The organism is Pseudomonas sp. GL-RE-26 (assembly GCF_019956275.1).
GTDB classification, from domain to species: domain Bacteria; phylum Pseudomonadota; class Gammaproteobacteria; order Pseudomonadales; family Pseudomonadaceae; genus Aquipseudomonas; species Aquipseudomonas grandcourensis.
Genome location: NZ_JAHBDI010000029.1, coordinates 1 through 57,671, shown reverse-complemented (window position 1 = coordinate 57,671; position 57,671 = coordinate 1). Strand labels below are relative to the sequence as shown.

Sequence of the window (57,671 nt, the reverse complement as noted above, 5' to 3'; positions counted from 1 at the left end):
GGAGCAGGGTGGCAATTGTGAATTCGTGGTCATGGCAGGCCTCCATGGGGACGGCGAAAAAACGGAGCGCTGTGATATAACACCGGGCTGTTTCTCCTACAACTGGACGAGCCTATGAAAGCCAAGGCTGATGTACCTTTCGCACCGCTGAATATTGCAGTGCTGACTGTCAGCGATACCCGCACACTGGAAACCGACACCTCAGGCCAGGCCTTTGTCGACGGCTTGACCGCTGCCGGTCATTACCTGGCCGCCCGGGTGTTGCTCAAAGATGACCTCTACAAAATTCGCGCGCAAGTCGCCAACTGGATTGCCGACGATGTCGTGCAGGTGGTGCTGATCACCGGCGGTACCGGTTTTACCGGACGTGACAGCACGCCGGAAGCCGTCGGTTGCCTGCTGGACAAACAGGTCGATGGATTTGGTGAGCTGTTCCGCCAGATCTCGGTTGCCGATATCGGCACCTCAACCGTTCAGTCCCGGGCGTTGGCTGGACTGGCCAACGGCACGCTGGTTTGCTGCTTGCCGGGCTCGACCAATGCCGTGCGCACCGCTTGGGACGGCATACTGGCCGAGCAACTGGATTCGCGGCATCGGCCGTGCAATTTCGTGCCTCATTTGAAACAGGCAGCGCCTTGTGAATCCCGTGGGTAAGCCTGGCAAGTCTGGCAGCCTGATGCCTGTCGAGCAGGCGTTGGCGCGCTTGCTGGAAATGGCCGAGGCCTCGAGGATTGTCGAGCGTGAACGCTTGCCGTTGGCGCAGGTACAGGGGCGCGTACTGGCTGAAGACCTGGTGTCGACGCTTGATTTGCCGCCCTGGCCCAACAGCGCCATGGACGGTTATGCCTTGCGTATGGCTGACTGGACGGGAGAGCCGTTGCTGGTCAGTCAGAAGGTGTTTGCCGGCCAGGCCCCCGGTCCGTTGCAGCCAGGCACCTGTGCGCGCATTTTCACCGGGGCGCCTGTTCCCGCCGGTGCCGATTGCGTCGAGATGCAGGAAAACGCCGAGGTTCAGGCCGATGAGCGAGTACGTTTCACTCAAGCCTTGACCCAAGGCCAGAACATCCGCCCACAAGGCCAGGAAACCACCGTCGGCGAGTTGATTTTGCCGGCAGGTACGCAACTGGGGCCGATCGAGCAAGGATTGGCTGCCTCCTTGGGATGCGCTGAGCTGGAGGTAGTTCGCAAGGTGCGCGTGGCGGTGCTGTCTACCGGCGACGAGTTGATTGAGCCGGGGCAGACGCTGGGCCCGGGACAGATCTACAACAGCAACCGCGTGTTGTTGTGTAGCTGGTTGCAGCGTTTGGGGTGTGAGGTCGTTGACGCGGGAATTCTGCCGGACAATCTGGAAACCACTCGCGCCCGATTAGGTGAGTTGAAGGGTGTCGACCTGATCCTCTCGACCGGTGGCGTATCGGTGGGGGAAGCCGATTTTCTGGGCATCGCCTTGCGCGAAGAGGGCGAACTGACGCTGTGGAAACTCGCCATCAAGCCCGGTAAACCGCTGACGTTCGGGCATTTTCGCGGTGTACCTGTAATTGGCTTGCCGGGCAATCCGGCATCGACCCTCGTGACCTTTGCCTTGTTGACCAGGCCCTATCTCCTGCGTCGTCAGGGAGTGCAGGACGTTGAGCCGCTGAAGGTGCAGGTGCCGGCAGGGTTTGACTGGCTCCAGCCCGGCAATCGGCGCGAGTATTTGCGCGGACGGCTGGAAAACGGCAGGGCGACGATCTACAAAAACCAGAGTTCCGGTGTGCTGCGCAGCGCTGCCTGGGCTGATGGACTGGTGGAAGTCCTGGAAGGTCGCACGCTGGTTCAGGGCGATAGCGTTTTCTTCATTCCGTTGAGCGAAGTCCTGAGCTGATAGCTTCAGCGGCTTTGTCACACAAGACCCGGTTGATTGAACCGGGTTTTGTGTTGAAGGCAACTCAGTGTGCCAGAAGCAATGAAATAACCTGCTCGAAACGGCTATTGGCGATCCAGCCAAGGAGGCCGAGGATCACGGCTGTTCCGCAGGCGGAATAGGCAAGTCGGTGCTTGATGGATTTGACGTCATCCCGGGCTTCTTCCATGTCCCTGCGTATGCACTTGAGGTGTGTTTCCAGCTCGGTGACGCGAGGTTCCATATCAACTTCTCCCGTGGCTTTTGTGCTGTTGCGGCATTCAGCTCGATGGCCTGCATTTTTATCATCTGTGAGCGGCAAGACCGAAATGGCCGGTGATGCGAGGTTTTGGCGTTGCATGGCACGTCCTTGTGATGTCTTGCAGCCCAAGGTCTACCAATTCGGATTTGTGGTCAATTGAGCCGATTCCTCACGTTTTGTAAGAAAAATCCTGCCGTGTAGGGATCAAATCCTTCCGACTGGAAACAATTCGTTTTCTTTCGACTTTTAACGGGGGGGGGCATCTGGCGTCGACAGCATGTTATTCGTGCGCGCCCGCCCTGGAAGGGGGACAACCTGCGTTTCTCGGTTCGCCCGGCGGCGTTACTCGTGCATCTGCCAGACGATTCGCCGCTGTTACGTGCCGGTGAGGTGCCTAGTCATCGAGGCTGATGATTTGTTCACGCACGGCAAACAGTACCAGGCCGGCCACATCGTAGATCTGCAGACGCTTCATGATCTGCGAACGGTGGGTTTCGACGGTCTTGACGCTCAGCCCCAGGCCATTGGCGATCTCTCGGGTGGATTTTCCGCGAACGATCAACCGCAGGATTTCCAGCTGACGTGCCGTCAGGTTGTGCGAGTCGGCGGGTTCGGGTGGGTGCTTCTGGTTTCGGGTCAACGCCTGGTTGATCACCGTGTGGGCAATGGCCGGGCTCAGATAGCGCTCGTTGTTGCGCAAGGCCTCCAGCGCGTGTTCGAGTTCGGTCGCCGTGGTGTCCTTGAGCAGGTAACCATGGGCTCCGGACTCCAGCGCCTGCATGATCAGGGCCGGGTCGGTATGCATCGAGAGGATCAGGACCTTGCTCTGCGGGCGCACCCGCTTGAGCTGCTGCAAGGCTTCGAGGCCGCCGGTCTGGCGCATCGAAATATCCAGCAGGACAATATCCGGGGACAGATGCCCGACCATCTCGAGCAGCTGCGAGCCGTCACTGGCCTCACCGATGACGGCATAGCCGGGCAGATCCATTACCAGGGCGCGCACGCCAGCCCTGATCAGCGAGTGGTCATCCACCAGTAGTAAATTACAAGTCAATGCATAACCTTATTCGAACTGGCCCGTTCGAGCGCACGGGGCGCCCAGGGAAAAAGAGCTTCGATTTGAGTGCCTTTGCCCGGCTCGCTGGTAACGGTCAGTGTGCCGCCCAGTTGATCGATCCGTTCCGACATCCCGGCCATACCGCGCTGCCCTTCCCGACCAGGGTCTGTTGCGGGGGCGAAGCCCTGACCATCGTCGCTGATCTGCAACTTCAGGCCTTGGGGCAGACGCTGCAGGCACACTAGCAGGTTCTTGGCCTGGGCATGGCGCAGGATGTTGGTGACCGCTTCCTGGGTGATACGGAAAGCTGCCACGGCCATTTCCTCCGGTATGCCGGTCAGGCGCTGCTGGCATTCCAGGCTCCAGTGCACCGGGGTGTTGGCCAAAGTCTTGAGCAGGTGCGCCCGCAGACTGGCTTCCAGCCCAAGGCTGGCCAACTGCCGGGGATTGAGAATGGCGGATACGTCACGAACTTTGGCCAGGGTTTCTTCCAGCGTGTCGCAGAGGACCGTGCATTGTTCCTGGAGCTCTTCGGGCATCCGGCGTTTGAGCCAGTCACTTTGCAGTTTGGCGGCGGTCAGCAATTGACCGATGTCGTCATGCAGTTCGCGGCTCAGCCGGTGACGCTCGTTTTCCTGGACCTGCAACAGCCGGTCGGCCAGTTCCTGAGGCTGGAATTTGATCGATTTGCGCGAGAGGCAGTACTGCACGGCAACACTGGTCAGCGCCGCAACATTGAGCACCAGCAATGACAGGGGCAACGGGATGGACAAGCCATGGACCAGCAAGCTGCCGAGGGTCGAGCAGACGCATAGCAACAGCGTGAATACGCGTGCATTTGCTCGGGAAGGTGGCCACGTGGCGATTGACTTGAGGCTGGCGTGCATAGCGGATGGAGCCAATGGATGTTCGCTGCGGGCTGACCGGTCATGCTGGCTGACAGGCCCCTGTTTTTTTAATGTGGAGCGCCGACGCGTTCAGGTCCGAACTGCAGCGAGCTGTATCCGGCTGCAATCACACTGCCATTAATTGGCGTCAACTAACAGGCGGCATGTTAGCACTTAAGATACCGTTGGTCGCGTCCGTATGTATGTCCGAAAAGTCAGGAGTCCAGTCGTCTGGACGATGATTCCATAATGGAACAAGTTGGTTGTTGCCGCTGCAAAATGCCGGTTGCCCCGGGTTTTGTTGTTGATACCAGGCAATACCCTGGTCAAGGCAGGCGCGCAATTGTCGATGGGCAATAGTGGTTGCTTAAAGATGTCGCTTACAGCTATGAAATATTCATTTGCGACATGCGCGCACTCAAGTTACAGCGCGGTATTGATAACCAAAAACACGCCATACGGCATGTTTGGCAAGTTCAGGCCTGTCGTTCCGAATAGGCTACGAGGGTGAAGGGCCTGGAGTTGACCGGTGGTTGAAACCGGCTTTGCCCGACCTGAAAGGCAAAAGCTTCAATCAGGGTGGCCTGTTCGCTGTCGTCGAGACTGAGCTGTCCGGTGGTCTGGTCGATGAGTTCGAGTTGCCAGGCAATCAGGGTCAGGCAGTCTTTCAAGGCATTCAGCGCGTCGTCGTGCAGGCTCATGGTGTTCTGTGCGTGGTTCAGCAGGCCATGAATATGCAGAGAGAATTCAGACACGGCCGCCAATGCCAGGGCATCGGCCTTGTTGGCCAGCTTGAGCAGTGTGCTGAGCAGACAGTCGATAGCGTCCTTGTCATTGCAGATCAACTGCAGATGGCTCAGGCATTCCTCGGTTTTAGCCAGGAGTGTTTCAGCCTCGACAAGAAACTCCGGGAGCCGCTGGGCCCACTCTTTACGGTCGTTCGGCATACTTATCTCCACAACGTCATGTCAAATGAGGGGATATCGTGTGTGTCGACGAGGGCGGTCGGAACCCCGGCATTGCCGAGTCGTCGGGTGAACGAACTGTGGCTGGCCCGGAAACAGGCTGGGGAACACGAGAGGGTGGTTGGCCACTGACTTGCGATCGCACACAAAAGCCTGACTCCGTTCATGCAATGAGAATGGCGTCACATTAATGGCTATTGGATATTGCGAATATCAGGTTGCACCTGATTGTTGATAGGGGAATCCCTTACGCAGGGGAACCTTTCGCGCAAACAAGGGTCGCGCTGGCGCAGAAGTGCAGCAGATGTAATCACAGCGCCAGTAAAGCATGACGTTAATGTGACATCAATGGCCGGGCGTGGCATTTTAGAGAGGGTCAAGCTTCGGCAAAAACAGCCGATAACCTTCCTGAAGTGAATTCATCCGAACAAGACCTGGAGTCATTGATGGCCGGCATTCTCGACACGGTAGACCAACGCACGCAACTGGTGGGTGAGAATCGCCTGGAAATTCTCATGTTCCGGCTCGCCGGACGGCAATTGTTCGCAATCAACGTCTTTAAAGTACAGGAAGTCCTGCAGCTGCCGAAGTTGACGCTGATGCCGCAGCGCCATCCTTTTGTGTGCGGCGTGGTCAACCTGCGTGGCCAGACCCTGCCGGTGATCGACCTGTCCCAGGCCATTGGTATGCGCCCGTTGGTGCCGGGGCCTGGCAGCACGATTATCGTCACCGAATACAACCGTTCCGTTCAGGCCTTCCTGGTCGGTGGCGTGGACCGGATCGTCAACATGAACTGGGAAGCCATCCTGCCGCCCCCGAGCAGCGCCGGCCGCCAGCACTACCTGACGGCCATCAGCAAGGTCGATGACCAGCTGGTTGAAATCATCGACGTCGAAAAGGTCCTGGCCGAAATCGTCCCGTACAACGCCAAGGTCTCCCGCGCCAAGCTCGAGGATCCGGTGCTGGAACGTGCCCGTGGCCGTGAGGTGCTGCTGGTGGATGACTCCAACGTGGCCCTGGCGCAATTGCGCGATACCCTGGGACAGCTGGGCGTGAAGATGCACATCGCCAGCGACGGGTTGAAGGCCTTGAACATGCTCAAGGCCTGGGCTGATACCGGCGTGAACATGACCGAAAAACTGCTGATGGTCTTCACCGATGCGGAAATGCCGGAAATGGATGGCTATCGCCTGACCACCGAGATTCGCAACGACCCGCGCCTGCGCGGCTTGTACGTGGTGCTGCACACCTCGCTGTCCGGCAGCTTCAACGACTCGATGGTGAAAAAGGTCGGTTGCGACAATTTTCTCTCCAAATTCCAGCCGGACAAGCTGGTCGACGTGGTGCGCCAGCGCCTGATGCTTGACGAAGTGCCGGCCTAAGCGGGTCCGCACAACTGTGGGAGCGGGCTTGCTCGCGAAGGCGTCGGCACATCCAGGACTGATGTGACTGATACACCATCGCGAGCAAGCTCGCTCCTACAGGTCTTTGTTCTTTGATTCGCTGATCAAGCTCGTATAGGGTGGCGTTTTTACCTACCAGAGAGCTGGCCATGTTGCGTCTGAGTGCGCTGTATCGTTATCCGTTGAAGTCCGCCAAGGGCGAGACCTTGCAGGTGATCGGTCTCGATAAACTCGGGCTGGACGGCGATCGCCGCTGGATGCTGGTGGACGAGGCCAGCGGGCGCTTCCTGACACAGCGTGCGGTGGCGCAGATGAGCCAGTTGTCGGCGCTGTGGAATGCCGAGGGTGGCTTGACCCTCAGCGCGCCCGGCCATTCGCCGATCGACATAGCCTTGCCCGGTAACGGTGCAGAACTGCGTGGCGTGACGATCTGGCGCGATACCTTGCGAGTCCCCGATGCAGGCGATGAAGCTGGGGCCTGGGTCAGCCAGTTCATTGGCAAACCGACTCGCCTGGTGCAGGTGCCGCTGGATCGTGCGCGGATGACGGAGGCCGGTTACGGCAAGGATGACGACCAGGTGGCGTTCGCCGATGGTTATCCGCTGTTGCTGATAGGCCAGGCCTCTCTCGAGGACTTGTCGCAACGGGTCGGGCGTCCGTTGGAGATGCTGCGTTTCCGGCCGAACCTGGTGATCGAAGGCAGTGCAGCGTTCGCCGAGGACGGCTGGAAGCGTATCCGTATCGGCGAGGTCGAGTTCCATGTGGTCAAGTCCTGTTCACGCTGCATCCTGACCACCATCGACCCGCAAACCGGGGAGCGCAGCGAAGACCGCGAACCCTTGGCCACCTTGCAGAAATACCGTTCCCAGGCGGACGGCGCAATGTTCGGCCAGAACCTGGTCAACGAGGGCAACGGTCGACTCGAAGTCGGCATGCCGGTGGAGATCCTCGAGTAATTTTGCGCAGAATAAAAAATGCCCGTGTCGAAAAACACGGGCATTTTTTATTGCAGTGAAGCCCGGCAGGTTTAGCCGCGGTATTCGCACAGGTAAGCGGTGTCGACGGCGACTTTCAGCTGGAACTTGCTGTTGGCCGGCACGTTGAACTGGCTGCCGGCGGCAAAGGTTTCCCAGTCGCTGCTGTCCGGCAGTTTGACGGTCAGTGCGCCGCTGACCACGTGCATGATTTCACGCTGGCTGGTGCCGAATTCGTACTCGCCCGGAGCCATGACGCCGATGGTCGCTGGACCTTCTGCGGTGCCAAAGGCGATCGACTTGACGGTGCCGTCGAAGTACTCGTTGACTTTAAACATGGGCGATTCCTCGAAAAGGGCTAAAAAGGGCCGGCCAGTATGCACAAGGCCCCGGGAGTCGTCACCTGTCTAAAGCGGAAGAACCAGCGGCAGCAGGCGTGCGGTATTGCGCGCATCTTCCAGCGCCCGGTGTTGCTGGCCGGTGAACTGCAGGCCGGCCAGTTGCAGGGCGCCGTTGAGCCCCAGCGGGCGTTCCAGGCGCCGGGCCTTGGCAAAGCGCTGTTTGAGGTTCATGTGCGGCACGTTGGCCAGCACGCTGGCGAGTCCCAGCTGCTGCCAATCCTGAAGCAGTTGTTTGCGATCGTAATCGCCCCAGCTGACCCAGCCTTCAAGTCGCGTTTGGTGTTGGCCGAGCCAGCGTTCAAATGCCGGCCAGACTTCGCCCAGCGGTTGCGCGGCGTCGATGTTGGCTTGGGTGATGTGCGTCAACTCCCGGCAAAACGGCGTCAGCAACGGCCGCCGCAAAGGCCGGACGAAGCGCTGGAACTGGTCCAGTTCGCGACCCTTGCGGTCCACCAGGGTGGCGCCGATTTCTATGATTTCCATATCCGTTACGGGCCAACCCCCTTCATCGGTGGTGGCCTCCAGATCAATGACCAGCCAATGAGGCATTGCAGGGTTCCTGGTATCCGCGTCCTGTAGGGTTTGAGCGTAGCCAAACCCGGCGGTTCCGCCTAGCGGCTTATTCGACCTCCAATAGAATCTGCCGGTTTTTCACCTGATCCCCGACTTTGACTTGCAGGCGTTTCAGAACACCGTCGATGCCCGACTTCAATGGATGCTCCATTTTCATCGCCTCCAGTACCACCAGCAGTTGGCCCTTGGTCACCTTGCTGCCTTCGTTGACCAGGACGTCGACAATCGCCCCGTCCATCGGTGCCTTGAGGGTGCCGGAGCTGACACTGGCCTGGCCGGTAACCTGCGCCTGAGTGCGATCCACGAACTGCAGGCTGCCCGGCCGGGTAAACAGCCAGAGACGCCCGGCCTCCAGACGGTAGGCGTGGCGTTGGCGAACGCCTTCGATTTCGAGGGTGGCCCAGCGTCCGTCGCTATGGATGATCTTCAGTTCGAGGCTGCGCTCGGCGACCTGAATGCGCAACGGCTCGCCCGGGATCGCCTGCAATGCTACCGGCCAGTCCTGATCCTCAAGGCCGATGCGATAGTGCAACGGCACGCTGGCGTTGTTGCGCCAACCGCCAAGCGGGGCCGGGTGAGCCTGCGCCGCGGCCTGATAGAACAGGGCGGCGGCGATGGCCAAGTGCTGCGCGCTTGGGGTTTCGGGATGCAGGCAGGGGTGGTCGGCGAAGTGCTGCGGGATGAAACTGGTGCTGAAATCACCGCAGGCGAACTGCGGGTGCTCCAGCAGGCTGGCAAGCAGGCGTTGATTGCTTTGCAGGCCCAGCAGCACGCTGTCTTGTACCGCCCGCAGCAGTTTGCGCCGGGCTTCCTCGCGGGTTGCACCGTGGGCGATGAGCTTGCCAAGCATCGGGTCGTAGAAGGGGCTGATGAATTGGCCTTCGATCAGGCCGTGGTCGATCCGCACGCCGTCCTGCAATGCCGGCTCCCAGGCCACGACGCGCCCGGTTTGCGGCAGGAAGCCCTGGGCCGGGTCTTCGGCATACAGGCGTACTTCCATGGCGTGGCCTGTGAGTTGCACCTGTTCCTGGCGCAAGGGCAGTGGTTGCCCTTCGGCGATGTTCAACTGCCAGGCCACCAGGTCCAGCCCGGTGATCAGTTCGGTCACCGGGTGCTCCACTTGCAGTCGGGTGTTCATCTCCAGGAAATAGAACTGCCCGCGCGCATCCAGCAAAAACTCCACAGTGCCCGCACCGACGTACTTCACAGCTCGCCCGGCCTTGAGCGCCGCTTCGCCCATGGCCTGACGCAACTCAGTGGTCATCACCGGGCAGGGCGCTTCCTCGATGACTTTCTGATGCCGGCGCTGCACCGAGCAATCACGTTCGCCGAGGTAAATCAGGTTGCCATGCCGGTCACCGAACAACTGGATCTCGACGTGGCGGGGTTCGATGAGTGCTTGTTCAAGAATCAGTTCGCCGCTGCCAAAGCCGTTCAGGGCTTCGGAGCGCGCGGTGCGAACCTGTTCCAGCAAGTCGCTGGCGTCGTGCACCAGGCGCATGCCGCGTCCACCGCCGCCAGCGCTGGCCTTGATCATCAACGGATAGCCAATGCGCTCGGCTTCGCAGCTCAGGGTGGCGTCGTCCTGCCCGGCGCCCTGATAACCGTTGATGCACGGCACACCGGCTTCGATCATGGCGATCTTCGACAGGCGCTTGCTGCCCATCAGTTCGATGGCCTCGGGGCTGGGGCCGATGAAGGTGATACCGGCATCCCGGCAGGCAAGGGCAAACCCGGCGTTTTCCGAGAGGAAGCCGTAGCCCGGATGGATCGCATCCGCGCCCGTGCGCCGGGCCGCGTCGAGGATGGCCGGGATGTTCAGGTAAGACTGTTGCACCGGGGCCGGGCCGATGTTGACCGCCTCGTCGGCCATCTGCACGTGCAGTGCATCGGCGTCGGCGTCGCTGAACACGGCGACCGTGCGATAGCCCAGCGCCTGGGCCGTGCGCTGGATGCGGCAGGCGATTTCACCGCGGTTGGCGATGAGGATTTTTTTGAGTCCGGGCATGGGTAGGCTCTCTGATTTTTAGCGGTGTCTGGTCGGGCCTCATCGCGAGCAAGCTCGCTCCCACAGGGTTTATGAACGACATAAATCCATGGTGGGAGCGAGCTTGCTCGCGATGCTTTTCAGGAGGCCCACCCCGGTTTGCGCTTCTGTACGAAGGCCATCGTTCCCTCGATGCCTTCGGCTCCGGTCACCGCTTCGCTGAACCATTCAGCCGCTTGATCAAGCTGGGCATCCGAGGGCTGCCAAGCACTGGCCAGCAGGAGTTTCTTGGTCACCGCATTCGCCCCCGGCGCACAACACAACACATGGGCCAACACCTCATCGAGACGTTCGGCCAGGGCCTGCGGATCATGCTCGACAAAATGCACCAGCCCCATGCGCCGCGCCTGGTGACCATCAAAACGCGCCGCCGTCAGGGCGAGGCGCCGGGCCTGGGTCAAGCCGATGCGTTGCACCACGAACGGCGCGATCTGCGCCGGCAACAGGCCGAGGCTGGTTTCCGGCAGGCCGAATTGCGCCTGGTGATCGGCCAGGGCGATATCGCTGACGCAGGCCAGGCCGAGACCGCCGCCGAGTACCGCACCCTGCAGCACCGTGATCACCACTTGCGGTGCGTGTTGCACCTCTTGCAGCAGCGCGCCGAACACCCGGTTCAGGTCCCGGTGCGCAGTCGAGCCTTGAGCGCGGGCATTGGCCATGTCCTTGATGTCGCCGCCGGCACAGAAGTGCCCGCCGACGCCACCGATCACCAGTGCACGAACCCCTGGTTTATCGCGTACCGCAGCCAGCACCGAGCGCAATTCGGCGACCATCTGCAAGCTCATCGCATTGCGGCATTCGGGGCGGTTGAGGGTGATGTGCAAAACGCCGTTGTGCAGCTCCAGCAGCAAGGTCTGGCAAACCGGCAGGCCGCTCATTTCTTTTTCCCCGGCAGAATGCCCATGAGTTTGCAGATGATTCCCAGCATGATTTCGTCGGCGCCACCACCGATCGACACCAGCCGTACATCACGGTAAGCCCGGGCCACCGGGTTGTCCCACATGAAGCCCATACCGCCCCAGTATTGCAGGCAGCTGTCACTGACTTCGCGGCCCAGCCGCCCGGCCTTGAGCTTGGCCATGGAGGCCAAGCGCGTGACGTCCTGGCCTTTGATGTATTGCTCGGTGGCCTGATAGACCAGCGCCCGCAGGCATTCGATTTCGGTCTGCAGTTCAGCCAGGCGGAAGTGGATCACCTGATTGTCGATCAGCGCGTTGCCGAAGGTCTTGCGCTCCTTGCAGTATTCGATAGTGCTGTCGACGCAATACTCCAGGCCCTTGATCATGTTGGCCGCGCCGAACAGGCGTTCCTCCTGGAACTGCAGCATCTGCATCATGAACCCCGCGCCTTCATGACCGATGCGGTTGCGCTGCGGTACGCGCACATTGTCGAAAAACACCTGGGCGGTTTCCGAACTGCGCATGCCGAGCTTGTCCAGGTGCGAACTCAAGCTGATGCCCGGCGTGTTCATCGGCACCATGATCAGCGACTTATTGATGTGCGGTTTGTCGTCCGAGGTGTTGGCCAGCAGGCAGATGAAGTCGGCGCTCGGTGAGTTGGTGATCCACATCTTGCTGCCGTTGATCACGTAATCGTCGCCGTCCTTGCGCGCCGTGGTTTTCAGCCCGGCCACGTCGGAACCGGCACCGACTTCGGAGACGCCGATGCAGCCGACCTGCTCACCGCTGATGGCCGGGCGCAGGAATTCCTCGCGCAGCTCATCAGAGCCGAACCGTGCAAGCGCCGGGGTGCACATGTCGGTCTGCACGCCGATGGACATCGGAATGCCGCCGCAACGGATAGTGCCGAACTCTTCGGCGGCGACGATCGAATAGCTGTAGTCGAGCCCCATGCCACCGAATTTTTCCGGTTTGGAAATGCCCAGCAAACCGAGGTCGCCGGCCTTGCGGAAGATTTCGTGGATGGGGAAGCGCCCGGCCTTTTCCCATTCATCGACGTGGGGGTTGATCTCGTGCTCGACGAACTGGCGTACGGTGCGGCGCAGTGCTTCGTGTTCCTGGGTGAAGATCATTTTTATTGTTCTCCTTGAGCCGGCCTAGAGCCGGGCTACGCCAAAGCTGTTGGCTTGCAATGGCCGCACCTGGGCCTCGTGACAGATATCCAGCAAGTAACCCAGCAAGGTCCGGGTATCGCGCGGGTCGATCAAACCGTCATCCCACAAATTGGCGCTGCCGTAGAGCGCCGTGGACTGGCTGTCGAGTTTCTGCGCGGTGACCTGTTCCAGCATGTCGAGCATTTTCGGGTCGGGCACCAGGCCGTCCTTGGCCTGCTTGGCCTCGGTGACGATGCGCAGCACCTTGCCCGCTTGCGCGCCGCCCATCACGGCGGTGCGGCTGTTGGGCCAGGCGAAGATAAAACGCGGGTCCAGGCCGCGTCCGCACATCGCATAGTTGCCCGCGCCGTAGGAGCCACCGACGACGATGGTCAGCTTCGGCACCCGGGCGTTGGCCACCGCTTGAATCATCTTCGCGCCGTGCTTGATCACGCCTTGCTGTTCCGATTCGGTGCCGACCATGAACCCGGTGGTGTTGTGGAAAAACAGCAGCGGCGTCTGGCTCTGGTCGCACAGCTGGATGAACTGGGCGGCCTTGCTCGCACCTTTTGGCGTGATCGGGCCGTTGTTGCCGATGAAGCCACAGGCGCGGCCCTGGATTTTCAGATGACCGCACACAGTCTGCTGATCGAACTCGCCCTTGAATTCAAGAAAGTTCGAAGCGTCGGCCAGACGGGCGATGATTTCGCGCACGTCGTAGGGTTTTTTCGGGTCCTCCGGAATCAAGCCCAGCAGTTCGTCGATGGGGTGGAGCGGCTCCTCCCAGCGACGTTCTGGGAGTGGGGGCAATTGCTCGTTCCACGGCAGCAGGCTGACAATCTCGCGTACCTGACGCACACCGTCGGCGTCGTTTTCAGCCAGGTATTCGGCGGTGCCGGCGGTTTGTGCGTGCATCTCGGCGCCGCCCAGTTCTTCATCGGTGGCGACTTCGCCGGTGGCGGCCTTGAGCAGTGGGGGACCTGCGAGAAACAACTTGGCCTTGCCGCGCACCACCACCACGTAATCCGACAATCCCGGCTGATAGGCACCACCCGCCGTTGCCGAGCCGTGCACCACGGTGATCTGCGGCAAGCCCATGGCCGACATTCGCGCCTGATTGGCAAAGCTGCGCGCGCCTTCGACGAAAATTTCCGCCGCGTAATTGAGGTTGGCACCGCCGCTTTCGGCGAGGGTGATCACCGGCAGTTTGTTTTCCATGGCGATCTGTTGCAGGCGCAGGGACTTCTTCAAGCCGCTGGGGGAGATGGTCCCGCCCCTGATCGCGCTGTTGTTGGCGACTACCAGCACACGCACGCCAGACACATAGCCGATGCCGGCAATCAAGCCGCCACCGGCGGAGCTGCCATCCTTGTCGTCGTGCAGCTTGTAGCCGGCCAGGCTGGCCAGTTCGAGAAACGGCGCGCCGGGGTCCAGCAGCAGATTGAGACGTTCGCGGGGCAGCAACTGGCCGCGTTTTTCGAACTTCGGCCTGGCTTCGGCCGCCTTGTTCAGCAGGTTCTGTTCGAGCACGCGAACTTGCTCGATGGCGCTCAGCATCGCCGCACGGTTCTGGGCGAACGGCTCGCTGTGGGGATCGAGTTGCGACTGAATCACCGGCATGGGTTATTCCTTGTCCTTCAATACGTCTGGTATGTAGGCGCGGTGGAAACCGTTGTACGACTCGCTGTTGGTTGCCTTGTGGATCGGCCAGGCGCGGCCGCCGAGGCTGGCGGCGCCGTCGATGCGCAAGGTGCTGCCGCTGACGAACGCCGCTGCCGGGCTGAGCAGGAAAACAATCGCCGCGCTGACTTCCGATTCGGTGCCGATGCGCTTGAGCGGCACGTGTTCGCGCAGGGTCGGGATCACGGCCTTGAAGGCGCCTTCGTAGGTGTCCATGCCGCTGGAGGCAACCCACCCCGGCGCCACGGCGTTGACCCGCACCCCGGCATGACCCCATTCGTACGCGGCGGTCTTGGTCAGGTTGTCCATGCCCGAACGTGCCGCGCCGGAGTGGCCCATACCGGGCATGCCGCCCCACATGTCGGCGAGCATGTTGACGATGGCCCCGCCGTGCTTGCTCATGGATTGGTTGAACACTTCCCGGGCCATCAGGAAGCCGCCCACCAGATTGGTGCGCATCACAGTTTCGAAACCCTTCTGATTGATCGAGGCCAGGGGCGACGGGTACTGCCCGCCAGCGTTGTTGACCAGGCCGTGAATGGGGCCATGCTTGCGGATCAATTCGCTGACCAGGTGCTGCACCAGTTCTTCCTCGCGGATGTCGCAAACTGCCCAATCAGCCTTGCCGCCGTCCTCGGCGATCTCCGCCGCAACGGTTTTCAGCTTGTCGGCCTTGCGCCCGACCAGCAGTACATGGGCGCCGAGGGCCGCCAGTTCGTGGGCGGTACAGCGGCCGATGCCACTGCCGCCACCGGTGACGATGATGTTTTGGCCGGCAAACAAATCGGCTTTGAAAATCGAATCGTAGGCCATGGCGGCAATCCTCTAGTTGAACTGGTCGGCGATGCGCTGCGGCACCGGGATCTGGATTTCCAGCAGTTGCTGGGCGAAGGCCTTGCCTTGCGGATCGATGCGCAGGCTGGCGACACCGCCGCCGCCGAGGGCGTTTTCCAGCAGGAAATTCAGGCTGTGGCTGGCGGGCAAGTACCAGCGTTCGACCCGCCCGTGGATTGGATCGAGGACGTGGCCCATCCAGTCGACGATCACTTCCGGGGTCAAGGCTTCTGCAATCCATGGCAGGAAATCGGGTGCGCGGGCCATGACGCCGATGTTGCTGTGGTTGCCCTTGTCGCCCGAGCGGGCGACCGCCAGTTTGACCAGGGCCACGCTGGCGTCGGCCAGGCCAAGCGGTTTCGGTGGCGCGAGCAGGGCTGGCAGGTCCAGCGGGTCGAGCACATCGAGGGCGGGCAGGGCACACGGGTGGCGCTGGCCCATGCAATCAATGTCCAGCGTGCAGGCGGTTTTGTCGATCAGGAACGAGAACAGTCGGATCAGCGGATACACCGTCGGCCGGCCACCGACAATGCCGGTCAGCCCCGGCGCCATGCCGGTGGCGGCCTGGGCGATTTCCCGGGAGAACACGATCAATGCCTGTTTGTCCGGATGGCGCACCGCGAGTTTGATCACCACTTCGCGGCTGTCCTGACGCTGGCCGTGGGGACCGTAGGTGGCCTCGCTGCCCAGCAACTCGATACTCACATCGCTGTACGGCGCCCAGCCGCGCTGGCGGAACATTTCCGAGGTCTTGTTGATGATCGCATCACCGACTCGCCGCGCCTTGTCGACGGCATCGATGCCGGCGATCAGGCAACTGGCGGTGCAGCGAAAACCATCAGGGTACGTGGCGCTGACTTTGTATTGAGCGGTCGGCGGCAGGCCTTTGGCACCGTGCACCTGCACCGCGTTCTTGCCCTGTTGCAGCAGTTTGACCTGAGTGAAATCGCACACCACGTCGGGCAACAGATACGCGCGGGGGTCACCGATTTCGTACAGCATCTGTTCGCCCACCGTCAGCGGCGTGACCAGCCCACCGGTGCCTTCGGGTTTGCTGACGATGAACTGGCTGTCGGCGCTGACTTCGACGATGGGAAAACCGATGTGTTCGTAGTCGGGTACGTCGCGCCAGTCGGTGAAGTTGCCGCCGGTGCACTGGGCGCCGCATTCGATGATGTGTCCGGCCAATGCCGCCTGGGCGAGCTTGTCGTAGTCGTGCCACGACCAGCCGAATTCATGTACCAGCGCAGCGCTGACCACCGCACTGTCGACCACGCGCCCGGTGATCACGATGTCCGCCCCCAGGCGCAGGGCTTCGACAATGCCGGGTGCGCCGAGGTAGGCGTTGGTCGAGACGCACATCGATGGCAGGGGCGCGCCAGTGAACATTTCACGAATGCCCAGGTTGCCCAGTTGTTTGAATTGCGGTTGCAGATCGTCACCCAGCAGCACGGCGATCTTCAGCGCCACCCCGGCCTTGTCGCAGGCCGCTTGCAGGACGGCGGCACAGGCTTGGGGATTGACCCCGCCGGCATTGCTGATGACCCGGATGTTCTGCTGTGCGAGCTGCGGCAGCAAGGGCGCCAGCACTTCGATGAAGTCACCCGCATAGCCGGCCTTGGGGTCTTTCATCCGTGCGCCAGCCATGATCGACAGGGTGATTTCAGCCAGGTAATCGAAGACCAGATAGTCCAGTTGCCCGTGTTCGACCAGTTGCGCGGCAGCGGTCGAGGTATCGCCCCAGAAGGCGCTGGCACATCCGATGCGAATTGTTTTAGGCGCAGTCCATTCCATAGCCACCTCCAACCGAAGTGCGTCGACATTACCAAGCAAGCGCTTGGTTTGTAAATGACTTGATTATCTTCTGCCCAAGCGCTTGCTTGGCTGCATCCATGCGCTTAAATTGCCCGCGCAACCCCGCTGTTTTCGGGGGGATCGGCGTTATTGATTGAACGACTGTAGGAGAGAACGGGTGGACGAGCAAAAAGCCCTGAGGGTGATGCGCCAATTGGTCGACGACGGCCAATTGACCGACCCGGACAGCGCCCGCGGCAAGCTGCTGCAAGTGGCGGCCCACCTGTTCCGCAACAAAGGCTATGAGCGCACGACTGTGCGCGACCTGGCCGGCGCCGTGGGTATTCAGTCCGGGAGTATTTTCCATCACTTCAAGAGCAAGGACGAAATCCTGCGGGCGGTGATGGAGGAGACCATCCGCTACAACACCGCGTTGATGCGTGCGGCCATCGCCGAGGCTAGCAGTGTGCGCGAGCAGGTGCTGGCGCTGATCCGCTGTGAGTTGCAGTCGATCATGGGCGGTAGCGGCGAGGCCATGGCCGTGCTGGTCTACGAATGGCGCTCGCTGTCCGAGGAGGGTCAGGCCAAGGTCCTGGCGCTGCGGGACATCTACGAAGACATCTGGCTGCAGGTGCTGGGTGAAGCCAAGACCGCCGGGTTTATCCGTGGTGATGTGTTCATCACCCGCCGCTTCCTGACCGGTGCATTGTCCTGGACCACCACCTGGTTTCGTGCCGGCGGCAGCATGAGCCTCGATCAGTTGGCCGATGAGGCGTTGATTCTGGTGCTCGAAGACCGGCAATAAGCTTGTATTGGCCAGCATTAAACTGGCTAACTTGCCGAAACCGCCTAGCTTGAATGCATTGGTACCGTTTTATTGGGGAGTGGGGGCGTTTTGATGGGTTCGCCAATTCGGTCAGCCTCGCGGCTTTTGCTGGCGATGCTTGCGGCGTCGACGATGATGCCGTCCCAGGCAGCGCAACTGGTGCGCATAGGTGCCGCGCACTTTCCGCCCTACACCGTGCGCCCGGAATCCGGGGCCGATACCGGGTTGCTGCCGCAACTGGTCGAGGCCCTGAACGCATCGCAAACTGACTACCAGTTTGTCCTGGTGCCCACTTCCATTCCCCGGCGCTTCGGTGATTTCAAGCAGGGCCGGGTCGACATGGCCATCTTCGAGAATCCCGCCTGGGGTTGGGAAGAGATCCCCCACACGGCCGTCGACATGGGGTTGGAGGACGCCGAAATTTTTGTCGCGCAACGCCTGCCCGATCGACAGCAAAGCTATTTTGCCGACCTGAGCGGCAAGCGCTTGGCACTGTTCAGCGGCTATCACTACGAGTTCGCCAACTTCAATGCCGACCCCCAGTACCTTGCGAAAAACTACAACGCCACGTTGACCTATTCCCATGACAGTAATCTGCTGATGGTATTGCGCGGCCGGGCCGACATCGCCCTGGTCACGCGTTCGTACCTGAGCGACTACTTCCTGCGCAATGAAAAAGTCGCCAGCGAGTTGCTGGCGTCCCAACGCGTCGACCAGGTCTATCACCACTACGCCATTCTGCGTCCGGCCGCGCCCATCACTGGCGAAGCCTTCGGCAAGCTGTTGCAAGGCTTGCGGGACAACGGCCAGATGCTGAGGATTTTCGATCCGTACAAGATTGCGCTGGTGCCGATCCCGCACAAAGCACCGGAACCACAAGTCGCCAATTGATGGTCTCTGGCTAAATTTCCCGCCCTGGCTCACGTCACTTCGTTGAACTGTCGACGACTATCGTGAGCCCGACCCATGCCCAATCTGAATGACCTGACTGCCCTGTGTCTGCCGACAGGCAGTCGTCTTGCCGCTGATGAAACCGATTGCCGCCTGAGCCTCAGCCTGGAAGGGCAGCCGTTGCCGGCCCTGTGGCTCAGTCGTGGCCCAGAGTTGCACGTGCAATTGGAGGAGCGCTTCAGTCGCCCTGAAGGGGCGGCATTGTGGGCGGCCTGTTACTGGTTGTTCGCTCGCGACCCCGACTGCCAGCGTCTGACCTGGCAACTGCAAGACGTGCCGGACGAAGCCGTGTCCAGCGGTCTGCTGATTCCGGCTCCCGTCAGTGGCCAGTATCTCTGCGAGCGCACCGTGTTCTGGCAGTTGCCGCAGCCGTGGCTGGGGCATTCCCTGACCGGTAGCTACCCGCAGCAAATGCTCATCACCGACGGCAAGCGTCATCCACGGCGGCCGGTCAAGCCCCGGGGTGAAGTGTATCGACGTTTCGATGCGCGTTTGGGCGCCCGGGTTTCTCTTCGCACGTTGGACATCGAGCAAGACCTGGCACATTTCAACCGCTGGCAGAACAGCCCGCGCGTCGCGAGTTTCTGGCAGGAGGAGGGCAGCCTCGAACAGCATCGCCAATACCTGAGCAAACTCGACGCCGACCCGCACACGCTGACGCTGATCGGTTGTTTTGACGACCAGCCGTTCGCTTATTTTGAAGCCTACTGGGCCAGGGAAGATCGCATCGCACCGTTCTACGAGGTCGGGAATTACGACCGTGGCATTCACATGCTGGTGGGCGAAGAAAACCATCGCGGTCCGCACAAGGTGGAGAGCTGGTTATCGGCGCTGGTGCATTACCTGTTTCTCGATGATCCGCGCACCCAGCGCGTGGTTGCCGAGCCGCGTGCCGATAACGCGAAGATGATCAGGTACATGCAGGAGCAGCGCTTTCACTGCGAGAAAGAGTTCGACTTCCCGCACAAGCGCGCGGCCTTGATGGTGTTGGGGCGGGAGCGGTTTTTTGATCGGTGCAGACTGGCCTGATGCTTGAGATTCAAGATTCGTTGTGGTCTTGAGTCAGTCTTCGCGAGCAGGCTCGCTCCTACATTTGCCCTGTGTTCGCAGGACCCTGTGGGAGCGAGCTTGCTCGCGAAGGGCGCGCCGCAGATCTCGGATCTTATTGGCGGGCAGCCATATCCCCACGCTTGCCCGACACCTTGCGGCAATGCACCAGCGCATCACGGATCATGAAGTTCACCAGGGTCGGCGAGACGCCGAGTTCCTTGGCGATGTCCTTTTGCGGTACGCCGTGCAGGCGATACATCTCGAAGGCGTAGCGGGTGCGGCTCGGCAACTCGGTCAAAGCATCGGCAATGTGCTCCAGCGTCGAGAAATTGATGTGCGACGTTTCCGGTGACGCACCCTGGATCACCACATTCAGCCCTTCCTCTTCAGGGCCGGAATACTTCTGCTCCAGCGCCTGCTTGCGGTAGTGGTCGATCGCCAGGTTGCGCACGATCTGGAACAGGTAGCTGAGCTGAGCCTTGATCGAACTGGTGATGGGCGGGGCCGATTGCAACCGGAAGAATGCATCCTGCACAACATCTTCGGCACGTGAGCGGCAACCGGTAATTCGGGCTGCGATCTTCACCAGAATCAGTCGATTGTCGACGAATGCCTGAAGTAGCGGTGTATCGCACCTGCTTGTGGATACTGGTTCCATCATGGAAATCACCCTGCTGCCAAAAGGTTAGTGGGACGGCGAAAAACCGGGGGGCCGTCCTACACATCGAGCGACAAATTAGGCTTAATGATAATTATTGTCAAATGAGAAAAAGAACTAGTGCGCTCTAAAGGTGCGGAGTGAGAACTGCGACACGCTGACTCACTTCAGACCGCTTTGTGTTCCGGCTCGCGACTAATTATTTCCAGACGTCATCCGTTCTCATTGGTGAATGGAACCGGGCAGCAGCCCGGGTCACAACCGCATTGCCAATGCCTTGCGCGGTCGGCGAAGACCGCGTCCTGCGCGCCCTCCACCAGGGTGCGACGTCAGAAAACCGATTCCACATGCAAGCCGAATTCAGGCAGGAAACCTCATGACCGACGCGTTCGAACTCCCCAGCACAATGGTCCAAGCCCTTCAGCGTCGCGCGGCCCTGACGCCGGATCGGGTGGCCCTGCGTTTTCTCGCCGAGACCCCGGACCAGGCGGTGGTGCTCAGCTATCGCGAACTGGATCTGCGGGCGCGGACAATTGCCGGCGCGTTGCAGTCCCAGGCAGAAGTTGGCGACCGCGCCGTGTTGCTGTTCCCCAGCGGCCCGGATTACGTCGCGGCGTTCTTCGGTTGCCTGTACGCCGGGGTGATCGCGGTGCCGGCTTATCCGCCGGAGTCGACGCGCCGTCATCATCAGGAGCGCCTGCTGTCGATCATCAGCGATGCCCAGCCACGCTTGCTGTTGACCAGTGCCGGGCTGCGAGATGGGTTGCAGCAAATCGAAGGGGCGCCGCCGCTGCTGTGTGTCGATACCCTCGACGGTGCATTGGCCGAGCGCTGGCTCGCGGTGGACTTGCAGGCCGATCACATCGCCTTCCTGCAATACACTTCCGGTTCCACCGCGCTGCCCAAAGGCGTGCAAGTCAGCCACGGCAATCTGGTGGCCAACGAATTGCTGATTCGCCACGGTTTCGGCATTGACCTGAACCCCGATGACGTCATCGTCAGCTGGCTGCCGCTGTACCACGACATGGGCCTGATCGGCGGCCTGTTGCAGCCGATTTTCAGTGGCGTGCCTTGCGTGTTGATGTCCCCGGCGTATTTCCTCGGCCGGCCGTTGCGCTGGCTGGAGGCGATCAGCGAATACGGCGGCACCATCAGCGGCGGGCCGGATTTTGCCTATCGCTTGTGCAGTGAGCGAGTCAGCGAGTCGGCCCTGGAGCGGCTCGACCTGAGTGGCTGGCGCGTAGCGTATTCCGGTTCCGAGCCGATTCGCCTCGACACCCTGGAACGCTTCGCCGGGAAGTTCGCAGCCTGCGGCTTCAGCGCGGACAGTTTCATGGCCTCCTACGGTCTGGCCGAAGCCACCTTGTTCGTGGCCGGCACAGCGCGCGGCCAAGGCATCGGCAACCTGCGGGTGGACGATCAGGCCTTGGCGCAGAACCGTGTCGAAGTGGGCGAGGGCAGCCCGCTCATGAGTTGCGGTATCAGCCAACCGGCGCACGCGGTGCTGATCATCGACCCGGTCTCCCTCACCGAACAGGCCGACAACGTCGTCGGTGAAGTCTGGGCCAGCGGGCCGAGTATCGCCTCCGGTTACTGGCGCAACCCCGAGGCGTCCGCCAAGACCTTCGTCCGGCACGCCGGCCAGACCTGGTTGCGCACCGGTGACCTGGGCTTCCTGCGCAGCGGCGAGCTGTTCATCACCGGGCGCCTGAAGGACATGCTGATCGTGCGCGGGCACAACCTGTACCCGCAGGACATCGAGCAGACCGTCGAGCGCGAAGTGGAAGTGGTGCGCAAAGGCCGGGTTGCAGCCTTCGCCGTCACGGTTGATGGACAGGAAGGCATCGGCATCGCCGCCGAAATCAGCCGCAGTGTGCAGAAAATCCTGCCGCCGGAATCCTTGATCAAAGCCATTCGCCAAGCCGTTGCCGAGGCATATCAGCAAGCGCCGAGCGTGGTGGTGCTGCTTAATCCGGGCGCGCTGCCCAAGACGTCCAGCGGCAAATTGCAACGCTCGGCGTGCCGCAGTCGCCTGGCGGACGGCAGTCTCGACAGCTACGCGATGTTCCCGTCGGCCGCCACCGAAAGTGCAGACCGGGTCGAGTCGGGCTCCGAACTGCAAAGCCTGATCGGCCGGATCTGGTGTGAGCAGTTGCAAGTGGCGCAGGTGGGCGCCGACGATCATTTCTTCCTGCTCGGCGGTAACTCCATCGCGGCGACGCAGGTAGTGGCGCGCCTGCGGGAAGAACTGGGGCTGGAGTTGAACCTGCGCCTGCTGTTCGAAGCGCCGACCCTCGGCGCATTCGCCGATGTCGTGGCGCGTCTGCAACAGGACGGAGGCCTGGCCCAGGGCGCGATCACGGCGCTGTCGCGCCAGCAACCGATGCCGCAATCCTTGGCACAAAACCGCCTGTGGATCACCTGGCAACTCGATCCGCACAGCAGCGCCTACAACATTCCCGGTGCCTTGCGCCTGCGCGGTGAGCTGGATGTGGACGCCTTGCGCACCAGTTTCCAGCAGTTGATCGAGCGCCACGAATCCCTGCGCACACGTTTTTTCGAGCGCGACGGCGTGGCGCTGCAACAGGTCGTTGCGACGGCCGGGTTCAACCTGCAACTGATCGACATCAGCGACCTGCCGGCTGCCGAGCGTGAGGTTCGGGCGCAGCAGATTCGCGAGGACGAAGCGCGGACCCAGTTCGATCTGGAGAAAGGCCCGTTGATATGGGTGACGCTGGTGCGCCTCGACGACGAAGACCATCAGTTGTTGGTGACGATGCACCACATCATCGCTGACGGCTGGTCGCTGAATGTGTTGATCGATGAGCTCTCCCGGTTGTACGCGGCGGCTGCCCAAGGCCAGCAAGCGCTGCTGGCGCCATTGCCGACGCAGTACGCCGATTACGGCAACTGGCAGCGCCAATGGCTGGCACAAGGGGAGGGCGAACGTCAACTGACCTACTGGAAAGACCGCTTGGGTGATGAGCATCCAACCCTGAGCCTGGCCACCGACCATCCGCGTTCGGCGCAACAACTGCACAGCGCCGCTCGCCATACCCTGCGTCTGAGCGCTCCCCTGAGCGATGCGATTCGGCAGACCGCCCAGGCCCATGAATCGACCGCCTTCATGCTGTTGCTGGCTGCATTCCAGACCTTGTTGCACCGTTACAGCGGCCAGCGGGATATCCGCATCGGCGTGCCCAATGCCAACCGTCCGCGCCTGGAAATCCAGGACCTGATCGGTTTCTTCATCAATACCCAGGTGCTGCGTGCCGAGGTGGACTCACGCCTGCCATTCGTTGAGCTGCTGGCGCAGACCCGGCAAGCCGCGTTGGGTGCGCAAGCGCATCAGGACCTGCCGTTCGAACAACTGCTGGAAGCCTTCCCGCAAGCCCGCGAGCAGGGACTGTTCCAGGTCATGTTCAACCATCAGCAACGAGACCTCGGCGCCTTGAAGCGCTTGCCGGGGCTGTTGGCCGAAGAGTTGCCCTGGCATAGCCGCGAAGCCAAGTTCGATTTGCAGTTGCACAGCGAAGAGGACCGTAACGGTCGCCTGACCTTGTCCTTCGACTACGCCAGCGAATTGTTCGACGCCGCGACCATCGGGCGCCTGGCCGAGCATTTCAGCAACCTGCTGCGGGCTGTCTGCGAGCAAGCGGACACCGCCATCGGTGACCTGCCTCTGTTGACGGCTGCCGAGCACCGTCAGCAATCGGACTGGGCCACTGCACCCTGCGCAATGGCCAGCCAATGGCTGCCGGAATGGCTCAACGAGCAGGCACGCCAGACCCCGCAACGCACTGCGCTGGTGTGGGACGGCGGCCAGATGGACTTCGCCGAACTGCACACCCGGGCCAACCGTCTGGCCCATTACCTGCGCGACAAAGACGTCGGTCCGGACGTCTGCGTGGCCATCGCCTGCGAGCGCTCGCCGCAGCTGCTGATCGGCCTGCTGGCGATCATCAAGGCCGGTGGCGCCTACGTGCCGCTGGACCCGGATTACCCGGCCGAACGCCTGGCCTACATGCTCAGCGACAGCGGTGTTGAATTGCTGCTGACGCAAACCCGATTGCTTGAGCGCCTGCCAGCGACTGACGGCGTCAGCGTGATCGCCATGGACACCCTGCACCTGGACAGCTGGCCAAGCCATGCGCCGGGGCTGCACCTGCACGGCGACAACCTTGCCTATGTGATTTACACCTCCGGTTCCACCGGCCAGCCCAAAGGCGTCGGCAACACCCACGCCGCGCTGGCCGAGCGCCTGCAATGGATGCAGGACACCTATCGCCTGAACGAAACCGATGTGCTGATGCAAAAGGCACCGATCAGTTTCGACGTGTCGGTGTGGGAGTGCTTCTGGCCGCTGATCACTGGCGCGCGTTTGCTGATCACCGGTCCCGGCGAACACCGCGATCCGCACCGCATCGCGCAGCTGGTGCAAGCGTACGGCGTGACCACGTTGCACTTCGTGCCGCCGCTGCTTTCGCTGTTCATCGAAGAACCGCTCAGCGCTGAATGCACCAGCCTGCGCCGGGTGTTCTCCGGGGGTGAGGTTTTGCCGGCGGAGCTGCGCAACCGGGTGCTGGCGCAGCTGCCGGCGGTGCAACTGCACAACCGCTACGGCCCGACTGAAACCGCAATCAACGTCACCCACTGGCATTGCTCCAGCGCCGATGGTGAACGCTCGCCGATTGGCCGGCCGCTGGGCAATGTGATCTGCCGTGTACTCGACAGCGATCTCAACCCGGTACCGGCCGGCGTGCCGGGTGAGCTGTGCATCAGCGGCGTTGGCCTGGCCCGTGGTTACCTCGGTCGCCCGGCGATGACCGCCGAACGCTTCGTGGTCGATCCGTTGGGCGAGCCGGGCGCACGCCTGTATCGCACCGGCGACCGGGCGCGCTGGACGGCGGACGGCGTGATCGAATACCTCGGTCGCCTCGATCAGCAGGTCAAGTTGCGCGGGTTCCGCGTTGAACCGGAAGAAACCCAGGCGCGGCTGCTGGCCCAGGACGGCGTTGCGCAAGCCGTGGTGCTGGTGCGCGACACCGTGGCCGGGGCGCAGTTGATCGGTTACTACACCACTACGGAAAATGCCGGGGAGGAAGCCGAGCAAACCGCGCGCCTGAAAAGCGCATTGGCCGCCGAACTGCCGGAATACATGGTGCCGGCGCAACTGATGCGCCTGGATGAAATGCCCCTCAGCCCGAGTGGCAAACTCGACCGCCGCGCCTTGCCGGAACCGCAGTGGCAGGTTCGCGAACGCGTCGAGCCAGTGACTGAACTGGAACAACGCATCGCCGGCATCTGGCGCGAAGTGCTGGGTTTGGCGCAAGTCGGTTTGCGCGATGATTTCTTTGCCCTCGGAGGCCACTCGCTGCTGGCCACGCAAATCATTTCCCGCACCCGCCAGGCCTGCGACGTCGAGTTGCCGCTGCGGGCGCTGTTCGAACACAGCGAACTCGGTGCCTTTGCCGAACAGGTTCGCCTGATCCAGGCCAGCGGCAGTACCAACAAGCAGCCGCCGATTGAAAAAATCGACCGCAGCCAGCCAGTGCCGCTGTCCTATTCCCAGCAGCGCATGTGGTTCCTCTGGCAGATGGAGCCCGACAGCCCGGCCTACAACGTCGGCGGCATGGCGCGGCTGCGCGGCGTGCTCGACGTGGCGCGTTTCGAGGCGGCGCTGCAAGCCCTGATCCTGCGTCATGAAACCCTGCGCACCACGTTCCCGAGCATCGACGGCGTCGCCCGCCAGCAAGTACACGCACAAAGCGGCGTGCGCATGGCGTGGAAGGATTTCACCGCGCTGGAGGCTGAAGTCCGCGAGTGGCAGGTCCAGCAACTGGCCGACGACGAAGCGCACCAGCCGTTCGATCTGGAAACCGGATCGCTGCTGCGCGCCTGCCTGGTCAAGACCGCCGAACAGGAACACTACTTCGTTCTGACCCTGCACCACATCGTCACCGAAGGCTGGGCGATGGACATTTTTGCCCGGGAGCTCAGCGCGCTGTACGAAGCGTTCGTCGATGATCGTGAATCACCGCTGGCGCCATTGCCGGTGCAGTACCTGGATTACAGCGTGTGGCAGCGTCAGTGGCTGGAGTCCGGCGAGCGTCAGCGCCAGCTCGATTACTGGACCGCGCAACTGGGCCGTGAACATCCACTGCTGGAGCTGCCGGCCGACCGACCGCGTCCGCCGGTGCAAAGCCATCAGGGTGAGTTGTATCGCTTTGACCTCAGTGATGAGCTCGCGGCAAATGTTCGCGCCTTCAACGCGAAAAACGGCCTGACCCTGTTCATGACCATGACCGCCGCCCTGGCCACGCTGCTGTACCGCTACAGCGGTCAGACCGATCTGCGCATCGGCGCGCCGGTGGCCAACCGCATTCGTCCGGAAAGCGAGGGGCTGATCGGTGCATTCCTCAACACCCAAGTGCTGCGCTGCCGGCTCGACGGGCAGATGTCCGTGGGCGAGTTGTTCGAGCAGGTGCGCCACACGGTGATCGAAGGCCAGTCCCATCAGGACCTGCCATTCGATCATCTGGTGGAAGCCTTGCAACCACCCCGCAGCGCGGCCTACAACCCGTTGTTCCAGGTAATGTGCAACGTGCAGCGCTGGGAATTCCAGCAAAGTCGCAGCCTGGCCGGCATGACGGTCGAGTACCTGGCCAACGATGCCCGCGCGACCAAGTTCGACCTCAACCTGGAAGTCACCGACCTCGACCATCGCCTGGGTTGCTGCCTGACCTACAGCACCGATCTGTTCGACGAACCGCGCATTGCGCGCATGGCCGGGCATTGGCGCAACCTGCTGGAGGCGCTGATTGCCGATCCGCAGCAGCGCTTGAGCGAAATGCCGCTGCTGGCGTGCGGTGAACAACAACACCTGCTCGACAGCCTCGGCGTCGAGCCGGGCGAGCATCGACTGGATCAATGCATCCATCACCTGTTCGCCGAGCAAGCCTTGCTGCGCCAAGACGCTCCGGCCCTGACCTTTGCCGGGCAGACTTTGAGCTACGCCGAACTCGACAGCCGCGCCAACCGCCTGGCGTGGATGCTGCGTGACCGCGGTGTCGGTCCGCAGGTGCGCGTGGGCCTGGCGCTGGAGCGCTCGCTGGAGATGGTCGTCGGCCTGCTGGCGATCCTCAAGGCCGGCGGCGCCTATGTGCCGCTGGATCCGGAATACCCGCTGGACCGCCTGCATTACATGATCGAAGACAGCGGTATCGGTTTGCTGCTCAGTGATGCGGCGATGTTCAAGGCGTTGGGCGAGTTGCCGGCGACCGTCGGCCGCTGGTGCCTTGAAGAAGATGCCGCTGCACTGGCCAGCTACCCGGACACCGAGCTGCCGTTGATCAGCCTGCCGCAGCATCAGGCCTACCTGATCTACACCTCGGGCTCGACCGGCAAACCGAAAGGCGTGGTGGTGACCCACGGCGAAATCGCCATGCACTGCCGCGCGGTGATCGAGCGTTTCGCCATGCGCGCCGACGACTGCGAACTGCACTTCTATTCGATCAACTTCGACGCCGCCACCGAGCGCTTGCTGGTGCCGTTGCTCAGCGGTGCGCAAGTGGTGCTGCGGGCTCAAGGGCAGTGGGACGCGGAAGAAATCTGTGGCCTGATCCGTCGTCATCACATCAACATCCTCGGCTTCACCCCGAGTTACGGCAGCCAGTTGGCGCAATGGCTGGCTACGCAAAATGAAACCCTGCCTGTGCGCATGATCATCACCGGCGGCGAAGCGCTGACTGGTGAACATCTGGCGCGCATTCGCGCAGCCTTCCAGCCGAGCCAGTTCTTCAACGCCTACGGCCCGACCGAAACCGTGGTCATGCCGCTGGCCAGTCTTGCCCCTGAAGTACTGGAAGAGGGCGCCGGCAGCGTACCGATCGGCAGCGTGATCGGCGACCGCGTGGCCTACATTCTCGACGCCGACCTGGCGTTGGTGCCGCAAGGCGCGACGGGTGAGTTGTACGTCGGTGGCGCGGGCCTGGCGCAGGGTTATCACCAGCGTCCGGGCATGACCGCGGAGCGCTTTGTCGCCGATCCGTTTGCCGCCAGCGGCGGGCGTATCTACCGCACCGGCGATCTGGTGCGCCAGCGCGCTGACGGCCTGGTGGAATACCTCGGACGCATTGACCATCAAGTGAAGATCCGTGGTTTCCGCATCGAGCTCGGCGAGATCGAAACCCGTCTGCTGGAGCACGAATCGATCCGTGAAGCAGTGGTGCTGGCCCTCGATGCCCCGAGCGGCAAGCAACTGGTCGGCTATCTGGTGACTGACGTCGCTGAACAGAATGAAGCGCAGCAATCGGTCTTGCGCGAAGCCCTCAAGGCGCATCTGAAATCGCAACTGCCAGACTACATGGTGCCCACGCACCTGATCCTGCTGGCCAGCATGCCGCTGACCGCCAACGGCAAGCTCGACCGCCGCGCGCTGCCGGCACCGGATCCGGAGCTGAATCGCCAACACTACGTGGCGCCCGGCAACGAGCTTGAAGTCACCCTCGCGCAGATCTGGTGCGAAGTGCTGAACGTCGGACAGGTCGGCCTCAACGATAACTTCTTTGAGCTGGGCGGCGACTCGATACTGTCGATCCAGGTGGTCAGCCGGGCGCGGCAGCAGGGCATCCACTTCAGCCCTCGCGACCTGTTCCAGCACCAGACCGTGCAGACCCTCGCCGCCGTGGCCAGCCGCAGCGAGCAGGTCAGCGCCGAGCAGGGTTTGATCATGGGCGAGTCGCATCTGACGCCGATCCAGCACTGGTTCTTCGACACCGACATCCCGCAACGCCAGCACTGGAACCAGGCGTTGTTGCTGCAACCGACTGTCGCCCTCGAACCCCATCGCCTGGAGCAAGCGCTGTTGGCGGTGATCGAACAGCACGACGCCTTGCGCCTGCGTTTCAGCAAGGTCGCCGGCCAATGGCAGGCCACACACCAGGGGATTTCCGACGCGCCGGTGTTGTGGCAGGTACGCGTTTCGTCCATGGACAAATGCGCGGCCTTGTTCGCCGATGCCCAGCGCAGCCTTGACCTGGAAGACGGGCCGTTGCTGCGCGTGCTGCTGGTCGATGGTCCCGAAGGTCAGCAACGGCTGTTCATCGCGATTCATCATTTGCTGGTCGATGGCGTTTCATGGCGCGTGCTGCTGGACGATCTGCAAACCGTGTATCGCCAACTGGATGCGCAGCAGTCGGTGAAACTGCCGGCGAAAACCAGCGCCTTCAAGGACTGGGCCGCACGCTTGCAAGCCTACGCCGGCAGCGAGTCCCTGCGCGAAGAACTGGGCTGGTGGCAGGCGCAACTGGCCGGCCCCACTGCCGATTTGCCCTGCGATCATCCCGAGGGCGGGCGGCAGAACCGGCATGGGCAAACCGTCAGCGTGCGTCTCGACAGCGAGCGCACGCGACAGTTGCTGCAACAGGCACCGAGTGCCTATCGCACCCAGGTCAACGACTTGCTGCTGACTGCATTGGCCCGCGTGCTGTGCCGCTGGAGCGGTCAGCCATCGGCGCTGATTCAACTGGAAGGCCACGGCCGCGAAGCGCTGTTCGACGACATCGACCTGACCCGCACCGTCGGCTGGTTCACCAGCGCCTATCCGCTGCGCCTGACCCCGTCGAACATCGAAGAAGCCGCGGGGCAGGGTGCGTCGATCAAGGCGATCAAGGAGCAACTGCGTGCCGTGCCGCACAAAGGCCTGGGTTATGGCGTGCTGCGCCACCTCGCCGATGACCAGAGTCGTCAGCGCATGGCCAGGTTGCCGGTGGCGCCGATTACCTTCAACTACCTCGGCCAGTTCGACCAGAGCTTCGGGGTGGACGCACTGTTCCATCCACTGGATGAAGCCATCGGCGCGGCCCACGATGGCAATGCCCCGTTGCCCAACGAGTTGAGCGTCGACGGTCAGGTGTATGGCGGTGAACTGGTACTGCGCTGGACTTTCAGCGCCGAACGCTTCGATGGGCAAACCATCAACGAGCTGGCCGATGCCTACCTCGGTGAGTTGAACAGCCTGATCGAGCATTGCCTGCGCGACGACGCGGGCGGCCTGACGCCGTCGGACTTCCCGCTGGCGAATCTCAGCCAGACGCAACTGGATGCGCTGCCGGTCCCGGCCGCCGTCATCGAAGATGTCTACCCGCTGACCCCGATGCAGGAAGGCATGCTGCTGCACACCTTGCTGGAGCCGGGCACCGGCCTGTACTACATGCAGGACCGCTACCGTATCAACAGCGATCTCGACCCGCAGCGTTTCGCCCAGGCCTGGCAAGCAGTGATCGCCCGCCACGAAGCCTTGCGTGCGTCGTTCTGCTGGAACGTGGGCGAAGACATGCTGCAAGTGATCCACAAACCGGGCAGCACGCCGATCGAATACCTCGACTGGCGCGATCTCGCCGAAGCCGAGCAAGAGCCGAAGCTGCAAGTCTTGCTCAAGACCGAACGCGAGGCAGGGTTCGACCTGCTCAACCAGGCGCCTTTCCACTTGCGTTTGATCCGGGTGGGCGAGGTGCGCTACTGGTTCATGATGAGCAACCACCACATCCTCATCGATGCCTGGTGCCGTTCGCTGCTGATGAATGATTTCTTCGAGATCTACAGCGCCCTCGGCGAAGGCCGGGAAGCGAAACTGGCGGTACCGCCGCGTTATCGCGACTACATCGGCTGGCTGCAGCACCAGAGCCTGGCCGAAGCGCGACAGTGGTGGAAAACCAACTTGCAGGGTTTCGAACGGACCACGCCGATCCCGAGCGACCGGCCATTGCTGCGCGAACATGCCGGCGACAGCGGCGGCATGTTAGTCGGTGACCGCTATACAAGGCTCGATGCCGGTGACGGCGCGCGATTGCGCGAACTGGCCCAGGCCCATCAGTTGACCATCAATACCTTCGCCCAGGCGGCATGGGCGCTGGTGCTGCGGCGCTTGAGCGGTGATCGCGACGTGCTGTTCGGCGTCACCGTGGCTGGGCGTCCGGTGGAGATGCCGCAGATGCAGCGCACCGTCGGCCTGTTCATCAACAGCATCGCGCTGCGGGTGAAGATGCCCGAGGACGGCCAGCGTTGCAGCGTGCGCCAGTGGCTCAGCGGTCTGCTCGACCACAACATGCAATTGCGTGAATACGAATACCTGCCACTGGTGAACATTCAGGAGCAAAGCGAACTGCCCAAAGGCCAGCCGCTGTTCGACAGCCTGTTCGTGTTCGAAAACGCCCCGGTGGAGGTCTCGGTGCTGGACCGTGCGCAGAGCCTCAACGCGACCTCGGACTCGGGCCGGACCCATACAAACTTCCCGCTGACGGCAGTGTGCTATCCGGGAGATGACCTGGGCTTGCACCTGTCCTACGACCAGCGCTACTTCGATGAGGCTACGGTCGAGCGCATGCTCGGTGAGTTCAAGCGTCTGCTGCTGGCGTTGGTGGAGGGTTTCCATGGCGACATGGCCGACCTGCCGTTGCTGGGGGGCGAGGAGCAGGACTTCCTCATCCATGGCTGTAACCAGAGCGAACAGGATTACCCGCTGGAGCAGAGCTACGTTGCATTGTTTGAAACGCAAGTCGCCCGGCACCCGCAGCGGATTGCCGCCAGTTGTCTGGACCGGCAGTACAGCTATCTGGAGCTGAACCAGCGCAGTAACCGCCTCGGTCATGCGTTGATCGCCGCCGGTGTCGGGCGCGATCAACCGGTAGCCTTGCTGGCCGAACGCAGCCTCGATTTGCTGGGCATGATCATCGGCAGCTTCAAGGCCGGTGCGGGTTACCTGCCTCTGGACCCAGGGTTGCCGAGTCAGCGTCTGAGCCGGATCATCGATCTGAGCCGCACGCCATTGCTGGTGTGCACGCAAGCGTGTCGTGAGCAGGCGCAGGCCTTGCTCGAGGAGTTCGGCTGCGCCAGCCGGCCGCGTCTGCTGGTCTGGGAGGAAGTCCAGGCCCTTGCGCTGTCGGCGGACAATCCTGGTGTCTACAGCGGCCCGGACAACCTCGCCTACGTGATCTACACCTCCGGCTCCACCGGTTTGCCCAAAGGCGTGATGGTCGAACAGCGTGGCATGCTCAACAACCAGCTGAGCAAGGTGCCGTACCTGAACCTGAGCGACGCCGACGTGATCGCCCAAACCGCGTCGCAAAGCTTCGATATTTCGGTCTGGCAGTTCCTCGCCGCGCCCTTGTTCGGTGCCCGGGTGGACATCGTGCCGAACACCATCGCCCACGATCCCCAGGGTTTACTCGCCCATGTGCAAAGCCAGGGCATCAGCGTGCTGGAAAGCGTGCCGTCGCTGATCCAGGGCATGCTTGCCCAGGAACGCATGAACCTCGACGGCCTGCGCTGGATGCTGCCGACGGGGGAGGCGATGCCGCCGGAACTGGCGCATCAATGGTTGCTGCGCTATCCGCAGGTCGGCCTGGTGAATGCCTATGGCCCGGCCGAATGCTCGGATGACGTGGCGTTCTTCCGCGTTGATATAGCTTCGACTCGCGGCAGCTACCTGCCGATCGGCACGCCGACCGACAACAACAAGTTGTACCTGCTCGACGGAGCGCTGGAACTGGTGCCGCTGGGCGCGGTGGGTGAGCTGTGCGTGGCGGGGACCGGGGTCGGTCGCGGCTATGTCAGCGATCCGCTGCGCACCGCCCCGGTGTTTGTGCCGAACCCGTTCGGCGCAGCGGGTGAGCGCCTGTATCGCACCGGCGACCTGGCCCGTCGTCGCAGTGACGGTGTGCTGGAATACGTCGGCCGGGTCGACCATCAGGTGAAGATTCGCGGTTATCGCATCGAGTTGGGCGAAATCGAGGCTCGCCTGCATGAACAACCGCAAGTCCTCGATGCGGCGGTGGGCGTGCAGGAAGGCGTTAACGGCAAGCACCTCGTTGGTTATCTGGTCGCGACGGATTCGCAACTCAATCCAGCTGATCGTCTTGAGCGCATCAAGCAGCGCCTGCGTGCCGAGTTACCGGAATACATGGTGCCGCTGCATTGGCTATGGCTGGACAAGCTGCCGCTCAACGCCAACGGCAAACTGGACCGCAAGGCCCTGCCGGCGCTGGAGATCGGCCAACTGCAAAGCCAGGATTACCAGGCGCCGCGCAATGACCTGGAGCAGACCCTCGCAGACATCTGGGCTGAGGTATTGAAGGTCGAGAAAGTGGGCGTACGCGACAACTTCTTCGAGTTGGGCGGGCATTCGCTGCTGGCCACGCAGATCGCCTCGCGGGTGCAGAAAACCCTGCAACGGGAGGTACCGCTACGAGCGATGTTCGAGTGCAGCACGGTGGAAGAACTGGCCGGGTACATCGACGGGTTGGCGGCCAGCGAGCTCACCGAGGAGAAGGTGGATCGCTTGAATGACCTGATGGCGGAGCTGGAGGGGTTTTGATTCCCTGGCGTCAGTAATGGCCCCATCGCGAGCAAGCTCGGTCCCACAGTAGTTTGTGGCGAACACATCATCTGTGATCAGCATAAATCCCTGTAGGAGCGGCGGTGCGGCGATCCGACTTGCCCGCGAAGGCGGTGGCACAAACGCACACACTCCAGCGATTGACGAGGGACTGTCTGCCGCTCAGTCTTCCGGCTCCATTTTTACTCGCGGAGACAGTCGATGCCCTTCGTAACGATAGACGGACAACCCCTTCACTACATCGATCAAGGCACCGGCCCGGCGGTGCTGCTGGCCGGCAGCTATCTGTGGGACCAGGCCATGTGGGCGCCGCAGATTGCTGCGCTGTCGCAGCAGTATCGGGTGATAGCACTGGACCTGTGGGGGCATGGCCAATCCGGACCTTTGCCTGTCGGTACGACATCGCTGGATGACCTGGCGCGTCAGGCCTTGGTCCTGCTCGACCATCTGGACATCGAGCGGGTCACGCTGGTCGGCCTGTCGGTTGGTGGCATGTGGGGCGTGCGCCTGGCGCTGTCGGCTGCGCACCGGCTCAATGGCCTGGTGTTGATGGACACCTACGTCGGTGCCGAACCGGAGCCGACTCGCCAGTATTACTTTTCACTGTTGAAGCAGATCGAAGAGGCGGGTGTCATCACTCCAGCGCTGCTGGATATCGTGGTGCCGATTTTCTTCCGGCCGGGCATTGATCCGCAGTCGGCGCTCTACCGGGATTTTCATGCTTCCCTCGTGGCTCTGCCTGCGGATCGTCTGCGTGAAAGTATCGTGCCGATGGGGCGGATTACGTTTGGACGGGATGACCAGTTATCGCGTCTGGGCGAACTGGACGCAACGACCACACTGGTGATTTGCGGCGATCAGGACAAGCCTCGGCCACCGAGTGAGGCCCGTGAAATGGCTGAGCTGATTGGCTGCCCGTGGGTGTTGGTGCCGGAGGCGGGGCATATTTCCAATTTGGAGAATCCGGCGTTTGTGACTCAAACCTTGTTGGCATTTTTGGCCGGCCGGGCTTAGTTGAATCTACCGACGCCATCGCGAGCAGGCTCGCTCCCACAGGTAATCACCTTTCCCTGTGGGAGCGAGCTTGCTCGCGATGGCGGCGCTGAAGTCACTTCGGCCCGAGAATCTTTGCCAGTTTGTCCGGCGACGGCGCGCCTTGCTGCTGTTGCAGATTGCCCTTGTCGTCCATGTAGAAAATCGCTGGTGTCGCCTGCAACTCAAGTTCTTCCATCAATTGCATGTTGGCCGCGAATTTTGCCTGAATCGCCGGCGGCACTTCCTTCAAGGCCTTGAGCGAACTGTCCTTGCCAGCGGCTTCGTGGTCCTGCAGGGCTTTTTCCGGGTCTTTGGCGGCGAGCAGTGCGGCGGATTTTCCTGGGCTGTCTTCGCGGATGATGCCCACCATGATGTGGCGCAACTGCACCTTGCCAGCCTTGACCCACGGCCGGGCCTGTTCCCAGAACATGTTGCAGTAGGGGCAGTTCGGGTCACTGAACAGGTACACCACGCGTGGCGCATCCTTCTTGCCGTCGCCGATCCAGTTGCTGGTTTCGAACTTGGCCCAGACTTCCTTGGCCATCGGGGCATACACCAGTTTCTGCAAAGGTGCGCTGCTCAGGTCATTGCCCTCGGCGTCATACAGGTTGCCCAGCAACACGTGTTTGCCATCCGGGGTCAGGTACAGCGCCATGCCGCGGTTCTGGTATTGCGCGGCATAACCGCGCAAGCCGTCGGGGGCGTCGAACTGGCCGACGATTTTCGCGCCCTTGGCCTCGATTTTCTTGATCGCATCGGGCAACTCTTCGGCCTGCACCGATGGCAGGTGCAACAGGGCAGCACCGAGGCTCAGGGTCAGCAGGTGGCGGAGGCGGGGCATGGCAATTTCCTTGAAGAGGTGGCGGGTACGGTGTCGAAATTTTCCAGTGCGCGGGCCAGGCTGGCTTCCGACAACTCGCCCAGATGGCTGCCCAGCAGGCGACCCTCGGGGTTGTAGAACAGCGTAGTCGGTAACGCCATGGAACCGACGGCCTGGCTCAGACGCCCACTGCCGTCGAACAGCACGTTGGACAGGCTCAGGCCCTGGGTTTCCAGGAAGGTCGCGACGCTTTGCATGCTTTCCGCCTGATTGACGAACAGGAACGTCAGGTCCGGCCGGTGTTGCTGGGCGTTTTCCAGCACCGGCATTTCCCGGCGGCACGGCGGGCACCAGGTGGCCCAGAGATTGATCACCAAGGGGCCGCCCTTGTAGTCGGCCAGTTGCACGGTTTCGCCGGCGGCGTTGCGCAGGGTGATTTCCGGCAGGCGTGTGCCTTGTTCATAAATCGACAGGGAGAACGTCGCCAACAGCCAGAATGCCAGGCCACTGGCCACGCCAAAGCCCAATGGACGGCGCAGGCCCGGGCGACGCCAGCCGCGATACAGCGTGGCGAGCAAAACCACGACCACCCCCGGCCAGGCGAGGAAACCGCCATCGCGCAGGTCGATGACCTGCCACGGGTCGTTGCGATAATGCACCCAATAGACCGCCACGAAACTGATTCGGGCCGCCAGCATGCCCAATAGAAACAGGCTGAACAGCACCGACTCGGGGTTTTCACCACCACGCTTGGCAACCCGCCAGCCGACAAAAGTGGCCAGCGCCAGTGCACTGATCAGCAGCAGGTGATTAAGCGCGATGGCAAAGGTGCCGAGGGTGAAGGTCAGCATTAACGGGCGTCTCGGGTGATGGTCCAGCGTTGCAGGAAAGTATCGGCATCGACCTCGCCGGTGATGCGCTGGCTGCGCCGCTCTTCACCGTCCGCGCCAATCCACAGCAGGCTCGGCGGCCCTGGCACTTTGTAACGGCCGAGCAGTTCGCGGCTGGCGGCATTGTCGGCGGTGACGTCCAGTCGGAGCAAGCGCACATCGCCCAAGGCTTCGAGGACACGGGTTTTACCGAAGACCTGTTTTTCCATGATCTTGCACGACACGCACCAGTCGGCGTAGTAGTCCAGCAGCACCCACTGGCCCTGAGCGTGTGCGGCGTCGAGTTCCCGTTGCAGTGCCTGCGGATCCTTGACGGTGGTGAAGGCATCGTGGCCAACCGGCACGGCGGCCACCGCCTGGTTCGAGGCGCGGTAGACCTGCAATGGCTTGAACGGATCATCGCCGCCACCGGCCGCACCGATTACCAACAGGCCACCCCACAAACCGAGCAGCAACGAACTGGCGCCAAACAGGTGCGCGATACGGCCAAAACCTTCCGACTGTTTCCAGGCGCTGTAGGCCGCGATCAACAGCAGTGCACCGCACAAGCCGACCCACAGGGATTCGTCCAGCACCGGGCGCAGCATCAACAAGGCGGTGGCGAGGAACAGGAAGCCGAAAATGCCTTTGACCAGGTTCATCCAGGCGCCAGGCTTGGGCATGAAGCGATTGCCGACGGTCACCAGCAACAGCAGTGGCACACCGATACCGATGCCCATGGCGAACAGAATCAATCCGCCATGCAACGCGTTACCGCTTTGCGCGATGTAGAGCAGGGCGCCGGCCAGCGGTGCGGTCATGCACGGGCCCACCAGCAGACCGGACAGCGCCCCCAGCACCCCGGCACCGATCAGGTTGCCGCCGCGTTGATTGCGCGAGACGTTTTCCAGGCGATCACGCAAGGCCACCGGCAGTTGCAGTTCGAAGAAGCCGAACATCGGCAGCGCCAGCAGCACGAAAATCGCCGCGAAACTGCCCAGCAGCCAAGGGTTCTGCAACCAGGCTTGCAGGTTCGCCCCGAGGGAGGCGGCCAGGACACCCATTGCCGCATACACCAGCGCCATGCTGATCACGTAGCTGCTGGCCAGGGCGAATCCACGTCTGGGCGTGGCGCCGCTGCCGACGATCAACCCGGCCAGAATCGGCAGCATCGGCAATGAACAAGGCGTGAAGGCCAGCAACAGGCCCAAGCCGAAGAACAGCAAAAGGCTCCAGCCCAGCGCCCGTTGTTGCAGGCTGCTGGCCAGCGCCTGATCCGGTGCTTCAGTGGCCGCATTCAGCGCATTGGCATTGCCCAGGTCCACGACTCTGGTTTGTGGCGGATAGCACAAACCGGCATCGGCGCAGCCCTGGTAACTGACCTTGACCTGACCGCTCGCGCCAGCCGGAATCTTCAGTTCCAGGCCCTGGCGGTAGACTTGCTGTTCACCGAAAAACTCGTCGCTGTGGGCTTCACCTACCGGCAACGCAGGATGCTGCCCGACCGGCAATCCGTCGAACTTCAGGCGTTTCTGGTACAGGTAGTAGCCGTCGGTGATCTGCCAATAGAGCTGGGTTTCACCGGATTCAAGACGTTCAGAGGTAAACGTGAAGGCTTTATCAACCGGGAGAAATTCAGGTTTGGTGTCGAACGGATTGGTTCCCGCCTGGGCCAGGCCCGCGATCAAGAGGGTAAAAAGTAAAAACAGACGACGCATGGATAAGCCTTTGCCCTGTGCTAATGAGGTGCACAGTGGCGGGTGGCGATTAACCGATGATTAACCGCCCTGGCCTTGTAGCGATGGCGCTTGCGGCATAATGTCGACTTAATCGGTCAACGGCTTAATAGGCTTTATTTCTACGAGGCTCCCCATGCACGTACTGGTTTGCGAAGACGATGAATTGATCGCCAGCGGTATCGTCGCCGGCCTGACCGCCCAGGGCCTGACCGTGGAACACGTCGCCACGGCGTCCGCCGCCCGGGCGATGCTCAAGGTCGCGGAGTTCGACGTGATGGTGCTCGATCTCGGCCTGCCCGATGAAGATGGCCTCAAGTTGCTGCAGCAGTTGCGTCACCATGGCCTGGAAATCCCGGTGCTGATTCTCACCGCGCGGGATTCGGTCACCGACCGGGTTGACGGCCTGCAAGCCGGCGCCGACGATTACCTGCTCAAACCGTTCGACCTGCGCGAACTCGCCGCGCGTTTACATACCCTATTACGGCGGGTAGCGGGACGCAGCGTCAATCTGATCGAGCACGGTCGTCTGACCTACGACCCGAGCAGCCGCGAAACCACGCTCGCGGGGCAGCCGGTGGACCTGTCGCGTCGCGAGCAGTCATTGCTGCAGGCCTTGCTGCATAACCGTGGCCGCGTGTTGTCCACCGAGCAACTCAAGGACAGCGTCTACGGTTTCAACGACGAACTGGAAAGCAACGCCCTCAACGTCCATATCCATCACCTGCGGCGCAAGCTCGGCAACGGCATTGTCGAGACGGTGCGCGGCCTGGGTTATCGCCTGGGGCCGGCTGATGGCGGAGAAGAATCGAAGTGATGAGTCTGCGTTTGCGCCTGAGCCTGACGCTCGGCGCCGCATTTGCCTTGATCTGGGCCCTGGCCGCGGCCTGGATGCTCAGCGATTTGCGCAATCAAATGATGTTTTCCCTCGACCAGCGCCTGGTGGCCTCGGCGCGCATGGTCGCCGGCCTGATGGAGCAACTGCCGCCCGTGCCGAGCAAGGGCGAGGGCACCCATTTCAGCGCCGAACAACTGAACATTCCGGGTGGCATGGCCTGTCAGGTCAGTTCGTTGCGCGGTGAAATCCTCGCCCGCAGTCACACCGAGCCGCAGCAGACCCTGGAGGCCGAGAAACTCGGTTTTCACGATCAGATGATCGACGGCGCGCCGTGGCGCAGTTTCACACTGGCCCGGGGCGATCTGCGTATCACCACCGCCGACCGGCAGATCGAGCGCGAGGCGTTGAACATGTCGATCCTGCTGGCCGCTTCGGTGCCGGTGGGCGTGGCGCTGCTCGGTTGCCTGTGCCTGCTCTGGCTGGGCATCGGCCAGGGGCTGGCGCCGCTCAACCGCATGCGCGACGCCTTGATGCGCCGCAGCGCCGACTCCCTCGAACCCTTGCAGATCCAGCCGCTGCCCAGCGAGCTGCAGCCCTTGCTGGAAACCCAGAATCAGTTGCTCCAGCGCATCGGCAAGACCATCGAGCGCGAACGTCGCCTGACCGGTGACGCGGCCCACGAACTGCGTAGCCCGCTGACCGCGATCAAGACCCACCTGCAAGTGGCGCGGATGACTGAAGGTAGCGCCCGGGATCAGTCCCTGGCCCGGGCCGAAGAGGGCGCCGACCGCATGCACCGGACCCTCGAACAGTTGCTGTTGCTGGCGCGAGTCGAGGGCAGTCTGTCGTTTGACGATGGTGTGCAGTGCAACGCCGAGCAAGTGGCGAAACTGGCGATCCAGGACGCGGCGAGCGGCGATCGCCAGCGCATCAGGTTTCAGGCGCCCGGTAAGGTTTCCGCCGCGCCTGTACAAATGCCCGCCGTGCTGTCGATTGCCGCGTTGCGCAACTTGCTCGACAACGCACTGCGCCATACCCCTGCGGACAAAACGGTGGAGTTGAGCCTGGAAACCACCGGCAATCGTGTGCAGTTCGTGGTGCGCGACCATGGGCCGGGGATTGCCGAAGAAGATCTGCAACACCTGACCCAGCGCTTCTGGCGCAACGGTCAGAGCACCGGTTGTGGTCTGGGGCTGGCGATTGTCCAGGCCATCGTTCAGCGTTGCGGTTGCACGCTGCATTTCGATAGCCGGCCGGACGGTTTGCGGGTTGAACTGACTATGCCACTGCAACCGATCTGAAAAGCACTGAAAAAACCTGTGGGAACTGTGTTTGCCGTCGACTGTAACTTCTCTCCATCCGCCTAAATCCTTCCAGCGCTGATGCGTTTCCAGAACAGGAAAACCTGACAAGTGCGCCCCGTGACCGGAACGCGCACCTGCCCGGTGTGCAGTTTTGGTCACTATCCACAGCGTATTGAGGGGTCGAGAGATGTCAGTCGCTACCAGCCTTATCGAAGAGCAGCCGGCGACGCCCGCCGAGACGCTTTATCAATTCAACGAATCGCCGCTGTTGGCCCGTCAGAGCCGGCAGGAATCCAACGCCCGCAGCTATCCACGGCGCATTCCCCTGGCACTCAAGCGCGCCAGGGGCCTGTATGTCGAAGACGTCGAAGGTCGAATCTTCATCGATTGTCTGGCCGGAGCCGGGACCCTGGCCCTGGGACACAATCACCCGGTGGTGATCGAAGCCATCCAGCAAGTGCTGGCCGATGAACTGCCGCTGCATACCCTCGACCTGACCACGCCGGTGAAGGACCGGTTTGTCCAGGACTTGTTCGGCTTGCTGCCAGCAGCCCTGGCCGCTGAAGCGAAGATCCAGTTCTGCGGCCCGACCGGCACCGACGCCGTGGAAGCGGCGCTGAAACTGGTACGTACTGCCACCGGCCGCAGTACCGTGCTGTCGTTCCAGGGCGGTTATCACGGCATGAGTCAGGGCGCGTTGAGCCTGATGGGCAGCCTGGGGCCGAAAAAGCCCCTGGGTGCCTTGCTCGGCAGCGGCGTGCAGTTCATGCCGTACCCTTACGATTACCGCTGCCCGTTCGGGCTCGGCGGCGCGCAAGGGGTGAAAGCCAACCTGAGTTACCTGGAAAACCTGCTCAATGATCCCGAGGCTGGCGTGCAATTGCCGGCGGCGGTGATCGTGGAAGTGGTGCAGGGCGAGGGCGGGGTGATCCCGGCGGATCTGGACTGGTTGCGCGGTGTGCGGCGGATCACCGAAGCGGCTGGTGTCGCGCTGATCGTCGATGAAATCCAGAGTGGCTTCGCTCGCACCGGCAAGATGTTCGCCTTCGAGCATGCCGGGATCATTCCCGATGTCGTGGTGATGTCCAAGGCCATCGGCGGCAGTCTGCCGCTGGCGGTCGTGGTCTATCGCGACTGGCTCGACACCTGGCTGCCGGGCGCCCATGCCGGGACGTTCCGTGGCAATCAGATGGCCATGGCCGCCGGTTCCGCGGTGATGCGTTATCTGGTGGAGCACAAGGTCTGCGAGCATGCCGCCGCGATGGGCGAGCGCCTGGCCGAGCACCTGCGCATCCTGCAGCGGGACTTCCCGCAACTGGGTGACATTCGCGGGCGTGGCTTGATGCTCGGCATCGAACTGGTCGACCCGACCGGCGCACTGGATGCCCAAGGCCATCCGCCGGCCTTCGCCCGCCTGGCACCCCTGCTGCAGCGCGAATGCCTCAAGCGTGGCTTGATCCTGGAGCTCGGTGGTCGCCATGGCGCGGTGGTGCGCTTCCTGCCGCCATTAGTGATTACCGCTGTGCAGATCGATCGCGTGGCCGAAATCTTCGGCCGGGCCCTGGTCGCCGCCACTGCCAATCCTTAAATTTTCCGCCCTGCGGAACGTTCTTTCTACATAGCGGCTGCGCACACAGCGCAGCCCGCCCGAAAACGATGGAGAGACACCATGACGTCAGTATTCGACCGCGAGGACATCCTCTTTCAGGTCGTGGTCAACCACGAAGAGCAATACTCGATCTGGCCCGACTACAAAGCCGTGCCACAAGGCTGGCGCACCGTGGGCAAAAGCGGGCTGAAAAAGGAATGCCTGGCTTATATTGAAGAGACCTGGACCGACATGCGTCCGTTGAGCCTGCGGCAGAAAATGGACGAGCCGGCGGCTTTGGCGCACTGATCCGTCACGCCAAAAGAAGCCCGCTGGACTGGTAACAGTCGGCGGGCTTTTTCAGGTCTGGAGTTTGTGTTGTCTGTAAGGCCGCCTTCGCGAGCAAGCCCGCTCCCACAGGGGACCGCATTTCCAATGTGGGAGCGGGCTTGCTCGCGAAGAACGATAACGCGGTCCAACTGAGGTTACACGCCACTAAGCCCCTTGATGACCAGATCCACATTCCCCTCCAGCTCCGCCACCGGATCCTCGGCATCGGTACTCAACACCACCAACCGGCTACCCGACCCGGCAATCACCGCTTTCAGCGAATCTGACGGCTGCCGGTGATGCAGCACCACCGCCACGTCATTGTCCTTGAGGGTTGTGCCCAACTGCTTTAGCGCCTCCGGTGTCCACTCGGCATCGGCGCGTGGGTCCAGGCCGATCAATTCCAGATTGAGACTGCCGATCAGGTAGCCGAAGTGATCGCTCAGGCTCATCACACTGAGGTTGTCCGCATTGGCCAGCCGCGCCTCGCTGGCGGCACTGAGCTTGAGCAAACGCTGCTTGAGCGCTGCCAGGTTGGCGTCGATTTTCGGCTTGGCCTCGGGGGCCAGGCGCACCAGGTCCGCCGCCATTACATCGGCCATGCGCCCCATGTTATTGCTGGAGAACCACGGCTGACTGTTCAGCCCGTCGACCTTGTTGTCGGGCTGTACGGCTATGCCGGGCAGGGCGCCGTCCAACGGGCGGGCGGCGTCGACTTCGACGATGCGGATGTTGCTGCGCCGGGAGATCGGGTAAAGCGGGTCATCCGGCCACAGTGAGCGCAGGCCGATCACCGCATCGGCATCGTTCGCCAGCTTGGCCAGCGCCGGGGCACCACGGCCGGTGAAGTAGGCGGTCTGGCGGCTGCCGGGCAGGTTGGCCGGCGCGGCGCGTTCGAGTCTGACATCGGTGCCCTTGAGCAAGACTTCACCCAGCCCATAAGTAATCGGCAAGGAGGCCAGTACACGCAGCGGTTTGCCGTTGTCGGCGGCCATGGTCGTTGTCGCCAGCCCGCACAGGGCGACGGCGAGGGTCAGTTGGCGCAGTGAAAAAGTCATTTATCCAAGGTTCCCTTTCAGGCTGGGGACGACGCCGCGCGCGAAGGCGGCCAGGGCGAAGGCGATGCCGGCCACGAGGATGATCGCGGCACCGGACGGGATCGGCAGGTCGAAGACGATCGGCGCGAGAATCCCGCACAGGGTGCTGACGGTGGCGATCAGTACCGAGCACCAGAAAAAGCCCTTCAGCGATTGGCTGAGCAGGCGTGCCGCGGCGGCCGGAATCACCAGCAGGGCGCCCACCAGAATCGCGCCGATAACCTTCACGGCGGCGACGGTGATCAGCGTCACCAGAATCACGAACAGATAATCCAGGTTTTTCACCGCCACCCCGCGTACCGCCGCCAGTTGCGGATTGAAACTGGCGAGCATGATGCGGTTGTACAAAGGCAAGGCCAGGGCCATGACCAGCGAACCGACGATGGCCAGCACCAGCAGGTCATTGCCGTTGACCGTCAGCACCGAGCCAAACAGTACGTTTTCCAGAATGTGCACGTTGATTTTGCCTGCCAGAATCAGCAGCAGGCTCGCGCCCAGGGCGAGCGACACCGACAGAAACACACCGATCAAGGTGTCCGGCGCCAGGCCGGTGCGGTTGCGCAGGTAATTGAGCAGGATGCCGAACAGCAGGCAGTAGCCGAACAGGCTGCCGTAAGGCCCGGTGTAGGGTTCGCCGAGCAGGATGCCGATGGCCACGCCGGTCAGCGCAGCATGACCGACCGCCTCGGAGAAAAACGCGAAGCGCTTGACCACCACCAGCGTGCCCAGGCCACCCAGCACCGGGCCGATCAGCAGTCCGGCGATCAAGGCGTTGACCACGAACCCATAGGCCAGCGCCTCGGGCAGATAACCCGACGACGCCCAGCCCTGGACCATCAGGCGAAAAGCTTCGTAACTCATCAGGCAGGGCTCCGTGGGTGAGTCGAGAACAGCGTCAACAGACGCTCCGGTGTCAGCGCCTGTTGCGGCGTGGCGTCGAACAGCACCCGGCGATTGAGCCCGGTGACGTGATCGGCCAGGCGCCCGACCGCTTCCAGGTCGTGCTCGATCCACAGCACGGTAATGCCCGCCGCTCGCCAGTCGCCGAGCAAGCGTTCGAACACCTGGATGCCGGCCTCATCGAGGGCGGACATCGGTTCGTCGAGCACCAGCAATTGCGGAGGCGGAATCAGCCCTTGGGCCAGCAACACCCGTTGCCGTTCGCCACCGGACAGCGCGCCCATGCGGCGCTTGCGTTTGTCCTGCATGCCGACCCACTCCAGCGCCTCGCCAATCGCTGGCGCGTAGTGTTTGCTCAAGCCGAGAAAGGCCGGGCGACGCTGGCACATGGCGGCCATGAAATCCTCGACGGTCATCGGCAAGCCCCGGTCGAACTCCAGCGCCTGTGGCACATAGCCGATGGTCCCCGGCCCGGCGGGCCATTGCAGGCTCAAACGACCCTGGTGCGGCATTTGCCCGAGCAGGGTCTTGATCAGCGAACTCTTGCCGCCGCCGTTGGGGCCGACCAGTGCATGCACACTGCCGGGGCGGACCTTGAAGGTCACCTGGTCGAGGATCGTCGTGCGGCCAAGGGCCAGGCTGACGTCAGCAAAATCCAGCATCGGCCCCGAACTCTGTAGGAGCGAGCTTGCTCGCGATAGCGGTGTGTCAGTCAACGATGATATTGACTGACTGGACGCCTTCGCGAGCAGGCTCTCTCCCACAGGGGATTCTGCATCGGCCAGGATGGTTTCCTTCGATGTCATGCCCCCGACTCCTGAATCGCCCGCACCACGGTATTGAGGTTGCCGGTCATTTCCTTTTCGTACTTGTCGGCGGTGTATTCGCCGTAGGAGATGTGCGACAGCGGATACAGCTTCACCCCGGACTCGCGCTGGATGGTGTCGACGTAAGTGGAAGGAAAATCCATCTCCGAGAAGATCACCTTCACGTCCAGCTCACGCAGTTGATCGATGGTTTTTTTCAGCTGGCTCGGGCTTGGCTCGATACCGTGGGCTGGCTCGACCACAGCTGTCACTTCCAGGCCGAACTCACGCAACAGGTAGTCGTAGGCCGCGTGCACGGTGGCCACCCGCAGTTCGGCGTTCGGTGCCTGGGTCAGTTTGGCCAGGGCGTCGGCGCGCATCTTGCGCAGGCGCTTGCCGTAGGCGCGGGCGTTTTCGGTATAGGTCCTGGCGTTGGCCGGGTCGAGCTTGCCCAGCTCCCGGGCGATGTTGTTGACCTGGGCGATCGAGGCGCTGATCGACAGGAAGGTGTGCGGGTTCACCACTTTACCGGCACCGCGTGCTGCCACGCCGGTGGCGGCCAGCAGCGGTACGTTTTCGTTGGCTTCGATCACCGGGACCTTTGGGGTTTCGCTGGCGGCGATCATGCGGTCGGCGAAATCGTCATGGCCGACACCGTTGAGCACGATCACGTCCAGCCCGCTGATGCGCTTGATGTCTTCGGCGCGGGGCTCGTAGGCATGCGGGTTGAAACCGGCCGGAATCAGCGGCACCACCTCGGCCTTGTCGCCGACGATGTTCGCCACGTAGCTGTAGTAAGGATGCAGGGTGATGCCGATGCGCAGACGCTTGGCTTCGTCGGCGCTGGCCAGTGATGGCAACAGGCAGGCGAACAAGCCGACCAGCAGCAGGCGCAAAAAACAACGGTGAGATGAATTGGGCATGGGAAAGCGGTCTTCTCTCGGAAAAAGGCGAGGGTTCAGTGCCGGTGCTGGCGGGTCACGCCGGCATCGAATTGCGCGACGACCTGCTGCCAGCCGGCGCTTTCGAGCGCGACGTCGCTGAGGTCGGCCGGTGCCGTGAGCGTGCTGGCGCGGTTGAGCCAGATGTCCGGTGCACCATTGGCTGCGGCCAGACGCATCAGGAATGAACCGGTGACCGTCGGCGTCTGGCTCTGGCCGAAATAGGCCTTGGCGTCGAGCAATTGCCAGGCATGGCCGCCCCGGCTGACGGAGCTGGCATCCTGGGCAAACGGGGCAAAACCTTCCTCGGCGAGGGCCTCGGGAGTCGGCAACGTTTGCTGCTCCTGGCGCAGCAAATGGATCTCGTCCAGCGTCACCCGCAGATCGGCATAGATACCTTGCTCGGATGCACTGAGGTCACGGCGCGCATCCAGTTGATGGCTGCTGACGCTGCTCACCTCAAGGGACTCACCGCGCCAGAGCACCACCGAGCCGGCCACCGTCAAGATCATCAGGCACAACAGCAGAACGTAGAGGGTTTCGTGACCGGCACCGGCCGGGCGCACGACTTGGGTCGTTGGAGTGCTCATGGTGCCTCGATGTCCGCTTGGTCTATTTCCACGACGTGACCGGGACCGGCATCGAACAGCACATAGAACTCGGTGCCGGGCTTCTTGAAGGTCAGGGTCGAATCAGGCCCGAGCTTGCCCGGCACCAGGATGGTTTCGTCGTAGCCGATCACATCGAGGGTCACGCCCGGAGCGCCGCTGCCGTCGGAAAAACCGCCGGTGCACTTGATCTGCTCCGCGTCGATGGCCTTGCATTCGCACATCGGGTTGTGGGCCAGGGCGCTGGGGCTGAAGCCGGCGCAGAGCACCAGCAACAGGGTGTTGAGCGGGCGAAGAGGGTTGATCATGGTTTGCCTCCTTGTTTGTTCAACCAGGCGATGGTGGCGGGGGAGGCCTGGTTCAAAGGAATGGATGCCTGATGCATGGTGCCGTCCCAGCCTTCCATGGTGATCCACAGTTCGGCGTCGGCCGTGGTCTTTTCCGGGACGGGCAGCGAAGCGCCCATGCGGTACGGGGCGCCGAAGAAAATCACCCCGGCGGCGCGCAGGCTGCGGGGCTTGCCGATGCGCAGGTAAGTGGCCTTGACCTGGCCGATACAGGCCTCGCACAGCGCGGCGTTGAAACCCTTCATGTAGCCGGCGGGGCCTTCGAGCATCGGGGCTGAATTGCGCAATTCCGCCAGGCGCAGGCTCCAGGGACCGACCCGGACTTCGCCGACTTCCCGTTCGCCAAGGCCACTGTCGCCGCGCATCAATGCCTCGTCGGCAAAGTACTTGGGCATGAAACCAAGTGGAATCAGCAGCAACAGGACGTTCAGGTGAAAGCGCCATTTGTGCCAGAACAGACTCAGGCGCGAGGGTTGCGGGGCTGCAATGTCTTTGCTCACAGTTCGACCCCCGACACTTCGTTATTCGTGGCCGGTTGTATCGCGGTGTCGAGCTGTTTCTTGTTGTTGCGTTTGAAGGCATTGGCCGTGGCCAGCGCCGTGCGCTTGGTCCAGATCAGCAGGCCGCTGAGCACCATCATGCTCAGCAAAAGGCCGAAGAATGCCCAGATCAGCTTGATCCACAGTCCGCCGAAATCGCCGGTGTGCAGCGGGCGCATGGACTCGGTGACGAACTCCAGGGCCGAACGGTCCGAGATCAGGCGCGAGGCGGCGATTTCGCCGTTGTACGGGTTGATGGTGGCGGTCTGGAACATCAAGGGATACCAACCGCGTCCGCCGACATCCAGGTGGCTGTAGGCATTACCCGGCAGGCTGACGAAACTGGCCTCCAGCCCGGAGATTTCCTGCGTGGCGATTTCAATCGCGCGATCAAGGTCGATACGCGGCGGGGGCGAGCCATCGGCTGACAGCGGCACCGCTTCGCGGGACATCGCCGGGATGATCTGTTCCGTGGAAATGGAAATCTGGTTATCGGACAGCAATGCCTGGATCAGGAACCAGGTGCCGGTGACGGAAATCACCGCGATGAACCAGATCGACCAGATGCCGCTCAAGCGGTGAAAGTCGCCCCAGAAAATCCGCGCGCCGTGGCGAATGCGCAGGGTCGGACGGAAGAAGCCTTTCCAGAAGCGTTTGTAGACCACCAGCCCGGTGATCAGCGACGCCAGCAATGGCAAGCCGAGAAACGACACCAGGTACCAGCCCCAACTGTAACCATTGGTGAACGGCACCAGCCACCAAGCGTGCAGGGCGCGGGTGAAGGCGCGGAAGTTGAACTCCGGCGCGACACCCTGGATCACGCCGCTGTACGGATTGACATAAATCACCACCGAGCGCCCGTCGGGGTAGCTGACTTCGACATCCAGGGCGAAGTGCGACTCGTCGGGGCGGCTGATGCTCTGCACCACGGTCTGCGGTTCGGCCCTGTTGATGGCCTCGATGACCTGCTGGTAGCTGAGCAGCGGAGCATCGTCCGAGGGCTGGCTGGCGCGCATTGGCGGGTTGGCCAGCCAGACGATCTCCTGGCTGATGACGGCCAGGGTTCCGGTCACACAGACGATCAGCACGAAAAACCAGATCGGCAATGCCAGCCAACTATGGACCAGGAACCAGATTTTTGAACGGGACTTCTTTGACATGTTGGAGGTCTTGGCTCGATGAGAGGCAGCTCGGCTGCGGGCTTCGCAGGGATGAGCGCCCTGAAGGTCCAGTCGTGGCTTTTGCCTACGCGAAAGGACTGCATCTAGGTAGGACGGATGAGCAGGGGAAATCCCGAAAGGGGAAATGAAAGAAAATGTTTCTCATTGCCGATATTTGTGGGCGGGCTTGCTTGCGCAAGTGATCAGCAAGTCGGCGGTGCTGTTGAAGGCGGGGTCCCTGTTGGAGCGAGCCTGCTCGAGAAGCGGCCCGCTCCAACACCTGGGATTTCAACTTTGGGCAAACATCTCCTTCGCCCGTTGCTCGATCTGTTCCTGGGTCAGGTCTTCCTTGCGCGTGGCCAGGAACCACAGGTGCCCGTAGGGATCCTTCAAGGTGCCCGAACGGTCGCCGTAAAACTGATCCTTGACCTCCGATACAACGGTTGCGCCGGCATCGATCGCCTGTTTATAGGACTTGTCGACATCCGTTACGTACAAATGCAGACCCACGGACGGCGAGTTGTCCGGGTTGCTCAGCGGCCCTTGATCACACGGTGTGCCCAGCATGATCGGGCAATCGCCGATGCGCAGTTCAGCGTGGCCGACACTGCCACCGGGCATGTCCAGGCGCATGATTTCAACGGCGCCAAAGGCTTTTTTGTAGAACGCGATGGCTTCGGCGGCTTTGTTGATGCCCAGATAGGGGGTGACGCTGTGATACCCCTCTGGAATGGGTTTGACGCTCATGATGGATCTCCCTGTTGTTGTTTTGTGAATGGAAAGTACCTGTGCCGTTGTACGACCGAATAAATATAGGCCAGCCTTTTTCGCCTCACCGACTGCCCGACGAGCAGCAGCGCCATTCAAGTGCCATCAGGCCGGCTCCAACCAGTGCGCTCCCGGCCCGCGTTCTCCCGGCAATCGACAATGATCGCCATTTCTTGATAGCCACTATTGAAAGCGTTGATTTCTGCTGGCCGGGAGGCGCGAGTAGCCTGTGTTCATTGCCTTGAACCCAGTCGCCAGGACGCCAAAATGAAACCGATGATTGCCACTTTGCTGATGCTCGCCGTCTCAGTACTCACCGGATGTGCCAGCCATGTTTCCCCTGAGCTTCGGCCTTACACGGCTGAAGAAAGCAAGGAACTGGCACTGGAGGCGCTGAACCGCCGCGGTCTGTCCTTCGACGAATACCACGCGAAAAAAGCCGAACTGCTCGGCCAGCCGCAAAAGTCGTTCAACTTCGACAATCAGGGTGAAATGAACGCCGGGCGATCTGTACAGCTTCACGGTCGTTCAAGCTGAAGCGAAACTGTACTGCTCCAAGTTTCGCGTAACTGTCCATGGGTTTCGTCCGGGGTGTGCGATAGGGTCAACACCTGACCGACCCTGACGGACTGCCACCCATGACGCTCTCACTCGACCTGCTGCTGGGCTTCGCCCTGTTTGCCCTCGTCACCTCGATCACACCCGGCCCGAACAACACCATGTTGCTGGCATCCGGGGTGAACTTCGGCTTCAACCGCACGATTCCGCACATGCTCGGCATCACTTGTGGCTTCTTTGTACTGGTGGTGGCGGTCGGCTTTGGCCTTGGTGCGGTATTCAAGACTTACCCTTTGCTCTACACCGTTCTGCGTTATGCGGGGGCGGCGTATCTGCTGTATCTGGCGTGGAAAATCGCCCATTCCGGGCCCATGTCGGAGAGTCAGCAGGGCGAGGCGAAACCGATCAGCTATCTGGGTGCCGCCGCGTTCCAGTGGGTCAATCCCAAGGCCTGGATCATGGCCATTGGCGCCATCAGCACCTACACACCGATGCAGGGTTACTTCACGAATGTGATCGTGATCGCGGCCGTCTTTGCGATCATCAACCTGCCGAGCGTCGGTGTCTGGGCCGCTTGCGGCACGCTGTTGCGCAATGTTCTGAAAGATCGCCGCTGGCTGCGCCTGTTCAATTGGGGCATGGCCGCGCTGCTCGTGGGTTCGCTGTATCCGCTGTTGCTCGAAAGCTTTAGCTGACGCATTGCTTCAACCGCTTGCCCGATGCCTGTTAAGCTGAGTTTTCAGGAGCGTTCCTACGCACTATTAAATGAAGTAGTTCTTCTTTAACGGCATCCGATCAGGTATTGGTAGCGTTCTGAAAACAGCGCGCAGCTCACAAGGCTGCGCTTTGCCGTTTGCAGTCACGAGCTTCCTGATCCCGGAACACGCTCTGCGAGTCTTTTATGAATAAACGTCCGTTGTATTTCGATTACGCCGCCACCACGCCGGTGGATGAGCGGGTCATCAAGGTGATGGTCGAGTGTCTGGGCTTTACCGGCAATTTCGGAAACCCGGCCTCCAGCTCCCACGTCTTCGGCCAGCAGGCCCGGCAATCGGTCGAACAGGCGCGACACCAGGTCGCCGAACTGGTCGGCGCGACGCCCGGGCAGATCGTCTGGACCTCCGGCGCCACCGAATCCAACAACCTTGCGCTCAAAGGCGTGACCCAGGCCCGCGGCACTGGCGGCGGCCATATCATCACCAGCCAGATCGAACACAAGGCCATTCTTGATACCGCCAGGCAACTGCAGGATGCCGGTGTCGCGGTGACCTATCTGGTGCCGGACGCCGAGGGCCTGATCACCGCGCAAGCGGTCAGCGAAGCCATGCGCGAGGACACCTTCCTGGTGTCGCTGATGCTGGTCAACAACGAACTGGGTACCCTCAACGACATTCCCGCCATCGGTCAGGTCGTGCGTGATCGCGGGGCTTTGTTCCATGTCGACGCCGCACAGGGCACGGGCAAAGTGGCGATCGATCTCGGGCAGTGGCCGGTGGACCTGATGTCGTTTTCCGCGCACAAGCTCTATGGCCCCAAAGGTATCGGCGCGTTGTACGTCGGTCCGCGTGCACAACAGCGTTTGCAGGCGCAGATCCATGGCGGCGGGCATGAGGGCGGTTTGCGTTCCGGCACACTGGCGACCCATCAGATTGTGGCCATGGGCGCGGCCTTTGCATTGGCGGCGGCTGCGTTCGATGAAGAGAAAGCCACCATCGTGCGTTTGCGTGAACGCTTGCTCGAGCAATTGCAGAGTATTCCCGGCGTGTGTCTCAACGGCAGCCCGACCCAGCGCATTCCCCATACCCTGAGCCTTACCTTCAGCGAAGGCGAGTTCAACCCGGCGGCGTTGCTGGCCTCGATCGCGTTTTCCGCGACGTCGGCCTGCAATTCCGCGAGCAATACCCCATCCCATGTACTGCTGGCCCTGGGGCTCGATGCCCGCTCGGCCGGCCGCACCATCCGCTTGAGCCTCGGGCGTTTCACCACCGAGCAGGACATCGACCAGGCGGTTCAACTGATCAAGGCAGCCTGCGCCAGTGCTCCGGCATTCTGGCAATAGGGCGACGAAGTGCCGACGTTGATCGGCACTCAACAATAATGAACAAGTGATTAGCAGGAGACACGATGAATACGCAGCTTTCGATCAATGGCTCGGTGCCCCAGCGCCTGGCGCAAACCCGCGAACTGATGAGCCGGGAGGGCATTCACGCCTTGCTGGTGCCGTCGGCCGACCCGCACCTGTCCGAATACCTGCCGGGTTACTGGCAAGGGCGCCAGTGGTTGTCGGGTTTCCATGGTTCGGTCGGCACCCTGATCGTGACCCCGGACTTTGCCGGCGTCTGGGCCGACAGCCGTTATTGGGAGCAGGCGACCAAGGAACTCAAGGGCAGCGGTATTGATCTGGTCAAGCTGCAACCGGGTCAACCCGGGCCACTGGAATGGCTGGCCGAGCAAACCCCCGAGGGTGGCGTTGTCGCAGTCGACGGCGCGGTCATGGCCGTGGCTTCGGCACGAACCCTGGGCACCAAGCTTGAAGAGCGCGGCGCTCGCCTGCGCACCGACATCGATCTGTTGAGCGGCGTCTGGAGCGACCGCCCAGGCCTGCCGAACGAACCGATCTATCAGCACCTGCCTCCACAGGCGACCGTCAGCCGTGGCGAAAAACTCGCCAAGCTGCGTGAAACCCTTCAGGCGCGGGGTGCCGACTGGCATTTCATCGCCACCCTGGATGATATCGCCTGGCTGTTCAACCTGCGTGGCGGCGACGTGTCGTTCAACCCGGTGTTTGTTTCTTTCGCCCTGATCAATCAACAGCAGGCCACGCTGTTTGTCGCCTTGAGCAAAGTCAGCGCCGAGCTGCGCGCCATCCTCGAACAGGACGGCGTGACCTTGCGCGATTACAGCGAGGTCGCCGCCGCACTGCGCGCCGTGCCGAGCGGTGCGAGCCTGCAAGTCGACCCGGCGCGGGTCACGGCGGGGTTGCTGGACAACTTGAACAGCGGGGTGAAGCTGATCGAAGGCCTGAACCCGACTACCCTGGCCAAATCGCAAAAAAGCCTGGCCGATGCCGAACACATCCGTCAGGCCATGGAACAGGACGGCGCAGCGCTGTGCGAATTCTTCGCCTGGCTGGACTCGGCGTTGGGGCGTGAGCGCATCACCGAACTGACCATTGATGAAAAACTCACCGCCGCCCGTGAGCGCCGTCCGGATTATGTGTCGCTGAGCTTCAATACCATCGCCGCGTTCAACGCTAATGGCGCGATGCCGCACTACCACGCCACCGAAGAAGAACACGCGGTGATCGAAGGGGACGGTCTGCTGCTGATCGACTCCGGCGGCCAGTACCTTGGTGGCACCACCGACATCACGCGGATGGTTGCGGTGGGCACACCAACCGATGAGCAAAAACGCGATTGCACCCGCGTGCTCAAGGGCGTGATTGCCTTGTCCCGCGCGCAGTTCCCGAAAGGCATCCTGTCGCCGCTGCTCGATGCCATCGCCCGTGCGCCCATCTGGGCGGAAAGTGTCGACTACGGTCACGGCACCGGTCATGGCGTCGGCTACTTCCTGAACGTCCACGAAGGTCCGCAAGTCATCGCTTATCAGGCCGCACCTGCACCGCAAACCGCGATGCAACCCGGCATGATCACGTCCATTGAACCGGGCACCTATCGTCCGGGTCGTTGGGGTGTGCGGATCGAAAACCTGGCGATGAACCGTGAGGCAGGCAAAAGCGAATTCGGCGAGTTCCTCAAGTTCGAAACCCTGACCCTGTGCCCGATAGATACGCGCTGCCTGGAAACCTCGCTGCTGTCGGTCGAGGAAAAGCAGTGGTTCAACGCCTACCACGCCGAAGTGCGCGAGCGCCTGAGTCCGTTGGTCGAGGATGCCGCGCTTGAGTGGCTCAATACCCGCACCGCGGCTATCTGATTGGCTGTAGCCCGGGCGCTGTCTCCAGCGCTTGGCTTATTTAGTCGACAAAGGCTCTGCCCCTGGCGAATTGGCGACGATTCGCCGGGGCAAACCACAAAAACCGCCCATCTGCGGCTCTTGTCGGGAGCGGCGACGGGGCGGTTGGTGGTCGGGGCTTAGCTCAAGGCTTCGAGCACGAAGTCCAGTCGATCCTGGCCGAAGTACAGCTGGTTATCGACAAACATGCTGGGTACGCCGAATACGCCGCGCTGCACCGCTTTCTCGGTGTTGTCCTTGAGCGTTGCCTTGACTGTTTCGTCGGCGGTCAGTGCCAGCACTTCATTGGGATCGAAACCGTTGTCGCTCAACACCGCCGCCACGGTTGCCGGGTCATTGAGGTTGCGGCCTTCGACCCACAGGGCCTTGAACAGGCAGTCAATGAAGGCAACAAAACGCTCGGGATGGTGCAATTGAATGCCGGTCACGGCACGCATCAGCAACAGGGTGTTGATCGGGAAGTGCGGATTGAATTTCAGTGGCACGCCGTAGCGTCGGGCATAACGGTCGAGGTCCTGAATCATGTGGCGGCCCTTGGCCGGAATGGTCGCCGGTGAGGCGTTGCCCGTGGCCTTGAACACACCGCCGAGCAGGATCGGGATGTAGATCAGTTGGCTGTCGGTTTGCTCACAGATTGCCGGTAGCTGGGTGTACGCCAGGTAGGTGGTGGGGCTGCCCAGGTCAAAAAGGAATTCCACGGTTTTGCTCATGTTCTGTGCACTCTGCTTATTGTTGTAGGGGAGGGCTTACCAGCGTTCGCTCCAGGGGCGCAGGTCCAGTTCGAAAGTCCAGGCGTCGCGGGGCTGGCTGTGCAGGTACCAGTAATTCTCGGCAATGTGTTCGGGGTTGAGGATGCCGTCCTGATCCTTGGTCGCGTATTTCTCTGGGAAGCTGTCGCGGATGAAATCGGTATCGATGGCGCCGTCGACGACGACATGGGCAACGTGAATGTTCATCGGGCCGAGTTCTCGGGCCATGCTTTGCGCCAGCGCACGAATGCCGTGCTTGGCACCGGCAAATGCGGCGAACCCGGCTGCGCCACGCAGGCCAGCAGTGGCACCGGTGAACAGAATCGTGCCCCGCTGGCGCTTGGCCATGCGAATGGCCACTTCACGCGCATTGAGAAAACCGGAAAAGCAGGCCATTTCCCAGATCTTGAAATACTTGCGTGCAGTTTCTTCGAGAATGCTGCACGGCACGTTGGCACCGATGTTGAAGACAAATGCCTCGATGGGGCCGATCTCGCTTTCGATCTGCTCGACCAGTGCTACCACATCATCTTCCTTGCGGGCATCGCAGGCGAAACCGTGGGCCTCGCCACCATCGGCCTTGATGGCATCCACAAGTGGCTGGAGCTTGTCCGCACTGCGCCGGGTGACGCAGGCAACAAAACCCTCCTGGGCAAAACGCTTGGCAATGGCGCCGCCCGTGGCATCACCTGCACCGACGACCAGTACGACCTTCTTGTTATTCATGGGTAGATCCCTTTTGGTAAACGATCGTTAACTAAACGAACGTTATGCTATGATTCGACAGACGTCAAGACGAGCAATCCAGGGGGAAGGACAATGCGTTATTCGGCCAGTCACAAGCTGGAAACCAGGCAAAGGCTGCTGGAAAGCAGTGCGGTATCGGCCAAGAAGTCCGGATTTTCAACGGTGGGCGTGGACGGCCTGATGAAAGCGATTGGCTTGAGTGGCGGCGCCTTCTATAGCCATTTCTCGTCGAAAGACGAGCTGTTCGCAAGCATTGTCGAGCGTGAGTTGGGACAAAGCCTGACGCGACTGGGGGAGGGGCAGGACCGTGACAAGCTTGAGCGCTGCTTGAAACAGTACCTGAGTATGTCTCACGTCGAGAATCCGGAATCCGGTTGTGCATTACCGGCATTGGGGGCGGAAATTTCCCGTTCCGACGTGACTGTCCGCCAGCAGGCAGAGCACTGGATTTGTCGGCTTCAGGAAAGTTGGGCGGGTGTCCTGCAAAGCGACAGCCTGGCGTGGGCGATTCTGTCGCAATGTATTGGCGCGCTGGTCGTGGCGCGCATGCTGGCTAGCCCGGATATCCAGCGCACAGTGCTGAAGTCCAGCTACGAGGAAATTGGCCGTCAGATCGCCAGTCCGAGGACCTGACGCAACGGCCCTGCCTATTTGCAGATGACAATCATGCTGCGGCTGGTATAGCCCGCAGGATTGAGGCCAAACGGATAATCGCCGGGCTCTTCCACGGCATCTCCCGACTTGGCGATGACCTTGTACCCCTTGGGTGCGCAGGAATTGGCGGCGCTGTCGTAGCATTTGTCCCAGGACGAAGACAGTCCGGAACAGTTGATGTGTAGCCCTTTCTTGCCGTGCTTGATCTGAGTTTCCGAGGTCGCTGCGCAGCCCGCAATTGCAAGTACGGCGATCAGTATCAACATTCGTTTCATTACTGTCCTTATAGCGTCCCCGGATCTTGTGCCCGGGTCTGGCTGCATTCGCTTTCGCTAGACGCGTACCGATATCCCTTTCTGAAATTGTCCGTGGTATGACTCTGGGTTGCGAGGCTAAACATGGCCTAATTGAGCGGCAAATACCAGACCCGTGACATATCAGCTCTCAATCTGCCGCTACTGCTGGCCTGGTGGCAGAGCTCATTGTCATGGTGGCGCCGACGGATGCCAGAATGATGCACATGATTGCCATCCACTGTGACAGCGAGAGGTATTCGTGAAGGAACAGCAAGCCAGATAGCGCGCCGAAGGCAGGCTCGATACTCATCAGTGTGCCGAAGGTCCTGGCCGGCATGCGGGTCAGTGCGACCATCTCCAGTGTGTAGGGGAGGGCCGTGGACAAGATGGCGACGCCGAGGGCTATAGGGATCAATGACGGACTCAGCAGAGCGGAACCTGCATGGACAATACCTATGGGGGCTACGAAGAGCGCAGCGATCATTACCCCCAGCGCGGCGGTTTGCACGCCATTGTCGGCCCCGGCTTTTTGCCCGAACAAAATGTACAGTGCCCAGCAGACCCCGGCACCCAAGGCATAACCGGTGCCTACCAGATCGATACCGGCGGTCGCTTCTCCCGTCGGTATCAGTAACAGTAAGCCGACGGCAGCCAGTGCGATCCACAAGAAGTCGATCGCGCGACGCGAGGAGTAGATCGCCACCGCCAGCGGGCCGGTGAATTCAAGCGCCACCGCGATGCCCAGCGGGACGGTTTGCAACGACATATAGAAGAGGAAGTTCATGCCGCCCAGCGCCATCCCGTAGACGATGACGGTGCGCAGGGACCTTGCGGTGAGTTTTGCCCGCCATGGACGCAATATCAGCATCATGATCACGCTGGCAAAAATCAGTCGTAATGTTGTCGTCCCCTGTGGGCCGACAACGGAGAACATGCTTTTGGCCAGGGAGGCTCCGGACTGGATCGACGCCATGGCTATGAGCAGCAGCCCAACCGAGAACAGGGTAGAAGCTAGGCTGCGAGGCTGATCATTCATTACGTGGCATCGTCCAAAATATAGGCATCAAGGGTATTTCTATTTGTGTTGGGCAATATACTGCGCATTCCCTGCTGGCGCGTCTATATATAAGCAGTGTTTTTGCACATATCGATAGAAACCCGAATCAGTGCTTGACGGCAGATTCTGGAAGCCTATAATTCGCCCCACTTCCGGCGCAGTCGAAACGGAAAACTCCTTGGTAAACAAAGAGTTACGCAGTTTTCGACAGCAAGCTGCTTCAGTTCATCGAAGCCGAAAGGGAGTTGAAAAAGAGGTG

General features: G+C 61.8%; 48 protein-coding genes and 1 pseudogene (1 of these 49 running past the window's edge). 19 read left to right on the top strand and 30 right to left on the bottom strand.

Translation table 11 applies throughout. From position 1 onward, the window contains the following. On the bottom strand, positions 1-33 hold the 5' portion of the coding sequence (gene mobA / locus KGB07_RS18430) for a molybdenum cofactor guanylyltransferase MobA (RefSeq protein ID WP_046040606.1). Its footprint begins 570 nt before the window's first position; the window shows 33 of its 603 coding nt (coding positions 1-33); the start codon lies at positions 31-33; its stop codon lies beyond the left edge, outside the window. Positions 34-114: 81 nt separating this feature from the next. On the opposite strand from mobA, the gene moaB reads away from it, so the two are divergent. Beyond that, entirely contained in the window at positions 115-654 is a 540-nt protein-coding gene (gene moaB / locus KGB07_RS18425) for a molybdenum cofactor biosynthesis protein B (RefSeq protein WP_046040604.1), read from the top strand. Beyond that, positions 638-1,864, top strand: a complete 1,227-nt coding sequence (gene glp, locus KGB07_RS18420; RefSeq protein WP_046040602.1) for a gephyrin-like molybdotransferase Glp — start codon at positions 638-640, stop codon at positions 1,862-1,864. The genes moaB and glp overlap by 17 nt, the downstream gene beginning before the upstream one ends. Before the next feature lie 64 nt (positions 1,865-1,928). On the opposite strand, the gene KGB07_RS18415 is transcribed toward glp, so the two are convergent. After that, a complete protein-coding gene (locus KGB07_RS18415) occupies positions 1,929-2,243 on the bottom strand; it encodes a hypothetical protein (protein ID WP_223466159.1) in 315 nt (104 codons plus the stop codon). A gap of 198 nt (positions 2,244-2,441) precedes the next feature. Between KGB07_RS18415 and KGB07_RS29605 the strand changes: the two are divergent. After that, a pseudogene (locus KGB07_RS29605) lies at positions 2,442-2,555 on the top strand (lipid kinase YegS); the annotation flags it as partial. Here the strand turns inward: KGB07_RS29605 and KGB07_RS18410 are convergent. From KGB07_RS18410 to KGB07_RS18400, 3 genes are all read right to left on the bottom strand, one after another. Next, on the bottom strand, positions 2,539-3,198 hold the full coding sequence (locus KGB07_RS18410; protein ID WP_046040599.1) for a response regulator transcription factor: 660 nt from the start codon (positions 3,196-3,198) through the stop codon (positions 2,539-2,541). The pseudogene KGB07_RS29605 and the gene KGB07_RS18410 sit on opposite strands and share 17 nt — an antisense overlap. Then, positions 3,195-4,088 (bottom strand): sensor histidine kinase, encoded by an 894-nt coding sequence (locus KGB07_RS18405; RefSeq protein ID WP_046040598.1) that lies wholly within the window; start codon positions 4,086-4,088, stop codon positions 3,195-3,197. The genes KGB07_RS18410 and KGB07_RS18405 overlap by 4 nt, the downstream gene beginning before the upstream one ends. 476 nt (positions 4,089-4,564) lie before the next feature. Next, on the bottom strand, positions 4,565-5,035 hold the full coding sequence (locus tag KGB07_RS18400) for a hypothetical protein (protein ID WP_046040597.1): 471 nt from the start codon (positions 5,033-5,035) through the stop codon (positions 4,565-4,567). Positions 5,036-5,499: 464 nt separating this feature from the next. On the opposite strand from KGB07_RS18400, the gene KGB07_RS18395 reads away from it, so the two are divergent. Then, complete coding sequence (locus KGB07_RS18395) at positions 5,500-6,435, top strand: chemotaxis protein CheV (protein WP_046040596.1); 936 nt, start codon at positions 5,500-5,502, stop codon at positions 6,433-6,435. 170 nt (positions 6,436-6,605) lie between these two features. Continuing rightward, positions 6,606-7,412 carry an MOSC domain-containing protein gene (locus tag KGB07_RS18390; protein ID WP_046040595.1) on the top strand — a complete coding sequence of 269 codons (807 nt, stop codon included), beginning with the start codon at positions 6,606-6,608 and terminating at the stop codon, positions 7,410-7,412. A gap of 71 nt (positions 7,413-7,483) precedes the next feature. Here the strand turns inward: KGB07_RS18390 and KGB07_RS18385 are convergent, their stop codons facing one another. The 8 genes from KGB07_RS18385 to KGB07_RS18350 form a co-directional block, all read right to left on the bottom strand. Beyond that, positions 7,484-7,768, bottom strand: coding sequence for a pyrimidine/purine nucleoside phosphorylase (locus tag KGB07_RS18385; protein WP_007940055.1), 285 nt, complete (start codon positions 7,766-7,768; stop codon positions 7,484-7,486). A gap of 69 nt (positions 7,769-7,837) precedes the next feature. Continuing rightward, complete coding sequence (locus KGB07_RS18380) at positions 7,838-8,380, bottom strand: exonuclease domain-containing protein (RefSeq protein WP_046040593.1); 543 nt, start codon at positions 8,378-8,380, stop codon at positions 7,838-7,840. A gap of 70 nt (positions 8,381-8,450) precedes the next feature. Beyond that, positions 8,451-10,412 carry an acetyl/propionyl/methylcrotonyl-CoA carboxylase subunit alpha gene (locus KGB07_RS18375; RefSeq protein WP_223466158.1) on the bottom strand — a complete coding sequence of 654 codons (1,962 nt, stop codon included), beginning with the start codon at positions 10,410-10,412 and terminating at the stop codon, positions 8,451-8,453. 119 nt (positions 10,413-10,531) lie between these two features. Then, positions 10,532-11,329 (bottom strand): enoyl-CoA hydratase/isomerase family protein, encoded by a 798-nt coding sequence (locus KGB07_RS18370; protein WP_223466156.1) that lies wholly within the window; start codon positions 11,327-11,329, stop codon positions 10,532-10,534. Further along, entirely contained in the window at positions 11,326-12,483 is a 1,158-nt protein-coding gene (gene atuD / locus KGB07_RS18365) for a citronellyl-CoA dehydrogenase (RefSeq protein ID WP_046040590.1), read from the bottom strand. Before atuD ends, KGB07_RS18370 begins: the two co-directional genes overlap by 4 nt. Positions 12,484-12,507: 24 nt before the next feature. Beyond that, positions 12,508-14,124, bottom strand: a complete 1,617-nt coding sequence (gene atuC, locus KGB07_RS18360) for a geranyl-CoA carboxylase subunit beta (protein WP_223466155.1) — start codon at positions 14,122-14,124, stop codon at positions 12,508-12,510. Positions 14,125-14,127: 3 nt separating this feature from the next. Further along, a complete protein-coding gene (locus tag KGB07_RS18355; protein WP_046040587.1) occupies positions 14,128-14,997 on the bottom strand; it encodes an SDR family oxidoreductase in 870 nt (289 codons plus the stop codon). A gap of 12 nt (positions 14,998-15,009) precedes the next feature. Further along, entirely contained in the window at positions 15,010-16,812 is a 1,803-nt protein-coding gene (locus KGB07_RS18350) for an acyclic terpene utilization AtuA family protein (RefSeq protein WP_046040585.1), read from the bottom strand. A gap of 178 nt (positions 16,813-16,990) precedes the next feature. Between KGB07_RS18350 and KGB07_RS18345 the strand changes: the two genes are divergently transcribed. The 3 genes from KGB07_RS18345 to KGB07_RS18335 all read left to right on the top strand — a co-directional run bounded on the left by KGB07_RS18345 (position 16,991) and on the right by KGB07_RS18335 (position 19,618). After that, complete coding sequence (locus KGB07_RS18345) at positions 16,991-17,617, top strand: TetR/AcrR family transcriptional regulator (protein WP_046040584.1); 627 nt, start codon at positions 16,991-16,993, stop codon at positions 17,615-17,617. Positions 17,618-17,710: 93 nt separating this feature from the next. Then, positions 17,711-18,529, top strand: a complete 819-nt coding sequence (locus KGB07_RS18340) for a substrate-binding periplasmic protein (RefSeq protein WP_046040583.1) — start codon at positions 17,711-17,713, stop codon at positions 18,527-18,529. 75 nt (positions 18,530-18,604) lie between these two features. Further along, positions 18,605-19,618 carry a GNAT family N-acetyltransferase gene (locus tag KGB07_RS18335; RefSeq protein WP_223466152.1) on the top strand — a complete coding sequence of 338 codons (1,014 nt, stop codon included), beginning with the start codon at positions 18,605-18,607 and terminating at the stop codon, positions 19,616-19,618. 133 nt (positions 19,619-19,751) lie between these two features. Here the strand turns inward: KGB07_RS18335 and KGB07_RS18330 are convergent, their stop codons facing one another. Then, positions 19,752-20,300, bottom strand: a complete 549-nt coding sequence (locus KGB07_RS18330; protein ID WP_046040580.1) for an RNA polymerase factor sigma-70 — start codon at positions 20,298-20,300, stop codon at positions 19,752-19,754. Positions 20,301-20,673: 373 nt separating this feature from the next. Here KGB07_RS18330 and KGB07_RS18325 point away from each other — a divergent pair, with 373 nt between their 5' ends. After that, positions 20,674-33,672: a non-ribosomal peptide synthetase gene (locus KGB07_RS18325; RefSeq protein ID WP_223466150.1), complete on the top strand. Its 12,999-nt coding sequence runs from the start codon at positions 20,674-20,676 to the stop codon at positions 33,670-33,672. 222 nt (positions 33,673-33,894) lie between these two features. Next, positions 33,895-34,707: an alpha/beta fold hydrolase gene (locus KGB07_RS18320; RefSeq protein WP_223466148.1), complete on the top strand. Its 813-nt coding sequence runs from the start codon at positions 33,895-33,897 to the stop codon at positions 34,705-34,707. Positions 34,708-34,801: 94 nt separating this feature from the next. Here the strand turns inward: KGB07_RS18320 and dsbG are convergent, their stop codons facing one another. Genes dsbG through dsbD form a run of 3 tightly spaced genes read right to left on the bottom strand, consistent with a single transcriptional unit; the run spans position 34,802 to position 38,135 of the window. Beyond that, positions 34,802-35,569 carry a thiol:disulfide interchange protein DsbG gene (gene dsbG / locus KGB07_RS18315; protein WP_046040574.1) on the bottom strand — a complete coding sequence of 256 codons (768 nt, stop codon included), beginning with the start codon at positions 35,567-35,569 and terminating at the stop codon, positions 34,802-34,804. Further along, positions 35,545-36,399, bottom strand: coding sequence for a TlpA disulfide reductase family protein (locus tag KGB07_RS18310; RefSeq protein WP_046040572.1), 855 nt, complete (start codon positions 36,397-36,399; stop codon positions 35,545-35,547). Before KGB07_RS18310 ends, dsbG begins: the two co-directional genes overlap by 25 nt. Further along, a complete protein-coding gene (gene dsbD / locus KGB07_RS18305; RefSeq protein ID WP_046040570.1) occupies positions 36,399-38,135 on the bottom strand; it encodes a protein-disulfide reductase DsbD in 1,737 nt (578 codons plus the stop codon). The genes KGB07_RS18310 and dsbD overlap by 1 nt, the downstream gene beginning before the upstream one ends. 154 nt (positions 38,136-38,289) lie before the next feature. Between dsbD and KGB07_RS18300 the strand changes: the two genes are divergently transcribed. From KGB07_RS18300 to KGB07_RS18285, 4 genes are all read left to right on the top strand, one after another. Then, positions 38,290-38,970, top strand: coding sequence for a response regulator (locus KGB07_RS18300; protein WP_046040568.1), 681 nt, complete (start codon positions 38,290-38,292; stop codon positions 38,968-38,970). Next, positions 38,967-40,292, top strand: coding sequence for an ATP-binding protein (locus KGB07_RS18295; protein ID WP_046040566.1), 1,326 nt, complete (start codon positions 38,967-38,969; stop codon positions 40,290-40,292). Before KGB07_RS18300 ends, KGB07_RS18295 begins: the two co-directional genes overlap by 4 nt. A 190-nt stretch (positions 40,293-40,482) precedes the next feature. Continuing rightward, positions 40,483-41,883: an aspartate aminotransferase family protein gene (locus KGB07_RS18290; protein WP_223466146.1), complete on the top strand. Its 1,401-nt coding sequence runs from the start codon at positions 40,483-40,485 to the stop codon at positions 41,881-41,883. Between the two features lie 81 nt (positions 41,884-41,964). Further along, entirely contained in the window at positions 41,965-42,192 is a 228-nt protein-coding gene (locus tag KGB07_RS18285; protein ID WP_046040562.1) for an MbtH family protein, read from the top strand. Positions 42,193-42,368: 176 nt separating this feature from the next. On the opposite strand, the gene KGB07_RS18280 is transcribed toward KGB07_RS18285, so the two are convergent. The 9 genes from KGB07_RS18280 to KGB07_RS18240 all read right to left on the bottom strand — a co-directional run bounded on the left by KGB07_RS18280 (position 42,369) and on the right by KGB07_RS18240 (position 49,358). Then, entirely contained in the window at positions 42,369-43,271 is a 903-nt protein-coding gene (locus KGB07_RS18280; protein WP_046040561.1) for a metal ABC transporter substrate-binding protein, read from the bottom strand. Further along, the gene (locus tag KGB07_RS18275; protein WP_223466144.1) at positions 43,272-44,171 is read right to left on the bottom strand and encodes a metal ABC transporter permease; all 900 of its coding nucleotides are present in this window, start codon (positions 44,169-44,171) and stop codon (positions 43,272-43,274) included. Next, on the bottom strand, positions 44,171-44,872 hold the full coding sequence (locus KGB07_RS18270) for a metal ABC transporter ATP-binding protein (RefSeq protein ID WP_185754778.1): 702 nt from the start codon (positions 44,870-44,872) through the stop codon (positions 44,171-44,173). The genes KGB07_RS18275 and KGB07_RS18270 overlap by 1 nt, the downstream gene beginning before the upstream one ends. A gap of 140 nt (positions 44,873-45,012) precedes the next feature. After that, entirely contained in the window at positions 45,013-45,939 is a 927-nt protein-coding gene (locus KGB07_RS18265) for a metal ABC transporter substrate-binding protein (RefSeq protein ID WP_046040554.1), read from the bottom strand. A 35-nt stretch (positions 45,940-45,974) separates the two neighbouring features. Beyond that, a complete protein-coding gene (locus KGB07_RS18260; RefSeq protein WP_046040552.1) occupies positions 45,975-46,547 on the bottom strand; it encodes a DUF6162 family protein in 573 nt (190 codons plus the stop codon). Continuing rightward, positions 46,544-46,873, bottom strand: a complete 330-nt coding sequence (locus tag KGB07_RS18255; RefSeq protein WP_046040551.1) for a hypothetical protein — start codon at positions 46,871-46,873, stop codon at positions 46,544-46,546. Before KGB07_RS18255 ends, KGB07_RS18260 begins: the two co-directional genes overlap by 4 nt. Next, on the bottom strand, positions 46,870-47,412 hold the full coding sequence (locus tag KGB07_RS18250; protein WP_223466143.1) for a thiamine pyrophosphate-binding protein: 543 nt from the start codon (positions 47,410-47,412) through the stop codon (positions 46,870-46,872). Before KGB07_RS18250 ends, KGB07_RS18255 begins: the two co-directional genes overlap by 4 nt. Then, positions 47,409-48,611: a PepSY-associated TM helix domain-containing protein gene (locus tag KGB07_RS18245; protein WP_046040549.1), complete on the bottom strand. Its 1,203-nt coding sequence runs from the start codon at positions 48,609-48,611 to the stop codon at positions 47,409-47,411. Before KGB07_RS18245 ends, KGB07_RS18250 begins: the two co-directional genes overlap by 4 nt. A gap of 288 nt (positions 48,612-48,899) precedes the next feature. After that, positions 48,900-49,358 carry a VOC family protein gene (locus KGB07_RS18240; protein WP_046040548.1) on the bottom strand — a complete coding sequence of 153 codons (459 nt, stop codon included), beginning with the start codon at positions 49,356-49,358 and terminating at the stop codon, positions 48,900-48,902. A gap of 288 nt (positions 49,359-49,646) precedes the next feature. Here KGB07_RS18240 and KGB07_RS18235 point away from each other — a divergent pair, with 288 nt between their 5' ends. The 4 genes from KGB07_RS18235 to KGB07_RS18220 all read left to right on the top strand — a co-directional run bounded on the left by KGB07_RS18235 (position 49,647) and on the right by KGB07_RS18220 (position 53,870). Continuing rightward, on the top strand, positions 49,647-49,916 hold the full coding sequence (locus KGB07_RS18235; protein WP_046040546.1) for a lipoprotein: 270 nt from the start codon (positions 49,647-49,649) through the stop codon (positions 49,914-49,916). Between the two features lie 101 nt (positions 49,917-50,017). After that, positions 50,018-50,632 (top strand): LysE family translocator, encoded by a 615-nt coding sequence (locus tag KGB07_RS18230; RefSeq protein WP_046040543.1) that lies wholly within the window; start codon positions 50,018-50,020, stop codon positions 50,630-50,632. A 206-nt stretch (positions 50,633-50,838) separates the two neighbouring features. Next, positions 50,839-51,996 carry a cysteine desulfurase family protein gene (locus KGB07_RS18225; protein ID WP_223466142.1) on the top strand — a complete coding sequence of 386 codons (1,158 nt, stop codon included), beginning with the start codon at positions 50,839-50,841 and terminating at the stop codon, positions 51,994-51,996. A gap of 65 nt (positions 51,997-52,061) precedes the next feature. Next, the gene (locus tag KGB07_RS18220) at positions 52,062-53,870 is read left to right on the top strand and encodes an aminopeptidase P family protein (RefSeq protein WP_046040540.1); all 1,809 of its coding nucleotides are present in this window, start codon (positions 52,062-52,064) and stop codon (positions 53,868-53,870) included. A 158-nt stretch (positions 53,871-54,028) separates the two neighbouring features. On the opposite strand, the gene KGB07_RS18215 is transcribed toward KGB07_RS18220, so the two are convergent. Both KGB07_RS18215 and KGB07_RS18210 read right to left on the bottom strand, forming a co-directional pair. After that, positions 54,029-54,619, bottom strand: a complete 591-nt coding sequence (locus KGB07_RS18215) for a 2-hydroxychromene-2-carboxylate isomerase (protein ID WP_046040537.1) — start codon at positions 54,617-54,619, stop codon at positions 54,029-54,031. Positions 54,620-54,655: 36 nt separating this feature from the next. Continuing rightward, complete coding sequence (locus KGB07_RS18210; RefSeq protein ID WP_046040535.1) at positions 54,656-55,384, bottom strand: SDR family oxidoreductase; 729 nt, start codon at positions 55,382-55,384, stop codon at positions 54,656-54,658. 93 nt (positions 55,385-55,477) lie between these two features. Here KGB07_RS18210 and KGB07_RS18205 point away from each other — a divergent pair, with 93 nt between their 5' ends. Beyond that, positions 55,478-56,038: a TetR/AcrR family transcriptional regulator gene (locus KGB07_RS18205; RefSeq protein ID WP_046040532.1), complete on the top strand. Its 561-nt coding sequence runs from the start codon at positions 55,478-55,480 to the stop codon at positions 56,036-56,038. Positions 56,039-56,052: 14 nt separating this feature from the next. Here KGB07_RS18205 and KGB07_RS18200 read toward each other — a convergent pair whose 3' ends face one another. Further along, the gene (locus KGB07_RS18200; RefSeq protein WP_046040530.1) at positions 56,053-56,334 is read right to left on the bottom strand and encodes a hypothetical protein; all 282 of its coding nucleotides are present in this window, start codon (positions 56,332-56,334) and stop codon (positions 56,053-56,055) included. A 169-nt stretch (positions 56,335-56,503) separates the two neighbouring features. Continuing rightward, on the bottom strand, positions 56,504-57,391 hold the full coding sequence (rhtA, locus tag KGB07_RS18195) for a threonine/homoserine exporter RhtA (protein ID WP_046040527.1): 888 nt from the start codon (positions 57,389-57,391) through the stop codon (positions 56,504-56,506). Positions 57,392-57,671 lie beyond the last annotated feature (280 nt).

What these genes read in the sequence shown, in the direction of transcription:
- moaB (WP_046040604.1), top strand. Translation starts at nt 115, where the DNA reads ATGAAAGCCAAGGCTGATGTACCTTTCGCACCGCTGAATATTGCAGTG.
- KGB07_RS18415 (WP_223466159.1), bottom strand. Translation starts at nt 2,243, where the DNA reads ATGCAACGCCAAAACCTCGCATCACCGGCCATTTCGGTCTTGCCGCTC.
- KGB07_RS18405 (WP_046040598.1), bottom strand. Translation starts at nt 4,088, where the DNA reads ATGCACGCCAGCCTCAAGTCAATCGCCACGTGGCCACCTTCCCGAGCA.
- KGB07_RS18400 (WP_046040597.1), bottom strand. Translation starts at nt 5,035, where the DNA reads ATGCCGAACGACCGTAAAGAGTGGGCCCAGCGGCTCCCGGAGTTTCTT.
- KGB07_RS18395 (WP_046040596.1), top strand. Translation starts at nt 5,500, where the DNA reads ATGGCCGGCATTCTCGACACGGTAGACCAACGCACGCAACTGGTGGGT.
- KGB07_RS18390 (WP_046040595.1), top strand. Translation starts at nt 6,606, where the DNA reads ATGTTGCGTCTGAGTGCGCTGTATCGTTATCCGTTGAAGTCCGCCAAG.
- KGB07_RS18385 (WP_007940055.1), bottom strand. Translation starts at nt 7,768, where the DNA reads ATGTTTAAAGTCAACGAGTACTTCGACGGCACCGTCAAGTCGATCGCC.
- KGB07_RS18380 (WP_046040593.1), bottom strand. Translation starts at nt 8,380, where the DNA reads ATGCCTCATTGGCTGGTCATTGATCTGGAGGCCACCACCGATGAAGGG.
- KGB07_RS18375 (WP_223466158.1), bottom strand. Translation starts at nt 10,412, where the DNA reads ATGCCCGGACTCAAAAAAATCCTCATCGCCAACCGCGGTGAAATCGCC.
- KGB07_RS18370 (WP_223466156.1), bottom strand. Translation starts at nt 11,329, where the DNA reads ATGAGCGGCCTGCCGGTTTGCCAGACCTTGCTGCTGGAGCTGCACAAC.
- atuD (WP_046040590.1), bottom strand. Translation starts at nt 12,483, where the DNA reads ATGATCTTCACCCAGGAACACGAAGCACTGCGCCGCACCGTACGCCAG.
- atuC (WP_223466155.1), bottom strand. Translation starts at nt 14,124, where the DNA reads ATGCCGGTGATTCAGTCGCAACTCGATCCCCACAGCGAGCCGTTCGCC.
- KGB07_RS18355 (WP_046040587.1), bottom strand. Translation starts at nt 14,997, where the DNA reads ATGGCCTACGATTCGATTTTCAAAGCCGATTTGTTTGCCGGCCAAAAC.
- KGB07_RS18350 (WP_046040585.1), bottom strand. Translation starts at nt 16,812, where the DNA reads ATGGAATGGACTGCGCCTAAAACAATTCGCATCGGATGTGCCAGCGCC.
- KGB07_RS18340 (WP_046040583.1), top strand. Translation starts at nt 17,711, where the DNA reads ATGGGTTCGCCAATTCGGTCAGCCTCGCGGCTTTTGCTGGCGATGCTT.
- KGB07_RS18335 (WP_223466152.1), top strand. Translation starts at nt 18,605, where the DNA reads ATGCCCAATCTGAATGACCTGACTGCCCTGTGTCTGCCGACAGGCAGT.
- KGB07_RS18330 (WP_046040580.1), bottom strand. Translation starts at nt 20,300, where the DNA reads ATGATGGAACCAGTATCCACAAGCAGGTGCGATACACCGCTACTTCAG.
- KGB07_RS18325 (WP_223466150.1), top strand. Translation starts at nt 20,674, where the DNA reads ATGACCGACGCGTTCGAACTCCCCAGCACAATGGTCCAAGCCCTTCAG.
- KGB07_RS18320 (WP_223466148.1), top strand. Translation starts at nt 33,895, where the DNA reads ATGCCCTTCGTAACGATAGACGGACAACCCCTTCACTACATCGATCAA.
- dsbG (WP_046040574.1), bottom strand. Translation starts at nt 35,569, where the DNA reads ATGCCCCGCCTCCGCCACCTGCTGACCCTGAGCCTCGGTGCTGCCCTG.
- KGB07_RS18310 (WP_046040572.1), bottom strand. Translation starts at nt 36,399, where the DNA reads ATGCTGACCTTCACCCTCGGCACCTTTGCCATCGCGCTTAATCACCTG.
- dsbD (WP_046040570.1), bottom strand. Translation starts at nt 38,135, where the DNA reads ATGCGTCGTCTGTTTTTACTTTTTACCCTCTTGATCGCGGGCCTGGCC.
- KGB07_RS18300 (WP_046040568.1), top strand. Translation starts at nt 38,290, where the DNA reads ATGCACGTACTGGTTTGCGAAGACGATGAATTGATCGCCAGCGGTATC.
- KGB07_RS18290 (WP_223466146.1), top strand. Translation starts at nt 40,483, where the DNA reads ATGTCAGTCGCTACCAGCCTTATCGAAGAGCAGCCGGCGACGCCCGCC.
- KGB07_RS18285 (WP_046040562.1), top strand. Translation starts at nt 41,965, where the DNA reads ATGACGTCAGTATTCGACCGCGAGGACATCCTCTTTCAGGTCGTGGTC.
- KGB07_RS18280 (WP_046040561.1), bottom strand. Translation starts at nt 43,271, where the DNA reads ATGACTTTTTCACTGCGCCAACTGACCCTCGCCGTCGCCCTGTGCGGG.
- KGB07_RS18275 (WP_223466144.1), bottom strand. Translation starts at nt 44,171, where the DNA reads ATGAGTTACGAAGCTTTTCGCCTGATGGTCCAGGGCTGGGCGTCGTCG.
- KGB07_RS18270 (WP_185754778.1), bottom strand. Translation starts at nt 44,872, where the DNA reads ATGCTGGATTTTGCTGACGTCAGCCTGGCCCTTGGCCGCACGACGATC.
- KGB07_RS18265 (WP_046040554.1), bottom strand. Translation starts at nt 45,939, where the DNA reads ATGCCCAATTCATCTCACCGTTGTTTTTTGCGCCTGCTGCTGGTCGGC.
- KGB07_RS18260 (WP_046040552.1), bottom strand. Translation starts at nt 46,547, where the DNA reads ATGAGCACTCCAACGACCCAAGTCGTGCGCCCGGCCGGTGCCGGTCAC.
- KGB07_RS18255 (WP_046040551.1), bottom strand. Translation starts at nt 46,873, where the DNA reads ATGATCAACCCTCTTCGCCCGCTCAACACCCTGTTGCTGGTGCTCTGC.
- KGB07_RS18245 (WP_046040549.1), bottom strand. Translation starts at nt 48,611, where the DNA reads ATGTCAAAGAAGTCCCGTTCAAAAATCTGGTTCCTGGTCCATAGTTGG.
- KGB07_RS18240 (WP_046040548.1), bottom strand. Translation starts at nt 49,358, where the DNA reads ATGAGCGTCAAACCCATTCCAGAGGGGTATCACAGCGTCACCCCCTAT.
- KGB07_RS18235 (WP_046040546.1), top strand. Translation starts at nt 49,647, where the DNA reads ATGAAACCGATGATTGCCACTTTGCTGATGCTCGCCGTCTCAGTACTC.
- KGB07_RS18230 (WP_046040543.1), top strand. Translation starts at nt 50,018, where the DNA reads ATGACGCTCTCACTCGACCTGCTGCTGGGCTTCGCCCTGTTTGCCCTC.
- KGB07_RS18225 (WP_223466142.1), top strand. Translation starts at nt 50,839, where the DNA reads ATGAATAAACGTCCGTTGTATTTCGATTACGCCGCCACCACGCCGGTG.
- KGB07_RS18220 (WP_046040540.1), top strand. Translation starts at nt 52,062, where the DNA reads ATGAATACGCAGCTTTCGATCAATGGCTCGGTGCCCCAGCGCCTGGCG.
- KGB07_RS18215 (WP_046040537.1), bottom strand. Translation starts at nt 54,619, where the DNA reads ATGAGCAAAACCGTGGAATTCCTTTTTGACCTGGGCAGCCCCACCACC.
- KGB07_RS18210 (WP_046040535.1), bottom strand. Translation starts at nt 55,384, where the DNA reads ATGAATAACAAGAAGGTCGTACTGGTCGTCGGTGCAGGTGATGCCACG.
- KGB07_RS18205 (WP_046040532.1), top strand. Translation starts at nt 55,478, where the DNA reads ATGCGTTATTCGGCCAGTCACAAGCTGGAAACCAGGCAAAGGCTGCTG.
- KGB07_RS18200 (WP_046040530.1), bottom strand. Translation starts at nt 56,334, where the DNA reads ATGAAACGAATGTTGATACTGATCGCCGTACTTGCAATTGCGGGCTGC.
- rhtA (WP_046040527.1), bottom strand. Translation starts at nt 57,391, where the DNA reads ATGAATGATCAGCCTCGCAGCCTAGCTTCTACCCTGTTCTCGGTTGGG.